The organism is Gibbsiella dentisursi, from assembly GCF_039539505.1.
GTDB lineage: Bacteria > Pseudomonadota > Gammaproteobacteria > Enterobacterales > Enterobacteriaceae > Gibbsiella > Gibbsiella quercinecans.
Map to the genome: position 1 here is coordinate 518,169 of NZ_BAABDG010000003.1, position 56,515 is coordinate 574,683.

The following is a 56,515-nucleotide window of genomic DNA, read 5'->3' on the forward strand; positions in this document are numbered from 1 at the left end:
CGCCAGCGTGCGCAGCGCCTCCGGCGGCAGCTGATCTTCCGCCGCCTTGTGACCTTCAACAATCAGCACCATCTCGCCGCGGCGGCGCATTTCATCTTCCTGCACCCAGGCCAGCAGTTCCCCCACCGGCGCGCCGTGGATCGACTCCCAGGTTTTGGTCAGCTCGCGCGCCAGCACCACGTAGCGTTCTGGCCCCCAGACGGTGACCATGTCCTGTAAACTTTCCAGCAGACGATGGGTGGATTCATAGAAAATCAGGGTGCGAGGTTCCTCTGCCAGCGCCAGCAGAGTATCCTTGCGCCCCTTGGTCTTCGCCGGCAGGAAACCTTCATAGCAGAAGCGATCGGAAGGCACCCCGGCGGCGCACAGTGCGGTAGTCGCCGCGCAGGCGCCCGGCAGCGGCACCACGCGCACGCCGGCCTCGCGGCAGCGCCGCACCAGATGATAACCAGGATCGTTAATCAGCGGCGTACCGGCATCGGAAACCAGCGCAATGCTCTGGCCCTGCTGCAGCTTGGCCAGTAACTGATCCGCCTTTTGTTGTTCATTATGATCGTGCAGGGCAAACAACCGCGCGTTAATCGCGAAATGTTGCAGCAACAAACCGGTGTGGCGCGTATCTTCCGCCGCAATCAGATCAACGCTTTTCAGCACCTCTAATGCACGATGGGTGATATCCCCCAGATTGCCGATGGGCGTGGGCACCACGTACAGCGTTGATGCAGAAATGACTGATTGTTGGTGTTGATTCATTGTTTCATCCGGATTGCCGATTTAATATTGAGCATCTTGAAAAAAACATCACTGGATACAGTATGCTTTCATCAACATTCGTTCGTACCAAAGCAGGGCGTTTTGTGCCTGTTATCGTGGCAGCCTTCTTACTGGCCGGCTGCCCGGGCCAGGCCCCGCAGTCGCCGCCCGCCAATATCCAGGACGCCGCGAGCGCCAGCTCTGATTATTATCTGCAACAGCTGCAGCAAAGCAGTGATGATAACAAGGCTGACTGGCAATTACTCGCGATTCGCGCATTGTCACGCGAAGGCAAACTGCCCCAGGCCAACGCGCAACTGGGCGCATTGCCACAAAATCTTAGCGCCTCACAGCAAACCGAACGCCAGTTGCTGACCGCCGAACTGCAGTTGGCCAATAAAGATCAGGCCGCCGCTATCGCCACGCTAGGTGGCATCGACAGCAGCAAGTTATCCCCCAACCAGCGCGTGCGTTTTTATCAAGCGCAGATTGCCGCCAACCAGGGTAAAGCCTCGCTGCCGCTGATCCGCGCCTATATCGCGCAGGAACCGCTGCTGGCCGACAAAGCCCACCAGGACAACCTGGATCAAACCTGGCAGGCGCTGCTGGGGCTAAGCACGCAAGAGATGAACAGCCTAGTGATCAATGCTGACGAAAACGTGCTGCAAGGCTGGCTGGATCTGCTGCACGTCTATCAGGACAACCGGCAGGATCCGGATCTGCTGAAGGCCGCCATCAAAGACTGGCAAAACCGCTATCCGCAAAATCCGGCGGCGAAAAGCCTGCCGAACGCGTTAACCCAGGCGATGAACTTCTCGCAGGCATCAACGGCGAAAATCGCCCTGCTGCTGCCGCTGAACGGCCAGGCCAAAGTGTTTGCCGACGCCATTCAGCAAGGGTTTGAAGACGGGAAAAACGGTGTAGCCCTTTCTGCGCCGGCTCAACCGCAGCCACAGCCGGCGGCAACCCCGCAGGTGGCGCCAGGCAGCACCGCCGATGCCAATGCCGACGGCGCGGTGAGCCCTTCGGCCCCGGCGGTGGATAACGCCTCCACGCCGGTGGCCCAACCGGCCGCCACCCCAGCGCCAATCACGCCGCCGCAGGCCGCCAATGCCCAGGTGAAAGTGTACGACACCACCAGCCAGCCGCTGCCTGCCTTGCTGGCACAGGCGCAGCAAGACGGCGCCACGCTGGTCGTCGGGCCGTTGCTGAAAAACGAAGTTGATCAGATTTCCACCGCCGCCACCAGCCTGAACGTCTTAGCGCTGAATCAGCCGGAAACGCCGAAAGACGCGCCGAACATCTGCTACTTTGCCCTGGCGCCGGAAGACGAAGCGCGCGACGCTGCCCACCACATCTGGGAACAGCAAAAACGCCAGCCTCTGCTGCTGGTGCCGAACGGCACATTCGGCGATCGGGTTGCCAACGCCTTTGCACAAGAGTGGCAGGCGCTGGGCGGCCAGAGCGTATTAAAACAAAGCATTGGCTCCACCAGCGATCTGCGCCAGATGGTCAACAGCGGCGGGATCCGCATGACCGGCACGCCTGTTGCCACCAGCGTGCCAGCGGCACAGTCGGTGACCATTGCCGGGCTGACTATCCCAGCGCCGCCGAGCGAAGCGCCAACCACGGACGGCAACGTTGACGCCGTGTATATCGTCGCCAGCCAGGCGCAGTTGACCCTGATTAAGCCGATGATCGACATGACCACGTCATCACGCAGCAAACCGGCGATGTATGCCAGCTCCCGCAGCTACCAGGCCGGCGCAGGCCCGGACTTCCGCCTGGAAATGGAAGGGCTGCAGTTCAGCGATATTCCGCTGTTGGCCGGCGCCAACCCGCAGGCATTGCAGCAGGCCAGTGCGAAATTCCACAGCGACTACTCGCTGGTTCGTTTGTACGCCATGGGCATAGATGCCTGGACATTGGCCAATCACTTTGCTGAAATGCGCCAGTTGCCGGGGTTCCAGGTTTCTGGCACTACCGGCGTGTTGACCTCTTCGCCGAACTGCGTCATCAACAGGAAACTCCCTTGGCTGCAATACCGTCAGGGAATGGTCGTTCCGGTCTCCTGAGCCAACGCGCCAAGGGGGCGGGCTATGAATTACAGGCCCGCCGCTATCTGGAACGCGCCGGGCTCACCTTCATCGCCGCCAACGTGGCGCTGCGTGGCGGTGAGCTCGATCTCATTATGCGTGATGGACAAACCTGGGTCTTCGTTGAAGTACGTTACCGCCGCAATGCCGCATTTGGCGGCGCGGCCGCCAGCGTGACCTACCGCAAGCAACAGCGCTTGCTGCACGCCGCCGCCGTTTGGCTGGCAGGGCGCGGAGCCAGTTTTGACACATCAGCTTGCCGTTTTGATGTATTGGCCTTCACCGGTAACCAGTTAGAATGGATACCCAATGCCTTCAATGCGGATTAATACCGGTGCCGGTTGGCCCTTTGAACTCGTGGATTAAAACAACGTGCTGGATAGAATCAAAGTCTGTTTTACCGAAAGCATCCAAACCCAGATAGCGGCAGCGGAAGCGCTGCCGGATGCCATCTCCCGCGCGGCGATGACGCTGGTTCAATCGTTGCTCAATGGCAATAAAATCCTGTGCTGCGGCAACGGCACCTCGGCGGCCAACGCCCAGCATTTTGCCGCCAGCATGATCAACCGTTTTGAAACCGAACGCCCCAGCCTGCCGGCCATTGCGCTCAACGCCGACAACGTGGTGCTGACCGCCATCGCCAACGATCGGCTGCACGATGAAATCTACGCCAAGCAGGTTCGGGCGCTGGGCCATGCCGGCGACGTGCTGCTGGCAATTTCCACCCGCGGCAACAGCCGTGATATTGTGAAGGCGGTCGAAGCCGCGGTAACGCGCGATATGACTATCGTCGCACTTACCGGTTACGACGGCGGAGAGTTGGCGGGGTTGCTCGGCCAACAGGATGTTGAAATCCGTATCCCGTCACACCGGAGCTCACGTATTCAGGAAATGCATATGCTAACCGTGAACTGCCTGTGTGATTTGATAGATAACACGTTGTTTCCTCACCAGGACGATTAAGGAACTGAGATGAAGCTTAAAGCCACATTTGCAGTGCTGTTCAGCGCCCTGCTGTTACAAGGTTGTGTCGGCGCAGTTGTCGTCGGCAGCGCCGCCGTTGCCACCAAAACCGCGACCGATCCCCGCAGCATCGGCACGCAGGTCGATGATGGTACGCTGGAAGCGCGGGTTGAAAACGCGCTGAGTAAGGACGAACAACTGAAGAAAGATGCCCGCGTGGTCGCCACCGCCTATAAAGGCAAGGTGTTGTTGACCGGGCAGGCGCCGACGACGGATCTTTCAAGCCGTGCGAAACAGATCGCCATGGGGGTTGATGGCGCAACCGAAGTGTATAACGAAATCCGCCAGGGCACGCCGGTTAGCCTGAGCACCGCGTCGTCAGATACCTGGATCACCACGAAGGTTCGTTCACAGTTGCTGACCAGCGACACGGTGAAATCTTCCAATGTGAAGGTGACGACCGAGAATGGCGAAGTGTTCTTGCTGGGCCTGGTTACACAGCAGGAAGGGCAGTCCGCGGCCCAGATCGCCAGCCAGGTGAGCGGCGTGAAGCATGTCACGACTGCGTTTACCTATGTGAAATAGCCCTCACCCCAACCCTCTCCCGCAGGGAGAGGGAGCAGCCCGAAGCCGTCTTTACAGTAAGTGACTCAATCTCGCCCTCTGGTAGTTCATAGACAAAAGTTCACTAATATCAATAGCCGATCTTCGCAGGGAGAGGGAGCAGCCCGAAGTCGTCTTTATAGTAAGAGACTCAATCTCGCCCTCTGGTAGTTCATAGACAAAAGTTCACTAATATCAATAGCCGATCTTCGCAGGGAGAGGGAGCAGTCCGAAGCCGTCTTTACAGTAAGTGACTCACTCTCGCCCTCTGTTAGTGCGTAGGAAAATACTCAACAACCCCAACGGCCAATTTCTGTAGATAACAGAGGAGAGTGCCTTATCAGGACGTGTTTAACGGGTTAATCCAGCTTGTTTTCCTTTAAGAATCCTTCGCCGCCCAGTTGCCGCATCTGACGCAGTATCCACTGTTGGCGTTGGATCACGTAGCCTGAAGGCGCCGCGGCGTTAAAGCGGTGCGGGTTGGGCAAGACCGCCGCCAGCAGCGCGGCTTCCGAAGCGGTAAGACGCTTGGCCGGTTTGTGGAAAAAACGCTGTGACGCCGCTTCCACGCCGAACACACCGTTGCCCAGCTCAATGATATTCAGGTATACCGTCAGGATCCGCCGCTTGGTCCAGACCAGCTCAATGCCGCTGGTGACGCCCGCTTCAAGCCCTTTGCGCAGCCAGCTGCGGCCGTCCCACAGGAAAAGGTTTTTTGCCGTCTGCTGCGACAGCGTTGAAGCGCCGCGAATACGCGCCGGCCGGCGTTCGTTATGGCTAAACGCCTTTTCAATCGCTTCGATATCAAACCCCCAGTGGTCGGGGAATTTTTGATCTTCAGCGGCAATCACCGCCAGCGCCATGTAAGGTGAAATGTCATCCATCGGCACCCAGTCGGAATGGGCGACATAGCTGAAATCACCGCGCAGCCAGGCGCTCACCTGCCGCTCAACCATCACGGCGGAAAACGGCACCGGCAGGAAGGCGAAAAACACGATCCCGACCAGCCACAGGCCAACAACGGCAATAACGCCGCGCTTCAACCAGCCCAAAGCACGCGTTACCAGGCCACGAGAAGAGTTACGCATTCGCCAGTTCCACTATCCGCGCGACCAGCTTATCCACCCCCTGCGCCACTTCGCCAATGGATTGGGCCAGCATATAGGCCGGCGTTGTCACCACATTATTCTCATTATCAATGACAATATCGCCCACCGGGCAAGTCACCGGCACACCGCCCATAGCGTCAATCACCTCACCCAGATCGGGATCGTTGCCGATGGTTAAGCGCACCGGCCGATCGAGCAATTTCGGCAACAGCACCGGGGCGATGCATATCAGCCCAATTGGTTTATTCAACTTATGCATTTTTTGCACGAGCTTTGCCAAATCGGGATCGATATGACATTCTTCCGCCGCACTGGCAAAAGTGCTGAGATTGTTCGCCGCGCCGAAACCACCGGGAATAATCAGCGCGTCCAAAAACGCGGCATCGGCCTGCGCCAGCGGTTGGATTTTGCCCCTGGCGATACGGGCCGATTCCACCAGCACATTACGCACTTCCGGCATAGCGTCACCAGATACATGATTAATAACAACATGTTGTGGCTTATCGGGCGCAAAACACACCGCCTGCACCCCGGCCCGGTCCAATGCCAGCAAGGTTAATACCGCTTCGTGGATCTCCGAACCGTCATAAACACCACATCCACTGAGTACCACTCCAACCTGTTTCATGCCCCATTCTCCCCATCAAGACCGGTGCCTGGCGCGCCAGTTAAATTTACAAATGCCAATCCACATCACACATTTTAATGAATCAACTTACAACAAGACTTACATTTACCCCGCCGTTAGCGGTATGATGGTAGACAACTTGTAACGGCTTGCGAGATGAAAATAGAAAAAACAACTACGCAGGTTAATGATTTCCCTGGTGTTGGCGCAATATTCGCGCACCCCGGCTCAGGCCGGGGTTATTTTTTTTCAGCGTTCTCAACCCACACACGCAGCACCGCCACGTCGTTACGCCACTCCTGTTTCAGTTCATCAACCCATTCCTGCACATTATCCCACCATGCCGGCAATGTTGGCGTTTGAATCTGTTGTGCCAGTTGTTGCAGGTGACGCAGCCCGACCGATCCCGCGGCCCCTTTAATCTTATGGCCCTCTTCAACAATGCCTTTCTGATCGCGCGCCGTCATATTGGAATCCAGCACCGCCAGATAGCCAGGCATCATCTGTTCGAAAACCGCCAGGCTCTGGTGAATCAACTGCGGCCCAACCAGCTCCATGTATTGTTCCAACATCGCGGTATCCAGTAGCGCTTCATTAATCTGCATCGCCTTGTGCTCCGTATTTTGAGGGGGGATCTGTGCCGGTTGATGATCCCAATAGTGTTGAATCACCCGGGTGAGCGCCGGCACAGACAGCGGTTTGCTCAGTACGTCATCCATTCCGGCTTCAAGATATTCTTTTTTGTCTTTCAGCACGTTGGCGGTCAGCGCAATCAACGGCGGCAACGACTGCCCGGCGTAGCGTTGGCGCAGTTCGCGCGCGATATCCAGGCCGGTCATATCCGGCAGTTGAATATCCAACAGCACCAAATCGAATTCGTCCGGATCGAACATCGCCAGCGCGTCGTGGCCGTTCATCGCCACCTCAACGCTGTTGCCAAGCTTTTCCAGCACCGAGCGTGCCACAATCACATTCAGCTCAATGTCTTCCACCAGTAGGATATGCAGCGCCGGCAGCGGCAAATCATCCTCTTCCTGCGCCTCATTCACCTCGTCCTCCACGGCCGGCGCCTTGATGGCCAGCGTAAAGCATGAGCCGTGGCCGGGTTCGCTTTTCACCGTGATATCGCCGCCCATGCTTTGCGCCAGGCGCTTAGAGACCGCCAGCCCAATGCCGGTACCGGTCGCCGGGTGCCCGCCGCGCTGATCCTTCACCTGATAATACATGGCGAAAATCTTTTCCTGCTCATCCGCAGGGATCCCCATGCCGGAATCCTCGACCTCAAACAACAGAATATCCGGCTGCTCGCAGCGCACACGCACCACAATCCGCCCCTGCGGGGTAAACTTCACGGCATTGCCGATCAGGTTCCACAGGATCTGGCGCAGGCGCGTGCCGTCGGTGATCACCTTGTGCGGCAACGGCAACTGCGGCTCCATCACAAACTGCAGGCCTTTCGGCTGGGCCAATAGCCCGGAGAGGTTTTCCAGATCCGCCAGGAAGCCGGTAAAATCAATCGGCTGGTTATCCAACTGTACCTTGCGCCGCTCCAGCCTATCCATCTCAATGATGTCATTGAAGATGTTGCCAAGCGTGATGGCGCTAACGTGAATCGTCTTCAGGTATTTCTGCTGTTCCTCGTTCAGATCGGTATCCAGCAGGATGCGGCTAAGCCCAACGATGCCGTTAAGCGGCGTGCGCAGCTCGTGGCTGATGGTTGAGATAAAGGTGGTCTTGTCCCGGCTGGCGTTCTCCAGCGCGTCCTGGTAGCGCTTACGCTCGGTAATATCGCGGCCAAAGCCCATTAGCCCGTGGCGTTTGCCGACGCGATCGTAAAACGGCACTTTGCGCAGTTCAAAACAGGCTTTACGGCCATCGGGATAGACCAACCACTGTTCATAAGTGAGCGAAACATTATGGCGGAACACTTTTTCATCAGTTTCGACCACTTTATCGGCGATATCCTTGCCGTAGACATCGTTCGGCGTCAGGCCGATCAGCTGTTTTTCGCTCTTGCCGGTTAGCAGCTCCATCGCGCGGTTGCAGCCGGAAAACTCTTTGTCTTCATTGCGGTAATACACCAGGTCCGGCGAGGCATCCAGGAACGAGCGCAGCAGCGCCGACTGTTGGCCCAGCTCAATCTGCGTCATCTCGCGCTGTTCCATCTCTTCCTTAAGCTTATCCATCACCTGCAGGCGCTCTTCTTCCGCCTTCACGCGGTCGGCGATTTCCTGATTGAGCTGGGTAATGTTGTCTTGCAGTTGTTGATTCAGTTGCAGATCGCGGTTGCGCATCTCTTCAAGCTTATCCACCAGCCTGGCCAGCCGCTGGCGCGACTCTTCCAGTTGCTCGACCACGACCGATAGAAAATAGACCGCCCAAGGGGTTATCAGCAGGCCGAAGAAAATAGAGCGCACCACGTCGATGCTTTCGACCTCGCCACGCAGCAGCATGGTCACCGCCATCTGTACCAACATGGCCAGCACCACCAGCGCCGAGGCCAACAGCAGCGAAAAACGCACCAGCCCCAGTTTCACCATCAGATCAACGTAATACTGGGCTAATACCCGGATTTGCTTCATGAGCGGCTCCCCAAAAACATAATGACTGAATCATACCGCAAAACACGGGGAGATAAGGCGCCAAACGCCGACGGATAGAGAAAGATTGTGCGCCAGGCCGCGCTCACGGGCGGTAGTGCAACGGCGCGTCCAGCGCCGATCCCTGGCCGCCGTATTGCTGCAGGTAGTGCCCCACCGCCTGCATGCCGTTCCAGCGGTTTTCGCACCATAATGGTGCCAGCAGGGTTGGCCGCCGCGCGCTGGCGGAAATGCGGTGATAAACCACCTCGCCGGGGGTATGGCGGATCATTTCGCCGGCGCTGGCTGCATATTCATCCAGCGGCAGTTCAGCAATGCGCCCGGCCTGCCAGGCGCGCGCCATGGTGCTGCCGGCCACAATATGCAAAGGGTGCAGCTTGATGCCATCCACGCCGCAGGCCACCACCGCCTGGAGCGTCGCCAGATGGTCAGCGTGCGTCTCACCGGGTAGCCCGACAATCAGGTGGCAGCACACTTTCAGGCCCCGTTCACGCGCCCGCTGCGTGGTTTGCTGGTAACAGCAGAAATCATGGCCGCGGTTGATACGTTTCAGTGTTTTATCGTGCGCCGTCTGCAACCCCAGCTCGAGCCACACTTCATAACCGCGATCGCGGTAGCCCGCCAGCAGATCGAGCGCTTCCACGGGCACGCAGTCCGGCCGGGTGCCGACGCACAGCCCCACCATATCCGCCTGCTGCAACGCCTGACGATACATCGCTTCCAGTACCGCCACTTCTGCATAAGTACTGGTATACGCCTGGAAATAAGCCAGGTAACGTTTTGCCCGGTTAACCTTGTGCGCCTGCGCCGCCAATTGTTCGCTGATGCTCTGCTGCTGCATTTGTTCATCGGCGAACGACGCCACATTGCAGAACGTGCAGCCGCCCCGCCCCAGCGTGCCATCGCGGTTGGGGCAGTTAAACCCGCCGTGCAGCGTGAGTTTATGGATCTTTTCGCCAAAACGGCGTTGAAGATCCGCACCAAACGTATTGACTAATTCCGGCAACTGCATAATTTTGAGCGCTCTTTCTATTCAAAGCCGCCGATGCTAATGACAAACGGCTTTTCCCGCGATGACAGAGATCAACCTGCCTTACCCCCGAAAAATGCGAATGAATAATCATTCAACATAAATGCAAATAAACGCACTGAACGCGCAATGATTTTTTTAATTTTGCACGGGGGATGACGGCCAATATGACAACGGCATTAAAAACAGTGACAAAAATCGCCCAAATTGAGTTTATCAGCATAAAACGCCACCATTCCCATTCGCACTAGCATGGTGCAGAGATTCAGGGCTTGCACTATAGTGATACAGTTCACATTTCCGTCTACTTGCACCAATAACTCATAAGCATAAAACAGGTGGTAAATAATATAATTTTCAATCTATTAACTGCCATTTTTCGTCTGCAAGCGCCATTTACCCCTATATTTGACCTGCGTAATCTTTCTCGCTAAGTTGGAAGTCCACTGGAAGCTTTCTAGACGGACAAAGATCACGTCGTCTCGTCATATTTATGCAGTAATTTAAGACTCCCTCTGAAAACAAGTCATTAACCACTTGTGATAGCCGTCACGAGAGGCTGCTAACGAAGGGCAAACGTGCTGATGGACGTTAGAAATAGCGCCGCCTGACAGCCGCCCGGATATAAGAAGGCAGCTCGTAAACCGGCTATGGGAGTCGCACAGAGCCTGGGGAGGTTCACTGATTATGTTGTACGATAAATCCCAAGATAGGGACAACTGTGGTTTTGGCCTGATCGCCCACATAGAAGGCGAACCGAGCCACAAGGTAGTGCGCACCGCCATTCACGCACTGGCCCGTATGCAGCACCGTGGCGCAATCCTTGCCGACGGCAAAACCGGCGACGGCTGCGGCCTGTTATTGCAAAAACCCGATCGTTTCTTCCGTATGGTTGCGGAAGAGCGCGGCTGGCGCTTGGCCAAAAACTACGCCGTGGGCATGCTGTTCCTTAGCCAAGATGAGGAAGAAGCCCGTGCCAGCCGCCGCATTGTGGAAGAAGAGTTGCAGAACGAAACGCTGTCGATCGTTGGCTGGCGCGAAGTGCCGACCAACCCGGACGTTTTGGGCGAAATCGCCCTCTCTTCCCTGCCGCGTATTGAGCAAATTTTCGTCAACGCCCCTGCCGGCTGGCTGCAAAGTGATATGGAACGCCGCCTGTTTATGGCGCGCCGCCGCATAGAGAAACGCGTCACCGATAAGGATTTCTACGTCTGCAGCTTCTCCAACCTGGTGACGATCTATAAAGGCCTGTGCATGCCGGCGGATTTGCCGCGCTTTTATCTCGATCTGGCCGATCTGCGTTTGGAATCGGCAATCTGCCTGTTCCACCAGCGCTTTTCAACCAACACCGTGCCGCGCTGGCCGCTGGCACAACCGTTCCGCTACCTGGCGCACAACGGCGAGATCAACACCATTGCCGGTAACCGCCAATGGGCCCGCGCCCGCGCCTACAAATTCAAAACTCCGCTGATCCCGGATCTGCGCGACGCCGCGCCCTTTGTGAATGAAACCGGCTCTGACTCCAGCTCGCTGGACAACATGCTGGAACTGTTCCTAAGCGGCGGGATGGACATCATCCGCGCCATGCGCCTGCTGGTGCCGCCGGCATGGCAAAACAACCCGGATATGGATCCGGAGCTGCGCGCCTTCTTCGATTTCAACTCAATGCACATGGAGCCGTGGGACGGCCCGGCCGGCATCGTGATGTCCGACGGGCGCTATGCGGCCTGTAATCTGGATCGCAACGGCCTGCGCCCGGCGCGCTATGTCATCACCAAAGACAAGCTGATTACCTGCGCTTCCGAAGTCGGCATTTGGGATTACCAGCCGGATGAAGTGGTGGAAAAAGGCCGCGTCGGCCCTGGCGAACTGATGGTGATCGACACCCGCGCCGGCCGCATCCTGCACTCGGGCGAAACCGATAACGATCTGAAAAGCCGCCACCCGTATAAAGAGTGGATGGAAAAGAACGTCAAACGCCTGGTGCCGTTCGAAGAGCTGTCCGATGAGCAGGTGGGCACCCGCGAGCTGGATGACGCGCAGCTGGAAACCTACCAGAAGCAATTCGGCTACACCAGCGAAGAGCTGGATCAGGTGATCCGCGTGCTGGGCGAAAACGGCCAGGAAGCCACCGGCTCAATGGGCGACGATACCCCGTTTGCCGTGCTCTCCAGCCGCCCGCGCATCATTTATGACTATTTCCGCCAGCAGTTCGCCCAGGTGACCAACCCGCCGATCGATCCGCTGCGCGAAGCGCATGTGATGTCGCTGGCCACCTGCATCGGCCGCGAAATGAACGTCTTCTGCGAAGCCGAAGGCCAGGCGCACCGCCTGAGCTTCAAATCGCCGATCCTGCTGTATTCCGATTTCAAACAGCTGACCTCGCTGGAAGGGGAACACTACCAGGTCGAAACTCTCGATCTGACCTTCGATCCGGCACAACAAGATCTGGAACAGAAAGTCCACGCACTGTGCGAAGAAGCGGAGCAGAAAGTCCGCGCCGGCGCAGTGCTGTTGGTGCTGTCCGATCGCGCCATCAGCCCGAGCCGCCTGCCAGTGCCGGCGCCGATGGCCGTTGGCGCCCTGCAAACCCGCCTGGTGGAAAAGAGCCTGCGCTGCGACGCCAACATCATTGTCGAAACGGCCAGCGCGCGCGATCCGCACCACTTTGCGGTGCTGCTGGGCTTCGGCGCCACCGCTATCTACCCATATCTGGCCTACGAAACGTTGGCCAGTCTGGTGGATGCCCAGGCGATGGGCGATAAAAAATACCGCGACGTGATGCTCAACTACCGCAACGGCATCAACAAGGGGCTGTACAAGATTATGTCCAAGATGGGCATTTCTACCGTCGCCTCTTACCGCTGCGCCAAGCTGTTTGAAGCCGTCGGCCTGCACCGCGATCTGACTAACCTCTGCTTCCAGGGCGTGGTCAGCCGTATCGGCGGCGCCAGCTTCAGCGATTTCCAGCAGGATCTGCAAAACCTGGCCAAGCGCGCCTGGCTGAAACGCAAACCGCTCGAACAGGGCGGCCTGCTGAAATTCGTCTACGGCGGCGAATACCACGCCTACAACCCGGACGTGGTCAGTACGCTGCAAAAAGCAGTGCACAGCGGCGAATACAATGATTACCAGGCCTATGCCAAGCTGGTGAACGAACGCCCGGTGGCGATGCTGCGCGATCTGCTGGCGATCAAACCGCAGGGCACGCCGATCCCGGTGGATCAGGTGGAGCCGGCAGAATCGCTGTTCAAACGCTTTGATACCGCGGCGATGTCCATCGGCGCCCTCTCCCCGGAAGCCCATGAGTCACTGGCACTGGCGATGAACAGCCTCGGCGGCTTCTCCAACTCCGGCGAAGGCGGTGAAGACCCGGCGCGCTACGGCACCAACAAAGTATCGCGCATTAAACAGGTAGCTTCTGGCCGCTTTGGCGTCACCCCGGCCTACCTGGTTAACGCCGACGTTATCCAGATCAAAGTGGCGCAGGGCGCCAAGCCGGGCGAAGGCGGCCAGCTGCCGGGTGATAAAGTCACCCCGTATATCGCCAAGCTACGCTATTCGGTACCGGGCGTAACCCTGATCTCGCCACCGCCGCACCATGATATCTATTCAATCGAAGATTTGGCTCAGCTGATCTTTGACCTGAAGCAGGTGAACCCGAAGGCGGTGATTTCGGTGAAACTGGTTTCTGAACCGGGTGTCGGCACCATCGCCACCGGCGTGGCCAAGGCCTATGCCGATCTGATCACCATCGCCGGCTACGACGGCGGCACCGGCGCCAGCCCGCTCACCTCCGTCAAATATGCTGGCTGCCCGTGGGAACTGGGCCTGGTGGAAACCCAGCAGGCGCTGGTGGCCAACGGCCTGCGCCACAAAATCCGCCTGCAGGTGGACGGTGGCCTGAAAACCGGCGCCGACATCATTAAAGCGGCGATCCTCGGCGCGGAAAGCTTCGGCTTCGGCACCGGCCCAATGGTGGCGCTGGGGTGCAAATACCTGCGTATCTGCCACCTGAACAACTGTGCGACCGGCGTCGCCACGCAGGATGAGAAGCTGCGCCGCGACCATTTCCACGGCCTGCCGGAACGCGTGACAAACTATTTCCGCTTCATCGCGCGTGAAACCCGCGAGCTCATGGCGGAGCTGGGCGTGAGCCAACTGGTGGATCTGATTGGCCGCACCGAGTTCCTGACGGAGCTGGAAGGCATTTCAGCCAAGCAACACAAGTTAGATCTGGCGCCGTTGCTGCAAACCGCCACGCCGCATCCGGGTAAAGCCCTGTACTGCACCGAAGGCAGCAACCCGCCGTTTGACCAGGGGCTGCTGAACAAGGAGCTGATGGCGCAGGCGGAACCCCATATCGAGGCGAAGCAAAGCAAAACCTTCTACTTCGATATCCGCAATACCGATCGTTCTGTCGGGGCAACGCTGTCTGGCGCGATTGCTGCGGCGCATGGCGATCAGGGCATGGCGGCAGATCCGATCCGGGTGCACTTCTCCGGCACCGCGGGCCAGAGCTTCGGCGTCTGGAACGCCGGCGGTGTGGAAATGACCCTGACCGGCGACGCCAACGACTACGTAGGCAAAGGCATGGCCGGCGGCCGCATCGCGGTGCGCCCACCGGTGGGCTCGGCCTTCCGCAGCCATGAAGCCAGCATCATCGGCAACACCTGCCTGTATGGCGCCACCGGCGGTAAACTGTTCGCCGCCGGCCGTGCGGGCGAGCGCTTTGCGGTGCGTAACTCCGGCGCCATCACCGTGGTGGAAGGCATCGGCGACAACGGCTGCGAATACATGACCGGCGGCATCGTCTGCGTGCTGGGCAAAACCGGCATCAACTTCGGCGCCGGTATGACGGGCGGCTTCGCCTATGTGCTGGATGAAGACGGTGAATTCCGTAAACGCGTCAACGCAGAGTTGGTGGAAGTGCTGGACGTCGATCAACTGGCCATTCACGAAGAGCACCTGCGCGGCCTGATTACGGAACACGTGCAGGCGACAGGCTCTACGCGCGCGGAAGAGATTTTGGCCAACTGGCCGGAATGGGCGCCGAAGTTCGCGCTGGTCAAGCCGAAGTCCAGTGATGTCAAAGCATTGTTGGGTCACCGTAGTCGTTCCGCAGCCGAGCTGCGGGTTCAGGCGCAGTAAGAGGTTATTAATGAGTCAAAATGTTTATCAATTTATCGACTTGCAGCGCGTTGATCCGCCAAAAAAACCGCTGAAGATCCGTAAAATTGAATTTATCGAGATTTACGAACCGTTTTCAGAAACCCAGGCGAAAGCACAGGCAGACCGTTGTCTGGCCTGTGGCAACCCTTACTGCGAATGGAAATGCCCGGTTCACAACTACATTCCAAACTGGCTGAAGCTGGCGAACGAAGGCCGCATCATGGAAGCGGCCGATCTGGCGCACCAGACCAACAGCCTGCCGGAAGTCTGCGGCCGCGTGTGCCCGCAGGATCGCCTGTGTGAAGGCTCCTGCACCCTGAGCAGTGAGTTCGGCGCCGTGACCATCGGTAATATTGAGCGCTATATCAACGATAAAGCGATCGAGATGGGCTGGAAGCCGGATATGTCCAACGTGCAGCCCACCGGCAAACGCGTGGCGATTGTCGGCGCCGGCCCGGCCGGCCTGGCCTGTGCCGACGTGCTGACCCGCAACGGCGTAAAAGCGGTGGTCTACGATCGCCACCCGGAAATCGGCGGCCTGCTGACCTTCGGCATTCCGGCGTTCAAGCTGGAAAAAGAAGTGATGGTAAAACGCCGCGAGATCTTCAGCGAGATGGGCATTGAGTTCCAACTCAATACCGAAGTCGGCAAAGATATCGCCATGGAGACGCTGCTGGCCGACTACGACGCTGTGTTCCTGGGCGTGGGCACTTATCAGTCGATGCGCGGCGGGCTGGAAAACGAAGACGCGCCAGGCGTGTACGATGCCCTGCCGTTCCTGATCGCCAACACCAAAAACCTGATGGGCTACGCCTCGCCAGAGCATGAACCGTACGTCAACCTGCAAGGCAAGCGCGTGCTGGTGCTGGGCGGCGGCGATACCGCGATGGACTGCGTCCGCACCTTGGTACGCCAGGGCGCCACCCAGGTGAGCTGTGCCTACCGCCGTGATGAAGCCAACATGCCAGGTTCCAAGCGTGAGGTGAAGAACGCGCGCGAAGAAGGCGTTGAATTCAAATTCAACCTGCAGCCGTTGAGTATCGAACTCAACAGCGCCGGGCGCGTATGCGGCGTGAAGATGGTGCGCACCCAGTTGGGCGAGCCGGATGCCAATGGGCGCCGGGCGGCGGAACAGGTGCCCGGCTCGGAACACGTGCTGGATGCCGATGCGGTTATCATGGCGTTCGGCTTCCGCCCACATAAAATGGAGTGGCTGGCCCAGCACGACGTACAGCTCGATAAACAAGGCCGTATCGTGGCGCCGGAAGGCTGCGAAAACGCCTTCCAAACCAGCAACCCGAAAATCTTTGCCGGCGGCGATGCGGTGCGCGGTTCGGATCTGGTGGTGACGGCGATCGCCGAAGGGCGCAAAGCCGCCGACGGCATCATGAACTATCTGGAAGTCTGACCAGCCCGCGCTAACGAAAATGCCAGTCAGTTACGCTGACTGGCATTTTTTATCGCCTGGTAAACATGGCCGACGTTGGCTTACGCCGCGTTGAGCGCCGCCAGCGATTTATCCAGCGCCCCGACCAGCCAGTCGATATCCTCGCGCTGGAAAGCCAACGGCGGGCGCAGTTTCAGCACATTGCCGTACGGCCCGGCAACCGACGTCAGCACCCGGTTTTCACGCAGCTTTTCGATCAGATCCAGCGCCAGCTGTTTGTCCGGCGTTTTTGTTTCACGATCGCTGACCAACTCAAAGCCAATGAACAACCCGGCGCCGCGCACATCGCCTACGCATGCGTATTTGTCCATCAACGTACGCAGCGCCGCCAACAGCTCTTCGCCGACAATCCGGCTATGCTCCTGCAAGCCTTCGTCTTTAATCACCTGTAGCACGGCCTGCGCAGCGGCCATCGCCACCGGGTTGCCGCCAAAGGTATTGAAGTAAGGGATTTGATCGCTGAATGCCGAAAGCACGGTATTTTTAGCCAGCAGCGCCGACACCGGAATGCCGTTGCCCATCGGTTTACCGGTGGTCACAATATCCGGCACCACGCCGTGGCGGGCAAAGCCCCAGAAGGCATCACCGGTACGGGCAAAGCCCGGCTGCACTTCATCGGCAATGAAAATACCGCCGTTTTTATGCACCACGTCCACCGCCTGCTGCAAGAAGCCTTTCGGGCCCGGCAGCACGCCGTCGGAAGAGAAAATGGAGTCCGCCAGGAAACCGGCGAACTTGATACCGTGCGCGGCCATATCGTCAATTTGCTTTTGGATCTCGTTGGCAAACCACGCGCCCAAATCCGCCGCGCCAACGCGGTAACGATCCGGCGGCGGCACCAGACGGGTGGTCGGCGCCAATGCCTGGCCGCTGCCCAGCGCCGGCGAAGCCCCGGAGGTTAAATCACTGGTGCCGTGGTAAGCCTCCTGGCTGACGATGATGCCAGTGCCGCCGCTGTAAGCGCGCGCAACGCGGATCGCCAGATCGTTGGCTTCCGAACCGGTGCACATATACATCGCGCGATCGATCTCTGCTGGCATGGTGGCCAGCAGCGCTTCTGAATAATCCAGGATGCGCTCATGCAGATAACGGGTATGGGTATTGAGCTGCATCATTTGCTGCTGCACCGCCTCAATCACCGCCGGATGGCAGTGGCCGATACTGGCGACATTGTTATACACGTCAAGATACTGATTGCCGGCGGCATCCCACAGATACTGGCCTTTACCGCGCACCAGGTGCACCGGCTTACGGTAAAACAGCCGATACGACTCCCCCAGAACCTGCTGGCGCTTGTCGGTCAGTTTGCGAATGTCAGCATCCAGTTCGTCCGCATGCTCGGCGCGAAAACTGTTGGTATCCATGATTGTTGAACGCGTTGCCATGGTCACTCCCATTCAAAGTGGTGTAAGGCGGATTTGAGAACAAAGGATCGTCAGTACCCTCATCTGCCCACTATCATGGCGTATTTTTATTAAAATGCAATAAAATACACAACTACATATTAACGCACAAAATCAGGGCATGGCATTGCACTTTTTTGGATCAGTGCCACCGCCGGCAGCGCGGCAAAGCGGCCAAAAAAATCTTTTGCAAAACAGCGACAAAAAAGCACAAAATCACCCAATACCCCGCAAAGGGCAACGCGCGCTCACCAACTGAAGAAGAACTATGCTGCAGGAAACCCGATTGCATCGCATCCGTGCCCTACTCACCACGCTCAACCAGGTGAGTACGGAACAAATTATCAAAGAGCTGGGCATTTCACGCGAAACCGCCCGGCGCGACATTATTGAGCTTGAATCGCAAGGGGCAGCGCGGCGCGTTCACGGCGGGATCGTGGCGGTGGATACGGCGCCGGAGCTGCCGCTTAACGTGCGCAGCACCGTGCAGGCCAAAGAAAAGCGCGCCATCGCCAGGGCGGCGGCACAGTTGCTGCACCCAGGCCAGACGCTGTTTATTGATGCCGGCAGTACCACCACCATGCTGGCCGAAGAGCTGCGTTCACTGGCCGGCATCACCATCATTACCAATAGCCTCAATGCGGCGCTGGTGTTGAGCGCCACCGAAGAATATGAAGCGATGAAAAACACGGTGATCCTGCTCGGCGGCAGCATGCAGGCCGGAGCCAAAGAAACGCGCGGCGATCTTACGGTCAACGAGATTTACCGCTACCGCGCCGACGTGGCGATGCTTTCCCCGGTAGGGATCGAGGCCCGCAGCGGCGCCACCAGCTTCCACCCGTATGAAGCCGCCATTGCGCGGGCGATGGCGCAACAGGCAAACCAACTGGTGCTGCTGGCCGATCACAGCAAGCTCGGCGCAACCAGCCGAATGGTTTACGCCACGCCAAGTGAGATCGCGTTGTTGATTACCGATAGCAACGCCGACAAGCAGCCGGCGTTTGCAGCGCTCAAGCGCGATTTGCCACGGGTATTGATCGGCTAAACAGCCGGCCTGAAGGCAAAAAAAACGGCCCCGTGTTGGGCCGTTCTGTCGTCTGGAAAAACGAGCGGTAGCAAAGCGTTACTTCACCACGCGCAGCGCCGGGCGGCCATCACGCGGCGGCTGCGGCGGCTCATCATCCGGGCCGTTATCGCCAGTATCCGGGCGATCGCCATCGATAACCGAGAGATTATCAGCCGGTGCGCTATCGTCAGCGCTGCCTTCGGCTTCGTTACCCGTCTCATAGGCCGGTTCCGATTCGAACAACGTGCCCGCGCCGTTTTCACGGGCGTAGATCGCCAGCACGGCGGCCATCGGTACCGAAACCTGGCGCGGCACGCCGCCAAAGCGGGCGTTAAACAGCACGCCGTCGTCGCCCAGTTGCAGATTGCCCACCGCACGCGGCGCAATGTTCAGCACAATCTGGCCATCGCGGGCAAACTCCATCGGCACCATTACGTCAGGACGGGTCACATCAACCACCAAATGCGGCGTCAGATTGTTATCCAACAGCCAGTCATAGAAGGCCCGCAGCAGATACGGACGGCGCGGGGTCATCTGAGACATATCCATAACGCTTAGCCCCGGGTCTGCAAGCGCATTTCACGCTCGGCTTCGGTCAGGGATGCCAGGAACGCATCGCGTTCAAAGACGCGGGTCATGTAGCCTTTCAGCTCTTTTGAACCCGTACCGCTCAGCTCAATACCCAACTGCGGCAAACGCCACAGCAGCGGCGCCAGATAGCAATCCACCAGGCTGAACTCTTCGCTCATGAAATACGGCGTCTGGCCGAAGATCGGGGCGATCGCCAGCAGTTCTTCGCGCAGTTGGCGGCGGGCGGATTCTGCCTCCTGGCCGTTGCTCTGCTCGATTTTGTACATCAGCGAATACCAGTTTTTCTCAATGCGCAGCATCATCAAACGGCTTTCACCACGCGCAACGGGGTAAACCGGCATCAGCGGCGGGTGTGGGAAGCGCTCATCAAGGTATTCCATAATGATGCGGGACTCATACAGAGTGAGCTCGCGATCAACCAGGGTAGGCACCGTTTGGTAGGGATTGAGGTCAATCAGATCCTGCGGCAGGTTATCCAGATCAACCTGCTCGATCTCGACGCTAACACCTTTTTCCGCCAGTACAATACGTACTTGATGGCTAAAAATGTCGGTCGGGCCAGAAAACAGCGTCATTACCGAACGTTTGTTGGCAGCGACAGCCATGAAAACCTCCAAGTTATTTAGAAAATACTGCGAATAGCCAACGCTCCCCGCCAGCTTTCAGACTGCAGTGGCGCTTTCGCTTGCCCTTTGCTGCACGTGAAATCTATCGGGTATACCCGTCATACTTCCAGTGCGGGTATTTCAGGCTGCTATCCTGAATGTTCTTGACCGCAGGCCAGCAGCTGGCAGATAAACCTTGGGTCTGGGGAAACCGGCCTCGGAGGTAAACTGACGGCAACTGCTCGGCGAACAGGCGCAAAAGTGGATAATAGTTTACCAGATTTTGTCTGTTTTGTGGTGGCCGTGCGGCCATTTCGTGCTGAATTGTTTCGCCCGCCATCGATTCTGGCGGCGCGCGCCGAATGCCAGGCATAAAAAAACCCGGTGAAACACCGGGTTTTCGCGTAAACCATACTGCCAGAGCAGTAAAAATTAACGCTTGGAGAACTGCGGACGACGGCGTGCTTTACGCAGACCGACTTTCTTACGTTCAACTTGACGAGCATCACGAGTGACGAAGCCAGCTTTACGCAGTTCAGAACGCAGAGTCTCATCGTACTCCATCAGTGCACGGGTGATACCGTGACGGATAGCGCCCGCCTGACCGGAAATACCACCACCTTTAACGGTGATGTACAGATCCAGTTTACCAACCATGTCAACCAGTTCCAGCGGCTGGCGAACTACCATGCGGGCAGTTTCGCGGCCGAAGTACTGTTCCAGGCTGCGTTGGTTGATAACGATGTTACCGTTGCCCGGCTTGATGAAGACGCGAGCGGCGGAGCTTTTGCGGCGACCAGTGCCGTAGTATTGATTTTCAGCCATTGCCATTAATCCCGATTAAATGTCCAGAACTTGCGGTTGCTGTGCCGCGTGATTGTGCTCAGTGCCCGCGTAAACTTTCAGTTTACGGAACATTGCACGACCCAGCGGACCCTTTGGCAGCATGCCTTTAACCGCGATTTCAATCACACGCTCAGGACGGCGGGCAATCATCTCTTCAAAGGTCGCTTCTTTGATACCACCGATGTGGCCGGTGTGGTGGTAGTACATTTTGTCATTACGCTTGTTGCCGGTTACAGCAACTTTTTCAGCGTTCAGAACGATGATGTAATCACCGGTATCAACGTGCGGAGTGTATTCCGCTTTATGCTTGCCGCGCAGACGACGAGCCAGTTCAGTAGCGAGACGGCCCAAAGTTTTACCGTCCGCATCAACAACGTACCAGTCGCGTTTTACGGTTTCTGGTTTAGCTGTAAAAGTTTTCATTAAAAGCTTACCCAATAATTAGTTACACGTTGGTGAACACCCAAACGCTCGAAAACAGTTGAGGCTCACACGACCATCAAGTCCAGCAAACCTACCCCTTCGAATAGCCATTGCCGGCACTATAAAGTTTTTGGGAAAAAAACTTTGTTGTAACGTGGGGTCGCAAGATTATAGAGAAGTCGTTTGCAAAGATCGAACGGTTTTTGAATTGAAAAAGCATTTATCTGCCGAAACGGGCCCGGAGAAGCGGGCCCAGAATGCGATCACGGCAAATGGGGGCGCTGCAGGTACGCTTCGCTTTGCATCTCTTGCAGGCGCGACAGGCAGCGTTGATATTCAAACTGAAGCTGCGTGCCCTGATAGATTTCCGCCATCGGCGCGGCCGCGGCGATCACCAGCTTAACGTTGCGCTCATAGAATTCGTCCACCAATGCCAGGAAGCGCCGCGCGGTATTTTCCGCCTCCGTACCCATGATCTGCACATTGTACAGCATAACGCTATGGTACAACCGCGACAGCGCAATATAGTCGAGCTGGCTGCGCGCCTCTTCGCACAGGGTATGGAAATCAACCGCCAGCACGCCCTCAACCGCGCGGATCGCCGGTAACGGGCGGTGGTTGATCGTCAGCACCGGGGCATCATCGCCGGGCCGACCCGCCAGCCGCAGGAACATTTGATCCATTTCCTGCCGCGTTTGCGCGTTCAACGGCGCCAGATACAGGTGTGCCTGCGTTAGCGTACGCAGCCGGTAGTCAATGCCCGCGTCGACGTTCATCACCTCACAGAATTCATTGATCAACGCGATCGCCGGCAGAAAACGGGCGCGCTGCAAACCGTTGCGGTACAGATCGTCCGGCGGGATGTTCGAGGTCGCCACCAGCGTAATGCCACGGGCAAACAGCGCCTGCAACAGCGTTGCCAGCAGCATGGCATCGGTAATGTCCGAGACAAAAAACTCATCGAAACACAGCACGTCGGCCTGCGCCTTAAAGCCGTCGGCGACGATCTCCAGCGGGTTTTCATGCCCTTGTAACTCGGCCAGTTCCTCATGCACCCGCAGCATAAAACGGTGGAAATGCAGGCGCAGCTTGCGATCACCCGGCAAGCTATGGAAAAACAGATCCATCAGCCAGGTTTTGCCACGCCCGACGCCGCCCCACATGTACAGCCCCTGCGCCGGGCGGGTTGCCGCCGCCGGGGCGCCCTTGCCCAGCCAGCGGCTGAGCGCGCCGCGCAGCCCGGCGGCCTGTGCCGGCGCGGCCGGCGTACGCTGTAGCAACTCATGGTAAATCCCCTCCAGGCGGGTAACGGCCTGGTGCTGAACCTCGTCGGGCTGATACTCGCCCGCCGCCAGCGCCTGCTGGTAACGTGCTAACGGTGACTGTGCCTGCATCTGTTCCCTATTTCCCTTTTTATCGTTCAAGCTGCGGCCTGCATGCCGCCCTCCGCCACATATTGAAATCTAATTACGGCTAATATTTATTTTGCCAATTTTCGGCGCTTATCGGCGCTGCTTCGCACCGTTATCGCCACCGTTATCGCCACTGCGACAACCACCATGCCGCGCCGAGCCGCGGGCAAAAGCGCATCAGGATTCCACTTGGACAAGGTTAACGGTTATAGTGGACATTATTAAATGAAAAATCCCTGCGGAACAACGAAGTCAAAATAGGAGTCATCATGACCTGGGAGTATGCGCTGATTGGTTTGGTGGTCGGTATCGTCATCGGTGCGGTAGCGATGCGTTTTGGTAACCGTAAATTACGTCAACAACAGGTTCTGCAAAACGAACTGGACAAAAGCAAAGCCGAGCTTGAAGAATACCGCCAGGAGCTGGTTGGCCACTTCGCCCGCAGCGCCGAGCTGTTGGATAACATGGCGCGCGACTATCGCCAGCTGTATCAGCACATGGCGAAAAGTTCGAATAATCTGCTGCCGGATCTGCCGATGCAGGATAACCCATTCCGCTATCGCCTGACTGAGTCCGAAGCGGATAACGATCAGGCGCCGGTCGAGATGCCGCGTGACTACTCTGAAGGCGCCTCTGGCCTGCTGCGCGGCGAGCCGCGCCGCGACTAACTTTCCGGTTTTAGCCCGTGGGCGTACTCCCCCACGGGTTTACCTTTCGCCCGCCTGATTATCCCCCGCCCGCAGTCACGTTATCCTTTACGGACCTTTACGGAACCCGGTGAACTTTTCACGCAAATTCACGGTCTTAGAGTTCACCAGCATGTCGTCTGTATTCTATTATCATTATTACACCAGCAAGTATTGAGAGAGTTATCATCAATGAATAAAAAATCTTTAATCCTTAGTACATTAGCGATGGCTATCGGTTTATCCGCCGCCGCTGTGCCGGCCGCTAACGCCACGCTGCCGGTCGCCGTACAGGGGCAACAGATGCCGAGCCTGGCGCCTATGCTGGAAAAAGTCTTGCCTGCGGTGGTCAGCGTCCATGTTGAAGGCACCCAGGTACAGAGCCAGCAGTTGCCGGAAGAGTTCAAACGCTTCTTCGGCCCGAATTTCCCCACCCAGCGGCAGAACGCCCGCCCATTTGAAGGGCTGGGTTCCGGCGTGATTATCGACGCCGCCAAAGGCTATATCCTCACCAACAACCACGTGATCAACAACGCCGACAAAATCAAGGTGCAGTTGAACGACGGGCGCGAGTTTGACGCCAAGCTGATTGGCCGTGATGAACAAACGGATATCGCCCTGCTGCAGGTGAGCGCCACCAACCTGACCGCCGTGAAGATGGCCGATTCCGACCAGCTGCGCGTCGGCGATTTCGCCGTCGCCGTGGGTAACCCCTTCGGCCTCGGCCAAACCGCCACTTCCGGCATTATTTCCGCGCTGGGGCGTAGCGGTTTGAACCTGGAAGGGCTGGAAAACTTCATCCAGACCGATGCGTCAATCAACCGCGGCAACTCCGGCGGCGCGCTGGTCAACCTCAACGGCGAGCTGATCGGCATCAATACCGCCATCCTGGCGCCCAGCGGCGGCAACGTCGGCATCGGCTTTGCCATCCCAAGCAACATGGCGCAGAAGTTGAGCCAGCAGTTGATTGAGTTCGGCGAAGTGAAACGCGGCCTGTTGGGCATCAAGGGCAGCGAGATGACCGCAGAAATGGCGAAAGCGTTTAATACCACCGCCCAGCGCGGCGCCTTTGTCAGCGAAGTCATGCCGAAATCCGCTGCCGCGAAAGCCGGCATCAAGGCCGGCGATATCCTGACCTCCATCGACGGCAAGCCGGTGAGCAGCTTCGCCGAGCTGCGCGCCAAAGTGGGCACCACCGCGCCGGGCACCACCATCAAAGTCGGCCTGCTGCGCGATGGCAAGCCGCTGGAAGTGGCCGTTACGCTGGAAAACAGCGAAAGCGCCAGTACCAATGCCGAAACCCTGTCGCCGGCCCTGCAGGGCGCATCGCTTAGCAACGGCGCGTTGGCGAGCGGCGATCCGGGTGTGAAAATCGACAACGTGACCAAAGACAGCCCGGCTGCACAGGCCGGCCTGCAGAAAGGTGATGTGATCATCGGCGTTAACCGCCAGCGTGTGAAAAACGTTACCGATCTGCGTAAGGTGCTGGAAGCCAAGCCGCCGGTGATGGCGCTCAACATCGCCCGCGGCGGTGAAACGCTGTATTTGCTGTTGCGCTGATTTGGGTTAAACAACCGGGCACGGTAACATTACTGTGCCCGGTTAACTCATGTTATCCTCCGTGGATAACTTCTCTCACATACTAAAACCCCATGTTCGCTAATCTGTTACGTTCTATCGTTATTGGTCTGATCGTCGCCGGGCTGCTGCTGGTCGCCCTGCCCATGCTGCGCCACACCAATAGCCTGTTTGCAGAAAAGCGTGAGAACACCAGCAGCGAAGAGCCACTGAGCTTTAATAAGGCGGTGCGCCGCGCCGCGCCTGCGGTGGTCAATATTTACAACCGTAATGTCGACGGTTCCGTCAATGCCCTCTCGCTCGGCTCCGGGGTGATCATGAACGAGCGCGGTTACATCATCACTAACCGCCATGTGATCAAAGACGCCCAGCAAATCACCGTGGTGCTGCAAGACGGGCGCAAGTATGAAGCGTTGTTGGTCGGCTCGGATGGCCTGACCGATCTGGCGGTGTTGAAAATCGCCCCGGGCAATTTGCCGGTCATCCCGATCAATGCCCAGCGCGTCGCACACGTTGGCGACATCGTGCTTGCCATCGGCAACCCCTATAACCTGGGGCAAACCATCACGCAGGGGATCCTCAGCGCCACCGGGCGTATCAGTATGAGCACCACCGGCCGCCAAACCTTCCTGCAAACCGATGCCTCGATTAACCACGGTAACTCCGGCGGTGCGCTGGTGAACTCCGTGGGCGAACTGATTGGCATCAATACCCTCACCTATGACAAAGTCACCGACGGCGAAACCCCTGAAGGGCTGGGCTTTGCCATCCCGGTCGCGTTGGCCACCAAGATCATGGATAAACTGATCCGCGATGGCCGGGTGATCCGTGGCTATTTCGGTATCAACGGTGCCGAAACCCTGCAGGGCGGCATCATGGTCACCAAAATCGAACAAGACGGCCCGGCGGCCAACGCGGGGTTGCGCGTCAAAGACATTATCATCAAGGTCGACAATAAACCGGCGGTGTCGGTGCTGGAAACCATGGACCAGGTGGCGGAAATCCGCCCAGGCACCGAGATCCCAGTGGTGGTGGTGCGCAACGGTAAACCGATGACGTTGAAAATGGTGGTGGGCGAGTTCCCTGAATACAGCGATTCCAACAGCTAACGGCCGGCACCGGCCCGTTGTCGCCGCCGCCATAAAAAAACCCCTCCTCACACCCGGCGAGAAGGGGTTCAGCAATCCGCCATTGGGCAGCGATTACTCGTCGGTTTCTTTCACACGCTCGATATTGGCGCCCAGCGCGCGCAGCTTGTCTTCAATACGCTCATAGCCGCGATCGATGTGATAAATACGATCGACCGTCGTCACGCCGTCGGCGATACAGCCGGCCAACACCAGGCTGGCGGAAGCGCGCAAATCGGTCGCCATCACCTGCGCGCCGGAAAGCTGCTCGACACCGTGGCAAATCACGGTGTTGCTTTCGATTTCCGCACGCGCGCCCATACGAATCAGCTCTGGCACGTGCATGAAGCGGTTTTCAAAGATGGTTTCGGTGATCACCCCCGTGCCTTCCGCCACCAGGTTCAACAGGCTGAACTGCGCCTGCATGTCGGTCGGGAAGCCGGGATGCGGCGCCGTGCGCACGCTGACCGCCTTCGGGCGTTTTCCATGCATGTCCAGGCTGATCCAGTCTTCGCCAACCTCGATATCCGCCCCCGCTTCGCGCAGCTTCGCCAGCACCGCATCCAGCGTGTCCGGGCGCGTGTTGCGGCAAATCACTTTGCCGCCGGAAATCGCGGCGGCCACCAGGAAGGTCCCGGTTTCGATACGGTCCGGCAACACGCGGTACACGCCGCCGCCCAGGCGCTCTACGCCTTCGATGGTGATTTTATCGGTACCCGCGCCGCTGATTTTGGCGCCCAGGGTGTTGAGGAAGTTCGCCGTATCGACGATTTCCGGCTCACGCGCGGCGTTTTCGATGATGGTGGTGCCCGTCGCCAGCGTTGCTGCGCTCATGATGGTGACCGTCGCGCCCACGCTCACTTTGTCCATGACGATATGCGCGCCCTTCAGGCGGCCATCGACAGACGCCTTGACGTAGCCTTCTTCAAGCTTGATCTCGGCACCCAGTTGTTCCAGGCCGGTAATGTGCAGATCGACCGGGCGGGCGCCAATCGCGCAGCCGCCGGGAAGGGAAACCTGGCCACGGCCAAAGCGCGCAACCAGCGGGCCAAGCGCCCAGATGGAAGCACGCATGGTTTTCACTAAATCGTACGGCGCACAGTACTCATCAACGCCGCTGGCATCCACATACACGGAACCATTGCGCTCAATTTTGGCACCCAATTGATTGAGTAGCTTAATGGTGGTGTCGATATCCCTTAGTTTGGGAACATTCTGCAGCTCGACCGGCTCTTCCGCCAGCAAGGCGGCAAACAGAATTGGCAGGGCGGCATTTTTCGCCCCGGAAATAGCCACTTCCCCACTCAGGCGGGTCCGGCCCTGCACACGAAATTTATCCATTTGACTACTCTCAGTTATTCATTCAACAAGCCGCTAGCCGAAGGGGCGAGCCGCCTTAAAATCCATTGAGTTTGCGATCCCGCTGCCACTCTTCCGGCGTAAAGGCCTTGATCGACAAGGCATGGATGCGGTTATCTGCAATATACTCCATCAGCGGCGCATAGACCGTCTGCTGTTTTTTTACGCGGCTCATCGCGGCAAACATTTCCCCCACGACGATCACTTGAAAGTGACTGCCGTCACCCGAAACGTGTACTTCATCCAGTGCCAACGCGTTCATCAGCACGTCTTTAATTTCATTATTTTCCATAGTATCCAGTTCTGCTGCAAAAGGATCATAAACAGCCTGACATCTTAGTGGAATACGGCGCGTTCTTAAACCAAAGAAAAACGCACAAAGGCAGGCGCCTGGGTTTTTATTTGCCACAGGGCGGGAGCGGAACAAGCGATAAAAAAATGCCGGTCATGCATAGCTGACCGGCATGAGATTGCCAGGCGACGGGGCGTTACGCTTCTTGCGCAGTGCCCACCGGCATGATATCGCGCAGATTATAGAGCGTAATCAGGGTGTTGAGCTTATCGGTGACCCCATCGATACGCAGATCCACGCCGCGCTGCCGCTGCTGTTCGCGCAGGTGCAGCAACAGCGCCAGGCCGGAGGAATCAACGCGCTGCAGCTGCGCCACGTCGATGGCCGTTTTGCCGGCCAGCAGCTTATCGCGCTGCTGCCACAGCGGCAGCAGGGTATCGCGATCCAGGTGGCCGCTTAGCACCAGCCGATCCTGCTGTTCCTCAAAACGCAGTGCGTCCGCCATTACTTCTTTTGATCCAGCGTAATCGGCTGCTGTGCCGCGGCCTGCAGTTGCTTCGTTAGCCCGTCCACACCGGCGGTGCGCAGGGTGGAAGCCCATTCGTTCTGTTTGGTGGTGATCATGCTGACGCCTTCGGCAATCATGTCATAAGCCTGCCAGTAACCCGTGCGGGTATTTTTGCGCCACTGGAAGTCCAGACGCACCGGCGGACGGCCGCCGTTATCAATGATGGTAACGCGGATAGCGATAATGTTGGCATCGCCCAACGGCTGTTCCGGCGCAATCTGGTACGTTTGCCCATGATACAGCGCCAGCGCCTGGCCGTACGCCTGCTCCAGATAAGACTGGAACGCGGTGAAGTAGGCTTCACGCTGCGCCGGGGTCGCGTCTTTGTAATAACGGCCCAGCACCAATGCGCCTGCATATTTCACCTGCACATAGGGCATCAGTTCGTCATGCACAATGGTGCGCAGATAGTTGGGATCTTGTTTGATTTTCGGCTGTTCGTTTTTCAGGCGATCGAAGGTTTTCTGCGCCGCCTCGTGCATCATGCTGTAGGGGTTGGTCTGATCTGCCGCCATTGCCAGCGGGGCGACTACGGCCAGCAGAGCGACCATCATTAAACGTTTAAACATGCAGGCTTCCTCTCTCAGTGTTCAGGGGTCGGTTGCGGTGCGCGACCGTTAGTGGGTGCCGCGGCCGCGTCTTCCGGTTTGGCTGCGCTGTCCTGGCCGCCACTTTTATACAGGAATTGGCCGATCAAATCTTCCAGCACCATGGCGGATTTGGTGTCTTGAATAGAGCCGCCGTTCTTCAGAATGGCCGTGCCCATTTCCGGATCCTCAAACCCCATGTTCAGCGCCAGATACTGCTCGCCCAGCAGGCCGGAGGTGCGGATCGCCAACGAACTGGTATCGGGAATGTGGTTGTATTGTTCCTGAATATCTATCGCCACCCGCGGGGTATAGGTGTTGGGATCGAGCGAAATATCCGCCACGCGCCCAATCACCACGCCACCGATCTTCACCGGGGAACGCGCTTTCAGGCCGCCGATATTGTCGAAGGTGGCGTAGATGCGATAGGTGTGTTCGCTACCAATTGATTTCAGGTTGGCCACCTGCAGGCAGATAAAAATGACGGCGCCCAGCGCAATCAGCATGAATAGCCCAACCCAGATTTCACTCTTCTTCGTTTGCATCGAATCAATTCCCAAACATCAGTGCTGTCAGCACGAAATCCAATCCCAGCACCGCCAGCGACGAGTGCACCACGGTACGGGTCGTTGCCCGGCTAATTCCTTCGGAGGTCGGAATGGCGTCGTAACCGTTAAAGATAGCAATCCAGCTAACGGTAATGGCAAACACCACGCTTTTGATCAGGCAGTTGAGCAAATCCTGCCGCCATTCGACCGCCCCTTGCATCGCCGACCAGAAAAAGCCGCTGTCGATGCCCTTCCAATCCACACCCACCACCGAACCGCCCCAGATGCCGACGGCCACGAAGATGATCGTCAATAGCGGCATGCTGATAAGCCCGGCCCAAAAGCGAGGGGAAACAATACGGCGCAACGGATCGACCGCCATCATTTCCAGGCTGGAGAGTTGTTCCGTCGCCTTCATCAGGCCGATTTCCGCCGTCAACGCCGAGCCGGCGCGGCCGGCGAACAGCAACGCGGTGACCACCGGCCCAAGCTCGCGCAGCAGCGACAGCGCCACCATCATGCCCAGGCTGGCTTCCGCACTGTACGTGGTGAGCACCAGGTAACCCTGCAGCCCCAGCACCATGCCGATAAACAGCCCGGAAACCATGATAATCAATAACGATTGCACGCCGACGTTGTATAGCTGCTTGATCAAGAGCGGCCATTGCTTACGCGGCTCCGGCCGCCCAACCAGCGCGCCGAACAACATCAAACCGGCACGCCCGAAGGTGGCGCTGGTATGGATGCCGCGGCGCCCCAGGGCCGCTAACGCCTGTAATAACATAAGGATACTTACTCCCTCTTACCTAGCAGATCGGCCTGATAATCGCCGGCCGGATAACGAAACGGAACCGGCCCATCGGCAATACCATCCAGGAACTGGCGCACGCGCGCATCGGGGTTGCTTTGTAATTGCTGCGTGCTCCCTTGTGCAATCACACGGTGATCGGCAATCAGATAGGCATAGTCGGCGATGCTCAGCACCTCCGGCACGTCGTGCGAAACCACAATGCAGGTGATGCCCAGCGCATGGTTTAATTCATCGATAAGCTTCACCAGCACCCCCATGGTGATAGGATCCTGGCCAACGAACGGCTCATCGAACATGATCAAAGCCGGGTCCAACGCAATCGCGCGCGCCAGCGCCGCACGCCGGGCCATGCCGCCGGACAGCTCATTGGGCATCAGGTTAGCTGCCCCGCGCAGGCCCACGGCCTCAAGCTTCATCATCACCGTGCTGTGCAACAGCGGCTCCGGCAAACGGCTGTGTTCCCGCAGCGGATAAGCGACGTTTTCAAACACGCTCAGATCGGTAAACAGCGCGCCCGACTGGAACAGCATGCTCATTTTTTTACGTGCGTGATACAACTGGTGGCGCGAAAGCGCCGGGATATTATCACCATCAAACCAGATTTCACCGCGATCGGGCGCCAACTGGCCGCCGATCAGGCGCAGCAGCGTGGTTTTGCCTATGCCGGACGGCCCCATGATCGCCGTAACCTTGCCACGGGGAACCACCAGGTTGATGTCTTCAAATACCAGCCGATCGCCGCGAGAAAAATGCATCCCGCGCACTTCGACCAGATTTTCTGCCTTTTGCTGCATATTGAGGAGCCCTTTGCGGCTTTTACTTATCCGTATGTTAAAACAATGCGCCCGATACGTCTCATTTTTACAAAAACTTACCTTCTGCCGCACGCCGAATAACGCCCGGTCAGGGCGGCGCAAAAGCGCTTAGTGCAAGCCCGGCGACGGTGCGGTTCTGCTGCACCAGCACGGCGCGATGACTGATTTTACTTTTGCCCCGCACACGGTCAAAATTAGCCGCATAAATGAAAAAAATGAAGCTGTTCAAATGTTAGCCGGCAATGCTTTTATGCACCACCGCGGCCCACAACGCCGCGCATAAAGATCGCCGCGCAGTGATTTTTAACCAACGAACCGGGATGATTATCCACTAAAGGGCTCTGCATGTTTCTCGCAATCGCGTTATTGATCGTTGGTTTATTTTTACTGGTGTATGGCGCCGACCGTTTAGTTTACGGTGCGGCCGTGATTTCCCGTTCGCTCGGCGTGCCGCCGTTGATCATCGGGATGACCATTGTCGGTATCGGCACGTCGCTGCCGGAGCTGATTGTTTCCGTCACCGCTGCGCTGAACGGGCAGATAGATATGGCAGTGGGAAACGTTTTAGGTTCCAACATTACCAATATATTACTGATTCTTGGCGTAGCCGCGCTGATTCACCCGCTTTCAGTTCAATCCGAAATCCTGCGGCGCGAACTCCCGCTAATGTTGGCAGTCACAGTGCTGTGTGGCTTCGTGCTGATGAATAACACCCTCAGCCGGCTGGACGGCCTGCTGCTGCTGGCCGCGGCGGCCGGGTTTATTCTGCTGATGCTGAAGATCGCCCGCCGGGCCCAGCAACAGGGCAATGACAGCCTGACCGTCGAGCAACTGGCCGAATTGCCGCAGGACAGCAGCAGCACCGTCGCCATCCTGTGGCTGGTGTTGGCGTTTATCATTCTGCCGCTCTCGTCGAAGATGATTGTCGACAACGCCACGGTGATCGCCCACTACTTCGGCCTGAGCGAACTGGTGGTGGGCCTGACGATTATTGCGGTCGGCACCAGCCTGCCAGAGCTGGCCACGTCTATCGCCGGCGCCCTGAAGGGCGAAGATGACATGGCGATCGGCAACATCATCGGTTCGAATATTTTCAACACGGTGATCGTGCTGGGCGTGCCCGCCCTGCTGTCGCCAGGCAGCGTTGATCCGGCCGCCTTCCACCGCGATTACTGGGTCATGCTGGCGGTCAGCATCATATTTAGCGCACTGTGCATCGGCCGCAAACATCGCATCGGTCATCTGGCGGGCGCTCTGTTATTATGTGGCTTTATTGCGTACCTGGCGGTGCTGTTCTTTACGCCACTCAGTACGTTCGGCTTCGGCCAATAGCCTGCGGCAACAGGCCAACGGCAACCGTGCGTGCGCCGGCCCGCTGAACTGCCAGAAAAAACAACGCTGTTGTAGCGTCAAGCAAGGCGAATACAAACCGATGGGAATGACGTATGTCGAACATTCAGTTGCAACCCGGCTTTGATTATCAGCAGGCCGGCAAAGAGGTACTGCGGCTCGAGCTTGAAGGCCTGGCCCAGCTCGATCAGTATATCAATGCTGACTTCACTCGCGCTTGCCAGACCATCGCCGCCTGCAGCGGCAAAGTGGTGGTGATGGGCATGGGCAAATCCGGCCATATCGGCTGTAAAATTGCGGCGACCCTCGCCAGCACCGGCACGCCTGCGTTTTTCGTGCACCCGGCAGAGGCCAGCCACGGCGATCTCGGCATGGTTTCCCGCCAGGACATCGTGTTGGCCATCTCCAATTCCGGTGAGTCCGCTGAAATTCAGGCGCTGATCCCGGTGCTTAAACGCCAGCAAATCACGCTGATTTGCATGACCAACAACCCGGAAAGCACCATGGGGAAAGCGGCGGATCTGCACCTGTGCATTAAAGTGCCGCAGGAAGCCTGCCCGCTGGGCCTGGCGCCGACCACCAGCACCACCGCCACTCTGGTGATGGGCGATGCGCTGGCGGTGGCGCTGCTGCAGGCGCGTGGTTTTACGCCGGAAGATTTCGCCCTGTCGCACCCCGGCGGCGCGCTGGGCCGCCGCCTGCTGCTGCGCGTCAGCGATATCATGCACAGCGGCGATGAAATCCCCTACGTCAGCGCCGGGGCCTCACTGCGCGACGCCTTGCTGGAAATCACCCACAAAAACCTGGGCATGACGGTTATCTGCCGCGAACCGATGAAAATCGCCGGTATTTTTACCGATGGCGACCTGCGCCGCGTGTTTGACATGGGGATCGACCTCAACAATGCTAAAATCGCCGATCTGATGACCCCCGGCGGCATCCGGGTGCCCCCAAATACCTTGGCGGTCGATGCGCTGAACCTGATGCAACAGCGGCACATCACCGCCCTGCTGGTTGCCGATGGCGACCAATTGCAGGGTGTGGTACATATGCATGACATGCTGCGCGCCGGCGTCGTTTAAACCGAGCGGCATTTGCCCGGCCTGCCGGCCCACGGCGACAAGCGCGCGAGCATTTATCTTTTTTGAGGAAATTCAATGAGTCTGATTGAGACCTGTTACGGGCCGATAGCAAACGACGTCATGGCCCGGGCCGGGAAAATCCGCCTGCTGATTTGCGATGTCGACGGTGTGCTGTCAGACGGCCTGATCTACATGGGCAACAGCGGCGAAGAGCTGAAAGCCTTCAACGTGCGCGACGGATACGGCATCCGCTGCCTGAAAACGTCAGGCATCGAGGTGGCGATCATTACCGGCCGCTCGGCGCGGCTGCTGGAGGATCGGGCGCAAACGCTGGGCATCAGCCACCTGTATCAGGGGCAGTCAGATAAGCTTTTGGCCTTCCGTGAACTGTTGGATACACTGTCGCTGGCGGCGGATCAGGTGGCCTATATCGGCGACGATCTGATCGACTGGCCGGTCATGGAACAGGTCGGGCTGGCGGTGGCCGTGGCCGACGCCCACCCATTGCTGCTGCCACGCGCCCACTACGTTACCCGGATTGCCGGCGGCAAAGGCGCCGTGCGTGAGCTGTGTGACATCATACTGCTGGCGCAGAACAAGCTGGAGGGCGCCAAGGGGCTGTCGATATGAGCAAAACCAAACTTTGGATCACCATTGTGCTGGCGGTGATCGCGCTGTCGTTGATTGGCTGGAACATGGCGGATTTCAGCGATGACGCCACGGCGCCGGTGGTAAATGATAAAGACCCCACCTATCAGAGCCAACATACGGTCACGGTAGTGTACAATCCCACCGGCAAACTGAATTATAAACTGGTGTCGGAAGACGTAAAGTATTACGCCACGGATGAACTGAGCTGGTTCACCGCCCCCGTGATGACGCTGTTTGACGACAACGCGGTGGCCATTTGGTCGGTGCGCTCCGATCGCGCCAAATTGACCAAAGACCGGATGCTGTACCTGTATGGCCACGTCGAGGTGGACAGCCTGACCACCACGTCGCAATTGGAAAAAATTAAAACGGACAATGCTCAAGTGAATCTGGTGACCCAGGACGTAATGTCCGACGATGAAGTGACGTTATACGGCACCAATTTCACCTCTAACGGCATGAAAATGCGTGGGAACCTGCGGGCCAAAACCGCTGAGTTGATTGATAAGGTCAAGACCAACTATGAAATCCAGAACCCAAAAACAAATCCGTAATCTGTTGATCGGAAGCCTCATCCTGGCGGCAAGCGGCCCGGTGTTCGCGCTCAAGTCTGACTCCAGCCAGCCTATCAATATTGATTCGCTGCAGCAGTCCCTGGACATGCAAAACAACGTCAGCACCTTCACCGATAACGTGGTGATCAAGCAAGGGACGATCGAAATCAAAGCCGATAAAGTGGTGGTCACCCGCCCTGGCGGCGATCAAAACAAAATGTATATCGAAGCGTTCGGTAAGCCGGTCACCTTCTATCAAATGCAGGACAACGGCAAACCGGTGAAAGGCCATGCGCAGAAAGTCCGCTATGACGTGGCGCCGCAGTTGGTCACCCTGACGGGCAACGCTTACCTGGAGCAGCTCGACAGCAACGTGAAGGGCGATCGCATTACCTATCTGGTGCAACAGCAGCAAATGCAGGCGTTTAGCGATAAAGGCAGCCGCGTAACGACGATCCTGGTACCGTCGCAGTTGCAGGATAAAAACGGGCAAACGAAGAGTAACTAATCACTTATGGCAACACTCATCGCAGAAAACCTGGCGAAAGCCTACAAGGGCCGCAAAGTCGTTGAAGACGTCAGCCTGAAAGTGAACTCTGGCGAGATCGTCGGCCTGCTCGGCCCAAACGGCGCAGGCAAAACCACCACCTTCTACATGGTGGTGGGCATCGTGCAGCGCGATGCCGGGCGCATCGTGATCGACGAAGAAGACATCAGCATTCTGCCGTTGCACGCCCGTGCGCGCCGCGGCATCGGCTACCTGCCGCAGGAGGCCTCGATCTTCCGCCGCCTGAGCGTGTATGACAACCTGATGGCCGTGCTGCAAATCCGCCAGGATCTGACCAGCGAACAGCGTGAAGACCGTGCGGTGGAACTGATGGAAGAGTTTCACATCAGCCATCTGCGCGACAGCCTGGGCCAATCGCTGTCAGGCGGTGAACGCCGCCGTGTGGAGATCGCCCGGGCGTTGGCCGCCAACCCGAAGTTTATCTTGTTGGATGAGCCGTTTGCCGGGGTTGACCCCATTTCCGTTATCGATATAAAAAAAATCATCGAGCACCTGCGGGACAGCGGTCTGGGCGTGCTGATCACCGACCACAACGTGCGCGAAACGCTGGACGTATGTGAACGCGCCTATATCGTCAGCCAGGGCAAATTGATTGCTCATGGCACGCCTGATGCTATTCTGGCCGATGAACAGGTGAAACGCGTTTATCTGGGTGAGGAATTCCGCCTGTAAGCACCAGCGCGTCCTTAGAGACGACTGTTAACGGAAGTAGTGAAGATATGAAGCAAGGTTTGCAACTCAGGCTCAGCCAACAGCTAGCCATGACCCCGCAGCTACAGCAGGCCATCCGTCTGCTGCAGTTGTCCACGCTCGAACTCCAGCAGGAGATCCAACTGGCGTTAGAGAGCAATCCGCTGCTTGAACAGACCGATCTGCACGACGAAGTCGACGCCAAAGAAAACAACGAAACCGAAGGGCTGGATACCCGCGAGGCGCTGGAGCAAAAGGACATGCCGGAAGAGCTGCCGCTGGACGCCACCTGGGATGAAATTTACACCGCCGGCACGCCTTCAGGCACCGGCACCGACTACAGCGATGACGAACTGCCGGTGTACCAGGGTGAAACCACCCAAACGCTGCAGGATTACCTGATGTGGCAGGTCGATTTAACGCCGTTTTCCGACACCGACGCCGCCATCGCCACCTCGATCGTCGATGCCGTCGATGACACCGGCTACCTCACCGTCCCTCTGGAAGACATTCTGGAGAGCATGGGTGACGAGAATGTGACAATGGACGAGGTGGAAGCGGTGTTAAAACGCGTGCAGCGTTTTGATCCGGTCGGCGTTGCCGCGCGCGATCTGCGCGACTGCCTGCTGGTTCAGCTTTCACAGTATGCCAAAGACACGCCGTATCTGGCCGAAGCGCGGCTGATTATCAGCGATCACCTCGATCTGCTGGCAAACCACGATTTCCGCAGCCTGATGCGGGCAACGCGGTTAAAAGAAGATACACTGAAAGAAGCCATGGTGCTGATTCAGTCGCTCGATCCGCGCCCCGGCCAGTCGATCAATACCGGCGAATCGGAATATGTGATCCCGGACGTGCTGGTGCGCAAGGCGCACGGCAAATGGACGGTGGAGCTCAATACCGACAGCGTGCCGCGGCTGAAGATCAATCAGCAGTACGCCGCGCTGGGCAACAGCGCGCGCAACGAAGCAGACGGCCAGTTTATCCGCAGCAACCTGCAGGAAGCCAAATGGCTAATTAAAAGCCTAGAAAGCCGTAACGAAACGCTGCTCAAGGTCACGCGCTGCATCGTGGATCAACAGCAGGCGTTTTTCGAGCAGGGGGAAGAGTTCATGAAGCCGATGGTGCTGGCCGATATCGCCCAGGCCGTCGACATGCATGAATCGACCATTTCGCGTGTCACCACGCAGAAGTTCCTGCACAGCCCACGCGGCATTTTCGAATTAAAATATTTCTTCTCCAGCCACGTGAATACCGACAGCGGCGGCGAAGCCTCCTCGACGGCGATTCGTGCCCTGGTGAAGAAATTAATCGCGGCGGAAAACCCCGCCAAACCACTGAGCGACAGCAAGCTGGCAACCTTGCTTTCCGATCAGGGGATCATGGTTGCCCGCCGTACCGTCGCCAAGTACCGAGAGTCGTTGTCCATCCCGCCGTCAAACCAGCGCAAGCAGTTGATTTGACCTCAACAGAGAAGGAAGACACTATGCAACTCAATATCACCGGCCACAATATTGACATCACCGATCCCCTGCGCGAGTTTGTGAACACCAAGTTCGCCAAGCTTGAGCAGTATTTTGATCGCATCAACCAGGTGTATGTTGTTCTCCGCGTGGAGAAAGTGCAGCAGATTGCCGAAGCAACGCTGCACGTCAATGGCGGCGAGTTGCACGCCACTTCGGAAGACGAAAATATGTACGCTTCTATCGATAGCCTGATCGACAAGCTGGCGCGTCAATTGAACAAACACAAAGAAAAGTTAAAACAATATTGATATGAAGGGGCATTCTGTTAATGGGTGCTCCCCCAACGTAGCCGCTGAGCTACCGGGTAACCATCGGCGCGTTATTCTTGCGGATAACGCGCCGATAAGCCATCAGGGCAAAAATGCGAAAAAAACCGGTTCATCAAGCCAAGGCAGCGCAGGCCATTGCAGCGCGGCCAGCAGGCAACAATCCACGCGGCCTTCGGGTTCGCCACCTGCCGGCAAAACGGCTTCATGATGGTTTTTAAGTGAAAATAAAATGAACAACGAACCTATGCAACTTAGCACGGTGCTCAATATGGAGTGCACCAAAGGCGCGGTACACTGCACCAGTAAAAAACGGGCTTTGGAAATTATCAGCGAACTGGCGGCCAAACAGCTCAACCTGCCGTCGCAGGTGGTGTTCGACGCAGTGCTCACCCGTGAAAGAATGGGCAGTACCGGCATTGGCAACGGTATCGCAATCCCGCACGGCAAGCTGGAAGAAGATACCCTGCGCGCCATCGGCGTATTTTTGCGCCTTGAGCAGCCGATTGCGTTCGACGCCGTTGATAACCAGCCGGTCGATCTGTTGTTCGCCTTATTGGTGCCGGCCAATCAGTGCCAGGCGCATTTGCACACCCTGGCGCTGGTCGCCAAACGCCTGGGTGATAAAACCGTCTGCCGCCGCCTGCGCGCGGCGCAAAGCGATGAAGAGCTTTACCAAATTATTACCGAGTAAGCCGCCCGGTGGCGTGACTTCACGCCGCGGTAGCGATACTGTTTCAGGGAATGGATCCCGGCTAATGCCAGGATAATCATGTTTCTAACGGTGGCGATGAATGCCACTCCGATGCCAGGGGAGTTGCCACATGGTGCTGATGATAGTCAGCGGCCGTTCCGGCTCAGGAAAATCCGTCGCTCTACGGGCGCTGGAAGACATGGGTTTTTACTGCGTTGACAACCTGCCGGTGGTGCTGCTGCCGCAGTTAGCCCAAACGCTGGCGGAACGCAATAGCTCCGCGGCAGTCAGTATTGACGTTCGCAACATGCCGGAATCGCCGGAAGTCTTTGAATACGCGATGACGCAGTTGCCGGATTCCTTCTCACCACAGTTGCTTTTCCTCGATGCCGATCGCAATACCCTGATCCGCCGTTACAGCGATACCCGCCGCTTGCATCCCCTCTCCAGCAAAAACCTGTCGCTGGAAAGCGCGATCGACGAAGAGAACGATCTGCTCGAACCGTTGCGTTCACGCGCCGATCTGATTATCGACACTTCGGAAATGTCGGTGCATGAGCTGGCGGAAATGCTGCGCACGCGCCTGCTGGGCAAACGCGAACGCGAGCTGACCATGGTGTTTGAATCCTTTGGCTTTAAGCACGGCATCCCGATCGACGCCGACTACGTGTTCGACGTGCGCTTTCTGCCGAACCCGCACTGGGATCCTAAGCTGCGCCCGATGACCGGGCTGGATAAACCGGTCGCCTCGTTCCTCGATCGCCACACCGAGGTGCACAATTTTATCTACCAGACGCGCAGCTATTTGGAGCAGTGGCTGCCGATGCTGGAAACCAACAACCGCAGCTACCTGACGGTGGCCATTGGCTGTACCGGCGGTAAACACCGCTCGGTGTATGTGGCCGAACAACTGGCCGACTATTTCCGTTCACGCGGTAAAAATGTGCAATCGCGCCACCGCACGCTGGAAAAACGCAAACCATGACGGTCAGGCAAACGGTAGAAATCAAAAACAAGCTTGGCATGCACGCCCGCCCGGCGATGAAGCTGTTCGAGCTGGTGCAGAGCTTTGACGCCGAGGTGATACTGCGCAATGACAGCGGCACCGAGGCCGAAGCCAGCAGCGTGATTGCGTTGCTGATGCTGGATTCCGCCCAGGGCCGGCAGATCGAGGTGGAAGCCAACGGGCCGGAGGAAGAAAAAGCCCTGGCGGCCGTAATCGAGCTGTTCAATGCCGGGTTTGATGAGGATTAGCGCCACTCCCGCCTTTTTCCCCTCACCCCGGCCCTCTCCCAAGGGGAGAGGGGGTAGAACAGAGCCGGCGGAAGGTTCGTGCCACTCGACGTTTACCCCAAAGCACTAGCCGTACAGCGTACGCCCCCTCTCCCTCTGGGAGAGGGTTGGGGTGAGGGTGAAGGGCATTAAATCCGGCTCAGGCAATCCAGCGCCACCGATTTAAAACTGTCGAAATCCTCACTGCCCAGCAGACGGCTCATCGAACGTTCGCGCACAAAGGTCACGAACAGCTCGTAAATCGCCATCGCCTCTTCGTAATCGCTTTTACTGATCGCCAGCAGGAAAATCACATACGCCCGCTCGCCGTCGCCCCAGGCGATGCCCTGCGGCGCCAGGATGGTCACCACCACGGTTTTCTTCGCCAACAGCCCGAGTGAGTGCGGCAGCGCAATCCCCTCGCCCAACAAGGTGGACACAATCGCCTCACGCTCCACCACCGAAGGGTAAAAATCATCGCCGACGTAGCCTTCCTGCTCCAGCAGATCGCACACTTTCTTGAACAGGCTTTTTTGATCGAGCGGCTCATTGATCACCATAAAATGGCCGGCGTCGAAAAACTTCTCCAACATATACGGTTTGGTGCGATCGACCAGCACCAGCTTGCCGAGCTGCTCCAACTGGTACTCCGTCGGAAACGGCGACATCACCACCACCGGCTTGTTCTTCTCGCTGACGCGGGCGTTGGAAATCACAAAATCTTCTTCGATCTGCGGCAACACTTCGTAGTCGCGCAGCGAAACAATGCGCGTCATCACCAACTGCGGGAACTTGCGCGCGATCTGCGCCTGGATCATCCGCACCGTCGAATTGCCGGTATCGCATACCAGCATCACCTGCGGATAGCGCTCGTAGCCAATGTTGTAGTGCCGTTCCAGCCCCACGCCGATATGCAAAACCAGATAGCCGATCTCGTTCTCGCTCAGGGTATAGGGCGTGTACTTGCCCCAACTGGTGACCGCCGCCAGCGTCACGTCGTAGGCCATCGGGTAATGTTGTTTGATATTGGCCAACAGCGGATTGGGGATGTTGATCTGGTATTTCACCCGGGTAATCATGGTCTTGATATGGGTGAGCAAATCGGCGCGCAGTTGCTTGTCCCCTTGCAGGTTGTAGTTATAGTGTGCGTTGATGTACGCCAGAATGTAATCCCCCAGCGCTTCTTCATCGTCGGCGTTGATTTCCGTCGGCCGCACCTCCTGCACCCGGCGCGCGGCGATATTCACCCGCAGATAGGCTTCCTCCGCCGGTGAGATCTCTTTGCCGGCCAGCTTGCGCAGCTCCCCGGCCAGCCAAACAGACACCTTGCGCACGGCTTCGTCGCCGTCCTCCACGTCGAAATCCGGCAATGGGTAACCGTCGCGAATGCGGCGCAGCGCCACCGCGCAGTAAAAAATCAGGTACTGCTCGCCTTCGTCGGTCAGGCGGATGGCGTACTGCGACATCAGCGGGTGCAGCAAGCCGGCAAAGGTCGCCACCTGCGGCTGGTGCAAAATATCGTTCTCCAGCAGCGGGTTTTCCGGATCGTCCAGGTGCAGTTGAAATAACAGGTCCGTCAGGCAGTCGCGAATCGCTTTTTCAGGCCCGAACAGTTTCATGCCGTAGCGCGGCCTGGCCTCAATGGTTAAAGCGTACTGCGCCAGCCGCTCACGCACCTCCGCCATATCGCTTTGCAGCGTGCCACGGCTGACGAACCATTCATCAGCCAAATCCTCCAGCTTCAGCGAGAAGGCCGAGGTCAAAAAACGAATCAGCAACGCGTGCACCCGCTCCTGGGCGCTGCGCGGCGTGGCGCGCCGTTTCTTTTCCTGCTGCAGGGTACCGAACAGTGCGGCATCATTCACCTGCAGCCGGTAGCCCTCCCCGCGGCTGTGCGCAAAACGTGCGCCGTATTGCTCCAGAATATCGTTGAGCGCGGCAATATCAGCGCGCACCGTACGGGTCGATACGGAAAAACGCTTCGCCAGCTCATCCTGCGGCAGGGTTTCAGCCTGCAGCGCATCAAACAGATAAGCCAAACGCGGGTACGGAAATCTCACCATGCTCTTTCCATTGTCTAAGTGCCCGCCAGGTTGCCCAGCGGGCGGCTGATTATTTTACGGCAGGCACAAACACCATTTGCGAAGGGCTGCCCACCGGGGTGTAACCCTCAATAAAATGCAGTTTGCCATTGTGTTTATCCACGCTGAATCGGGTCACGTTATCACTGCGCTGGTTTAGCACATACAGATAGCGCCCGCTGGGATCCAGCGTGATGGTGCGCGGATAGTCACCGCGCGTCCACGCCTCGCCCAGCAGTTGCAGCTCGCCGCCGTGGCCGATGCTAAACTGCGCCACACTGTTATGCAGGCGGTTCGCCACGTACAGGTTTTTTCCATCGGCGCTCAGCGCCAGCCCGGCGGTAAAGTTGGTGCCTTTATACTGCGCCGGCAGCGTAGACAGCGTCTGCAATGGCGCCAGCGTGCCCTTTTGCGCATCGAAACGGTAGCGGGTCAGGGTCGAGGCTTCCTCATTCACCAACAGCACGGTTTTACCGTCCGGATGGAAGACGAAATGGCGCGGGCCGGCGCCGGCGGAAGACGCGGCGATCCACGGCGGATCGTTTGGCGTCAGCTTCCCGCCGGCCGGATCAAACCGCCATTGGTAAATACGATCCAACCCCAGATCGGTTGAAAAGACAAATTTCCCGCTGGGATCGCTGGCGATCATATGCGCATGCGGGCCATCGTGATCGCTAATGGCAAAGCTGCCTTCCACCGCCGCCGCCGGCTTGCCGGCCCCGGCTGGGCCCTGTTGCTGTTGCACCGCAACCGCGGCGCCCAGCGTGCCGTCCGCAGCGATCGGGAACACGGCAATGCTGCCGCTGACGTAGTTGGCGGCCAGCAAATGGCGGCCGTCCGGCGTTAAAGAAATAAACACCGGGCCGGCGCCCTGGGAATCCACCTGGTTCAGCGGCGCCAGGCTACCGTCCTGGGCATTGATGCGCAACGCGCTAATGCTGCCGTGCTTGCCGCCGTTGAAATCGGCCACTTCGCTGGCCACATACAGCACCTGCCCCTTGGCATCCGCCACCAGCTGCGCCGGGTTAGGCAAAGTGCTCACCAACGTTTTGCCGCTGAGCGCGCCGCTGGCCGGATCAACCTGCACGCGATACACGCCCTCGCCGTTGGGGTTGTATGTGCCAATATAGGCGAAATGCGGCGTTGCCTCTTGCGCATGCAACGCCGGGCTGGCCATCGCCAGCAGCAGGGAAGCCGCGCCCCACAACGGGACGTTTGTTTGCCAGTTACGCATAATTGCCCTTTTCATTCACAGGGGCACGGCAAGCCGTGCCGTTGATATCAGGTGGTTAACCCACCAACCGTTTGACGATCGCCAGCAGGCTTTTTACATCCTGCGGGCGCGTATTGCCGCTGGCCGCGTCGATGATGGAGCTGTAAACGTGCGGGATCACCTGTTTGACGCCGGCCTCGAGGGCGATCTGCAAGATCGGTTCAACGTTCTCCAGGTCGATCCCGCCGGTCGGCTCCAGTAAAAAGTCATGCTCAGCGCAGGCTTGCGCCACGTAGCGGAACTCATCGCGGCATTTCAGCCCCCCCATCGGGAAATATTTGATCGAGCTGCCGCCCATGTCTTTGAGCAACGCGATCGCCGTTTCCACCGGCACAATGCCGTCCGGCGCCTGCGCGCTCAGCGGCCCAGTGGAAATTTTGACGAAGCCGACGCGGCCGGTCGGCGAAACCAGGCCGTTGACCACTGTCTCGTTCTGGCCGAGCAGCGCGCGGCTGGCGCCCACGCCGGTAAAGACCTGGTTCACGTGCTGCGGCTGCACCTGCCGGGCAATCAGGCTGACCATCGCCGATTGCTTCGGATCGCCGGCTCCCAGCCCCACCGACAGGGCGTTATCAATCAGTTGCGCATAGCTCGCCATGTCCGCCACCGCGCTGTCTACGTCCGGGTAGTTTTTGGAAAGCACGCCGACCAGCACATGCCCTTCCGCCGCCTGATAGATTTCCTGCGCGTTGTCTTTCGACCCCGCCAGCACGTTCAGGCACACGCGGTCACGGTAGTAATTCGGCTTCAGCTTCATGCTCATGCTTGTTTCTCCAGCAAATTCTTCAGGCAGGTAAATACGGTCATCAGTTGTTGTTCATCAACGCTGCGCACGTCGACTTCGATCTTGCCTTCGTTGGCTTTGTAGCCGCGGAAGTAAATGGCGATCGCGCCCTCTTTCAGCGCCTGGACGATCTCGCCGGTCGAGATGCCGATCGCCGCCTCATCAAAGGCGATCTCGGCCCGGGCGATATCGCGCCCGGCGCTGTCCCACACCACGCTGGCGCTCACGCCGTTCAGGGTATTGAGGCTGTCGATAAACGCCGCCATGCGCTCCACCATCTGCGCCCCGCTGGTTTTTTCGCGCTGCAGATAGCTTTCAATCGCCTGCGTCAGCCCGAGGATCCCTTCTTTACCCACTTTCATCGCGCGCCCGATGCCGGCGGACTGCTGCTTCACCCATTCCACGTAGCGCTTTCGGCCAATCACCAGGCCGCTGGTCGGCCCTTCGATCGCTTTGGCGCCGCTGTAAATCACCAGATCCGCGCCCATTTGGTAGTAACACATCAGATCTTCTTCCGCGGCGGCATCGACGATCAGCGGCAGATCATGCTGGCGCGCCACCGCCACCGCCTGCTCGACCGACAGGATGCTTTTCTGCACGCAGTGGTGGGATTTGATATACAGAATCGCCGCCGTCTGCGGCGTAATGCAGGCCGCCAACTGCTGCGGCGAGCATTCGTTGGCGTAACCGGCCTCCACCACCCGGCCGCCGCCGAGCGCCACCATGGTGTCCACCGGGGCGCCGAAGTTAACGTTGTGCCCACGCGGCAACACGATCTCGCGCGGCTCGTTCACCGGCGCCCGGTGCAGGTTGACCAACAGGTTGGCGTTATCCTTGACGATGACGCCCGCCACCGTCTGGGCGATGCCGGCGGAAGCGCAGGAAACCACCACCGCGCTTTCCACGTTCAGCAAATCAGCGATATAGGCGCCGGTCTTGTTGACCAGATCCTTGATTTCAAAGTAGTGATTCAGGCCGTAATCCACAGCATCGATCACATCCTGAGCCGGCGTGGATACGCCAAGGATCGTCATGCGGCCAGAGGTATTAATGACCGGTTTTAAATGGTATTTTTCATAAATCGAAGACATGAGCGGCTTTCCCTTCATCGGTTAACAGGACGTCCCCGGCCACCACCGCGGCCAGCGGCACCAGCAGTTGTTCGCTCTCGGCGGTCTGCCCTTCGGAATCGGTAAACACCTGCGGCCCGCGGCGGACATCAAACAGCGTCAAATCGGCGTCAAAACCGGCGCGCAGCTGGCCCTTGCGCGCCAGGCGCAACGCTGTCGCCGCGTGGCGGGTCACGCAGTCGATCACCTGCGGCAGCGACAGGCCGCAGACAAAAAATTTCGACATCACCGCCGCCAGGCTGTACACCGGCCCGTTGATCCGGTTGCGGCAGTAGATATCGGAACTGATGGTATAAGGCAGGATGCCCAGTTGGATCGCCTGGCGCGCCACCTCGAAGCTGAAGCTGGCGCTGCCGTGGCCGACGTCCAGCAACACGCCGCGTTTCAGCGCGCGCTGAATGGAAGCCCGTAGCTCGCCGGCCGGCGTCAGGATCCGGTTGGGTTTGCCGTTGTAGCAGTGGGTGATGATGTCGCCCTGGGTCAACAGATCGGCGATTTCGTCCAAATCAGGCGGGTTATTGCCGATATGCACCATCAGCGGCAATTGGTGGTTTTGCTGCTGGATCGCTTTGGCGCGCACCAGCGGCTTGATGCCGTTCTGGCCGACCACGCTGCTGCTCATGCGCGCCTTGATGCCGACGATAAAATCCGGGTAATCGGCCACCGCCTGCTGCACGCCCTGCGCGTCGATCTGCGCCATATCAGCCAGCTCATTCTGGGCTGAGATGCCAGTACGGGAAATGTTCAGAAAAGCGAACACGTTGGTTTTGGCGCTGCGCGTCAGGGTATAAAAATCATCAATATCGTTGGCGCCGGTGCTGCCGGCGTCGATCACCGTAGTCACGCCGCTGGCGATCCCCACCCGATCCGGCTCGTCATGGTAGATCGGCGAGGCGGGATAACAGTGCACGTGGCTATCGATCCAGCCGGCGCTCGCATAATAACGCCCGGCCAGATCCAGCTGGCGTTTGGCGCCGGCCGCCGTTGGCAGCGCGCCCACCGCCACGATCTCGCCGGCGCGGATCGCAATATCGGCCAGGCTATCGTCCACCAGCCTGGCGCGCCGGATAATCAAGTCATACATCATTCGTTACTCCGTATTCATCAGCGGCGCCGGCAACGGCGCCGCCTGGCCTGGCGATCGCGGCTTAGCCGATCGCCACCGGGAAAAACGCCCCCAGGATCATCGCGCCGAGGATCGCGCCGCCGGTAATCGGCTTGCCCCAGACATAGAACAGCAGCGCGCCGAGCAGGGAGCCCAGACCGATAGGGATCGACGCCGTCATGGCCGACAGGATGATCAACGGCCCGAGGAAACGGCCGGATGAGTTGCCGGCCCCCATCATCACATCGGCGCCGTAGGTGGAATTGCTTTGGTTAATGGTGAATTTACGCGCCAAAATGATCACATAGCCGATGGCCAGGCCGATGATCAGGCCGGTCGCCAGCGAGGCGGCAAAGTTGGCCACCGGGAAGACGATCCCGGCCCCCAGCAACAGCGCCGGTACGCCCAGCCCCACGCCGGTCTGGATCGCCCCGCCGATGTCCAAAATACCCACCAGCGAGCCTTCAATGATGCGGGCGAACAGGAAGCTGGCGCCGAACGCCGCCACCGCGCCGTAAACGCCGGTATCCATACCGGCCCGCAGCATAGAAACGAAGGCCACTTCGTTGAAAGCACCGATGCCGTACAGGTAGTACATGTGCGTCCCGGCGAAGACCCCGGAAGACAGCAGGCCGACAAAAATCGGGAACGACCAGTCGGCATACCAGAAGCCTTTTTGGGTTTGTTCTTCCATTATTGCGCTCCTTATTTGCCGCTCAGGCTGTTATGGATGATGTTCAGCCAGTCCGGCACGCCCAGGCTGAAGGATTCGAGAAGTTTCATATCAAAGCCGCGGAAGAAGCCGCTCAGCACGAACAGCAGGACGATCGCCGCCATCATGATTTTGGTGACGCGGTTCCAGCCGCTCTCTTCAACGCCTTTGCCGATCAGAATGCCCAGCACCAGGCCCGGCACCGCATTGCCCATGATCAGCTGCGCCAGGCCGCCGAAAATGGTGCCCCAGAAGCCGGAGCGCTTGCCCGCCTCAATCGCCGCTAGCCAGAAGATCACCGGCATAACGGTATTCACCAGCAGGTTGGCGGCCGGTACCAGCACCTTGATCGCCGTCACCTGCAGCGCAGCCGGCACGGCAGACGCGGTGGTATTGAGGAACGCCACCACCAGTGCGCCGATAATGCCGCAGGCAATGGCCATTTTTTTCGGATCGTGCAGGGTTTGCGCCAGGTTACGGTTTTTGATCATCAGCGCCGCCGCGCCCCAGTTAGGGATAATGCGGTGATCGACATCCTGCGTGAAGGCGCCGGCCGCCACCGAGGACGCCCAGGCGTTAAAGAAAAAGCCCAGGCCGAATGAGAAGTGTGACGCGGGATCGCCTTCGCAGGAGTTCAGTTCGCCCAGCGTGCGGAAGGCCCCCATGCCCTGTGTGGTTGGCGCATGAAACATACGTGCCGCACCGGCGCCAACGCCCACGCCGACCAGCCCGCCGATAATAATCGACTTAAATAAGATAATTAGAAACATCAGTCGCCCCTTGCTCCCCATCGCTTTGCAGGTTGCAGGCGTGTTCGCGTTGCTGCCCGGCCCAGCCGCTCGGTGATGCAAGCGCTTGCGGGTTCGCTTCGCCACTTTCCTGTAACGTACAACCGCCGGAGATATGCCAATATATTATTTCGTGGTGAAGACAACCTTTTCGGTATTGATGATTGTTACACTCACGGTTATTTCCAGAGAAACGGCATAGCTTTTTCTTACACGCGGCAGAAAGAAAAAAAGGAATTTCTCTTTAATTATTTTTTCTTCCGCGATTAATACGCTGACATCCTGCGGCTCAATGCGCAGCAGAATATTATTGGTAGACTTTAATACCGCACCCTGTACATTCGCCAACGCGCTGGCAAAAGCCTTTGCCTTGCTGTCGCCCCGGCCAGAAACCATGACTGATGTGGTATATTGTTCTTTCATCATGCGTTACCGTATTTTTTTAGGTAGGCTTCCACCAGTTTTTTACCCAGCTCTTCCTTATCCATAAAACCGAAGCCCAGCACGTTGCAACCTTCATTAATTGCCGTGACGCCCTCTTCGATCGAGCGCATGCCATATTTCGCCTTATAGCCATATTTCGTCTGGGCGGTAATGGCGCCGGCGCCGCCGCTGCCGCAAAAAGAGATACCCAACTGCGCGTTTTCAGCTTTCATTACGTCGCCCAGCTTCATGTCCGCCGCCATGCCGGGGATCACCACGGCCTTGCCGCCGGCGCTTTCCACACCCAGGCCCACTTTCTGCCCTTTCCCCAGACGATCGCCAATCACTACGGTAATATTTCCCACGGTATTCTCCTGATTAATTTGTTGATGATGCGTTATTATCTTTTGCCACTTCAAAATGTACGGAAAGCAAATAGGCCTCTTCTATCGGCAGCGTTTTAAGCTGTTCCACCACACGCTGGGCCATTTGCATGGAATGCGCCGAAATTTCATCAAATAACGATTTATCCACCTCGGGTAAGGGCTCGCCGGTAATAGAACGTTGCACCATGGCGCGAACATGCGATTCCAGCATTTGTTGCTGCACACTGTTGGTATAAATATTCTCTGCGTTTAACATCGCGGTAATATCGGCCAACAGCTGCGTGGTGATTACCGCCACCCGCGCGTCATCCGCCGGCGGTATATTTACCTGTTCAGATCCTTCATTCACTTTTCAGTACCCCTGAGTGCCGCGAACCATCGCCCTATGACAAAACCTGTACATCACTGATGGCTAAACCCTACCGCCGGGGGCATGTGCTGTGTAGCCTGTTTTTTTCCAGTTCAAAGTGGAAATCGCGTGACCAATAGGGATCTGTTTCGCAAAAATGGCCGATGACAGCGTAATGAGGTGAATATCAGCAGCGCTCCCCTGTAATCACTCGGCAAAACCGCATAATTGCAGTGTGAGATTCGTGATCGGCTTCTCGTTTTCCCGACGATGAAAATACCCCGTGCAGCTCGGGGTAGCGCTTTCCGGCGGCGTACTTTAAAGAGTGAATCGCTATGCACTAAACGGATGATGGTCAGTTTCCGCACCACCTTGTGGCCACTTTTTAATATTTACATGGCATATTCACTTTGCTTAGATGACAACTCACAAAGCGGTGACATCCTTAAGCGGAGCCTGGCAATGATGAAGGGGCTGACTGAGCGGCAACTGAATATAATGCGGCAGCTTATCTCTCACAACAGCTATGTGAGCCTGCGTTGCATGTCTGAGAAAATCCAAATTTCAACACGCACACTCAGACGCGATATCGCCGATATTAACGATAAGCTATCAGCACAGGGGATAACTCTGTGTGGAAAAAGCGGGCGCGGAATCACCATTAAATTTGCCGATGCGCAATCGGAAATATCCGCCCGCCGTATTTTCTCTTCGGAAAGCGACGAGTTTAAGCGTAATTTCCGCATGTTAAAAATCGCCTCTGACTTATTAATGTTATCGCCGCGTGGCTCTTCCATCAGTGAGATGGCCGATAAATATTTTATCAGCCGGGCATCCATAGTGAACGATCTGAAAACGCTGGAAGGCTGGTTATATAAATTTGACTTAACATTAATGAAAAGCCGGAGCGGCACCAGTATTAGAGGCAGTGACCATAATATCCGTGTAGCCATGAAAGCACTGGTATTAAAATCCATTTATAATCATCAGGACATGCTGGAAAGCCGGCTTGATGAAGGCACGCTGCATGAACTGGCAGAGAAATTTGGCAAACAGGCCGTCCATTTTACCCTGCAATTAATTAACTTTATTGAACAACAGCTTCAGTACACGATCAGCGATCCTTACTACATCAATTTATTCACACATATTCTGGTCCTGATCCACCGCAGCCATTCCCCGTTGCAGAGAACCGATGCGCGTGCCGTGCGGGTGAATACGGTGCATGACCAGCACGCATGGCAGGTTTCGCTGGCAGTGATTGAACGTATTGAAGCGGCTTACAGTACCGTATTGGTAGCGGAAGAAGCATACTCGATTTATCAATATCTGGTTTCTTCAGGCAAGACGGGCGGCGATGCTGCGCCTTACGATCGGCTACGGGTTTCCCAGCGTGAAACCCGCTTTGCCGAAGCGCTGATCGGCCGCGTCGCCAAGCGAATTCATGTCGATATCACCGGCGATGAAAACTTACTGGCTTCGCTGTCTTCGCATATAAAACCCATGCTGAACCGGCTGACCTACCGCATTCGCATTAAAAACCCGCTGTTGCATGATATTCAAACCGAGCTGGGCGGCGTGTTTGCTACGGTGAAAAGCGTGATCAACCAGTTGGCGCAAGAAGACGGTTTGGAGGAAATCAGTGATGATGAAGTGGCCTATCTCACAGTGCATATACAAGCGGCGATTGAAAACAGTATCAAGGTAAAACGGGTTTTACTGGTCTGCTCCAGTGGGCTTGGCACATCGCAGTTGCTGTATGGCCGGATTATCCGCGCATTTCCTGACTGGAAAATCATCGATGTGGTGCCGGGGAAAAACATTGCCGCGTCGCTGCAACAGCATGAGTGTGATGTGGTGATTTCCACCATCAGGCTGGAGCCGCTGGAAAAGCCGGTGGTGTATGTGTCAGCGCTGTTCTCGGCGAAAGATATTGCAAGAGTGACCGAGTGCCTGGTCGCCAATTCGATTAATTAATCACAATGGGATGGGATGTATTATGAACACAACCGTTGCTATTAACGATATATTGCAACAAGAGTGCATTATTCTCGATGCGGATTGCCAAAGTAAGGAACAAATTATTGCCAAGCTGACGGATCTGCTCTGCCAAACCGGCGCTGTGACGAATAAAGAAATATTTCTAAACGACGTTTATCTGCGCGAGGAATTGGGCTCCACCGGTTTTGAAAATCATATTGCAATCCCGCATGGCAAATCGGTGGCGGTCGCTAAAACACGTATCGCCGTGGGCCGCTTACGCCGTGATATCCCCTGGGAAACCATTGACGGAACCAAAGTACGGCTGGTTATTCTGTTTGCCGTGAAAGAATCGGATAAGGATGTCGGCCATATAAAAATGTTGGCAAAAATATCTATCGCATTAGGCGATGAAGACGTCGTCGATCAACTTCTTCATGTTAAAAACAGGGAAGAGATATTTCATTTACTGTTGTCACACTCTGGTGCCTAACTTATATCTTCTGGCGCCACAAATAATACGGTGACGTAAAAAGTCACAATAATAGTTTTTTACGCTACTTTGCCGTAGCTATACACAAAATCATTCAAGATACTTGAAGGATGACGTGTATATCTTAGTAAAAATAAAAACACATCAAATCGTTTCCTGATTAATGGAGAACGTTTATGAACATTATTGCCATTACCGCCTGTCCTACGGGGGTTGCCCATACATATCTGGCCGAAAGTAATTTAAAGAAAGCGGCTAAAAAAATGGGTATCCATGTTTTGGTTGAAACACAAGGTGCCGTTGAAAGTGAATATGTCTTTAGTGATGAGGATATTCATCAGGCTGATGTGGTATTAATTGCCGCCGACAAGAAAATCGAACTGTCGCGCTTTCAGCATAAAAATGTCATTGAAGTTCCCGTCACCCGCGCGGCAAAAGATGCCGAAGGCCTGCTTAGGGCAATTATCAGCGGTGAATTGGCGCCGCGGCTGCTCCAGGATACCGCTGCGGCTGCGCCGGCGAACACGGCAGCAGATGACGTAAATTCACGTTCCTTTATCTCACAAATCTATGTGCACCTGATTACCGGCGTTAACCTGATGATTCCGTTCGTTATCGCCGGCGGTATCCTGATCGCCGTGAGTTTTTCCTTCGGGATCACCGCAGCCACGCCGGGCGATGCGCACTTCAGCCCCATCGCCAAAATGCTGTCCGACATCGGCGGCGGCTCTGCCTTCGCACTGATGCTGCCGATCCTCGCCTTAGGGATCAGCCAGTCAATCAGCGGGAAAATGGGCATTGCCGCCGGGGCCGTGGGCGGCATGATGGCGATTCATACCGGCTCGGGCTTCCTTGGCGCCTTAATCGCCGGTTTTCTGGCGGGCTATATCACCCTGCTGATCGTCAATCACATTCGTTTGCCGAAAGCGATCGCCGGGTTAAAGCCGATTTTGATTGTGCCCCTGCTTAGCGTGCTGCTGACCGGCGCGTTAATGGCCTTGCTGATCGGTGAGCCGATCAAGATGCTGCTGGGATGGCTGACCGATTTCCTCAATTCGCTGGGCAATGCCAACTCCGCCATTCTGGGCCTGCTGTTCGGCATGATGGTGGCCTTCGATATGGGCGGGCCGCTGAATAAAACCGTCTGCATGTTCGCTATCGGGCTGATGTCGAGCGGTATCTACGGGCCGATCGCCGCCTGCATGGCGGCGGGTATGGTTCCGCCGCTGGGTATTGCTCTGGCGACCACGCTCTTTCGCCGCAAGTTCACCGAACAGGAGCGTGAAACCGGTAAGGTCACCTACATCCTCGGTTTGTCCTTCATCACCGAAGGCGCGATCCCGTATGCCGTAGCCGATCCGTTGCGGGTGATCCCCGCCATCGTCGCCGGTTCCGGGCTGGCGGGGGCGCTTTCCATGATCCTCGGCTGCGCCTCCCGCGCACCACACGGCGGCATATTTGTCATCTTCATTCCTAACGTCATCAGCAATGTGCTGGGTTACCTGTTGGCGATCGCCGCGGGCAGCTTACTGACAGCGCTGATCCTGCGGGTGATTAAAAAAGACGTTCCCGTTCCTGCTAACCAAGGATAAATACCATGCTGTACACCATGAAAGATCTGCTTAGCATCGCTCAACACCACCAGTTTGGCGTGGGCGCATTCAACATCGCCAGCGCCGAATTTGGCCGGCTGGCCGTCGAAACGGCGGAGCGGCTTGATTCCCCGCTGATTCTGGAAATTCACCCTGATGAGATGGCCTTTACCGGGCCAGAATTCATCGGCTACCTGCGCACGCTGGCCATTCAGGCGCGCGTACCGGTTGTTATTCATCTTGACCATGGCCGCACGCTGGAAGAGGTGATGAAGGCGATTTACGCCGGTTTTACCTCGGTAATGATTGACGCGTCTTCCCAGCCTTTTGAGCAAAACATCCTGCTGACGAAAAAAATCGTCGACATCGCCCACGCGATCAATGTCTCCGTCGAGGCTGAACTGGGCACCATTGGCGTGGCGGAAGGCAGCGCGGAAGGCGGCAGCAACGAGATTCTCTATACCGACCCGCAACAGGCCGAAACCTTTGTGCGGGAAACCGGTACGGACACGCTGGCCGTCGCTATCGGCACCTCCCACGGGCTGTACCCAAAAGGGAAACAACCCAGGCTCGATATTGAACGCTTGCAGCTAATCCGTAAACGGGTCGGGATCCCACTGGTGTTGCATGGCGGTTCCGGCAATAAAGACAGTGAGGTGGCGGAGTCTATCCGTTATGGCGTGGGGAAAATCAATATTTCGAGCGATATGAAAAAAGCGTTTTTTGTCGCACTGGAAGAAGAACTGAAACAGGGTGGGCATGAGCCTAACGCATTGTTCCTCAAACCCATGCAGGCGGCAAGCGAGGTGGTGGCGGCGAAAATGGCTTTGTTTGGCTCGGTAGGTAAAGCCGCGTTGTACCGTTAAAGCACAGGCCAGGCCGTGATGGATGCAGGCGTCCCCGCCGCGGCGGGGGCACCGGTATCATTAGCGGTATTTCTTATGGTAGGTGCTGCGGGTTTGTTTAAACTCTTCGGCCAAGCGTTTGGCGTCGGCCAGCTTGCCCTGCTTCGCCAGCGCCAATGACTGATCGATCTGGCCCACCAGAATATCGAAGCCGTGGCGGTAATCCTTCATTTCCGGGCTGTCGTCGGCTTTGCCATCCAGCGACGGCGGCGTTTGTTTCTGGGAATCCAGCGCCGCCGCGCGCATTTTTTCCAGGCTCTGCTGGAACACATCGGCGCTATCGGTCTTAAGCGCCGTGTCGTAATTGTCGGCGATAATATCCATATCATCCGCGATATCGGCCATCGCCAGCGAACTGGCGCCCAGCAGCGTGACCAACGCCAACGCTTTCAGTGTTTTATTCATGCTCACCCTTCCAATTATTGAATGTTAACCACGAGAAATATCACTCACGCCAGGGCTTATAAAAATTATTCAGGCACATACGCCGCTACGCCATGGTGTGATACAGCCTAACCATAGAGGATGAAAGGGTAAAGCAGCTTCAGGTGTTTGTAAGGAAGGTTAAAGAGTGGTGCGGCCGGCAGAACACCGGCCGCATCCGGGCTTATTGCCCGGCGATTTTCATTTCCGGCAGCAGCACCGAGCCGCACTGGATGTTACTGCGGGTTTCGATATCGTTACCCACGCTGACGATATTGCGCAGCATGTCTTTCAGGTTGCCGGCGATGGTGATCTCGCTGACCGGATACTGGATTTGGCCATTTTCCACCCAGAACCCAGCGGCGCCGCGGGAATAGTCGCCGGTCACGCCGCTAACGCCCTGCCCCATCAGCTCGGTCACCAGCAGGCCGGTGCCCAGTTGCCGGAGCATGCCGTCAAAATCATTGTGCTGGCCGGCAATGCGCCAGTTGTGGATGCCGCCCGCATGGCCGGTGCTGTGCAGGCCCAACTTGCGCGCCGCGTAGCTGGTCAGCAGCCAGGTTTGCAGCACGCCGTCTTTCACGATGTCACGGCGCTGGGTGCGCACGCCTTCGCTGTCGAACGGGGTGGAGGCCAGCCCTTTCAGCAGGTGCGGATGCTCTTCGATGGTCAGCCACGACGGCAAAATCTGCGTGCCGAGTGCGTCGAGCAGGAACGTGGATTTGCGGTACACGCTGCTGCCGCTGATGGCGCCAACCAGGTGGCCAAACAGCCCGGTCGCCACCTCACGGCCAAACAGCACCGGCGCTTTCATGGTCGACAGCTTACGCGGCGCCAAGCGCGACAGCGTGCGGCGCGCGCACTCTTGCCCCACCCATTCCGGGCTTTGCAAATCATCCATTGCACGGCCGATGGTGTAGGCATAATCACGCTCCATATCGCCTTCATGCTCGGCAATCACACAGCTCGACAGCGAATGGCGGCTGGAGCAGTAGCTCTGCAGCATGCCATGGCTGTTGCCGAAGACCTTTATACCGTAGTGGCTGTTGAAGCTGCCGCCTTCGGTATTGGTGATGCGCTTATCCGCCGCCAGTGAAGCCTGTTCGGCGCGCGCGGCCAGTTCAATACCGCGCTCGGCGTCTAGCTCGGCGGGGTGAAACAGATCCAGATCCGGCGCTTCAAACGCCAGCAGATCTTTTTCTGCCGGCCCGGCGCAAGGATCCGGCGAGGTATAACGGGCGATATCCAGCGCGGCCTGCACGGTGCGGGCGATAGCGTCGGGGGAGAGATCGGTGGACGATGCGCTGCCTTTACGCTGCTGGTAATACACGGTGATGCCCAGGGCGCCGTCGCTGTTGAATTCGACGTTTTCTACTTCGCCAAAACGGGTGCTGACGCCGATGCCGGTGGTTTTGGTCACGGCGACTTCCGCCGCATCAGAACCGGCGCGCGCCAGTTCCAGGGCCTGCGAAACGGCCTGTTCCAGCGCTTTACGCTGTTCTGCAACTTGAGTGACTACTTTCATCAATCTGCCATAATTTAGAATCGTTGAGAAAAGTGCCGTGGCGGCGTTGATTGTGCGCGTGCTGGCGCGCGAAAATCTTATACCCAAGATAATTCGAGTTGCAGGCAGGCGGCAATCAAAGGACAAATTCGTCGGGAACGAATTTGACCAACCAACGGTTGGCCTCCGGTGAGAGACAGGATGTCTCTCATTAATCCCGATGAGCTTAGGCCGGTAAGTGATTCGGGTGACTGAGCGCAGCCAACACACCTGCAACTTGAAGTATGACGGGTATTTGATTAATGCCATTGAGTCTAACAGGAACTGCATGGAATTTCGCATAAAGACGGCAACCTGTTAGGATTAGCCTCTTTTTAACGGAGCCTACCATGAACAAACAGCCTGAAGATTGGCTCGACGATGTCCCGGGGAGTGAAGACGAGGACGATGACGAGATTATCTGGGTCAGTAAGAGTGAAATTAAACGTGATGCGCAAGCGCTGAAAGATCTGGGCGTTGAGCTGGTCGAACTGGGGAAAAACGCCCTGGAGCGCATCCCGTTGGATGACGATCTGCGGGCCGCCATTGAGCTGGCGCAGAAGATTAAGAAAGAGGGCCGCCGCCGCCAACTGCAGTTAATCGGCAAGATGCTGCGCGCCCGCGACGTCGAGCCGATCCAGACCGCGCTGGACAAGCTGAAGAACCGCCACAACCAGCAGGTTGCGCTGTTCCACAAGCTGGAAACGCTGCGTGACAACCTGGTGGAACAAGGCGACGATGCGATCCCGACCATCCTGGAACTTTATCCACAGGCCG

The 56,515-nt window shown here is 57.4% G+C and carries 56 protein-coding genes (2 of these 56 only partly in view); 26 read left to right on the forward strand and 30 right to left on the reverse strand.

Going from position 1 to position 56,515, the window contains the following annotated elements:
* Positions 1–753, reverse strand: partial view of a 16S rRNA (cytidine(1402)-2'-O)-methyltransferase gene (gene rsmI, locus ABFX35_RS12990; RefSeq protein WP_121555138.1) — the 5' portion only. Its footprint begins 114 nt before the window's first position; 753 of the gene's 867 nt are visible here — the first part of the coding sequence; the start codon lies at positions 751–753; its stop codon lies off the left edge, out of view.
* A gap of 62 nt (positions 754–815) precedes the next feature.
* On the opposite strand from rsmI, the gene ABFX35_RS12995 reads away from it, so the two are divergent.
* Genes ABFX35_RS12995 through dolP form a run of 4 tightly spaced genes read left to right on the forward strand, consistent with a single transcriptional unit; the run spans position 816 to position 4,397 of the window.
* The gene (locus ABFX35_RS12995; RefSeq protein ID WP_346081496.1) at positions 816–2,828 is read left to right on the forward strand and encodes a penicillin-binding protein activator; all 2,013 of its coding nucleotides are present in this window, start codon (positions 816–818) and stop codon (positions 2,826–2,828) included.
* The gene (locus ABFX35_RS13000) at positions 2,825–3,178 is read left to right on the forward strand and encodes a YraN family protein (RefSeq protein WP_183096598.1); all 354 of its coding nucleotides are present in this window, start codon (positions 2,825–2,827) and stop codon (positions 3,176–3,178) included. Before ABFX35_RS12995 ends, ABFX35_RS13000 begins: the two co-directional genes overlap by 4 nt.
* 43 nt (positions 3,179–3,221) lie before the next feature.
* On the forward strand, positions 3,222–3,812 hold the full coding sequence (gene diaA, locus ABFX35_RS13005; RefSeq protein ID WP_095847114.1) for a DnaA initiator-associating protein DiaA: 591 nt from the start codon (positions 3,222–3,224) through the stop codon (positions 3,810–3,812).
* Between the two features lie 9 nt (positions 3,813–3,821).
* The gene (gene dolP, locus ABFX35_RS13010) at positions 3,822–4,397 is read left to right on the forward strand and encodes a division/outer membrane stress-associated lipid-binding lipoprotein (protein ID WP_095847113.1); all 576 of its coding nucleotides are present in this window, start codon (positions 3,822–3,824) and stop codon (positions 4,395–4,397) included.
* Positions 4,398–4,774: 377 nt separating this feature from the next.
* On the opposite strand, the gene mtgA is transcribed toward dolP, so the two are convergent.
* The 4 genes from mtgA to mnmL form a co-directional block, all read right to left on the reverse strand.
* On the reverse strand, positions 4,775–5,503 hold the full coding sequence (gene mtgA / locus ABFX35_RS13015; RefSeq protein WP_346081499.1) for a monofunctional biosynthetic peptidoglycan transglycosylase: 729 nt from the start codon (positions 5,501–5,503) through the stop codon (positions 4,775–4,777).
* Positions 5,496–6,152 (reverse strand): isoprenoid biosynthesis glyoxalase ElbB, encoded by a 657-nt coding sequence (elbB, locus tag ABFX35_RS13020; protein ID WP_346081501.1) that lies wholly within the window; start codon positions 6,150–6,152, stop codon positions 5,496–5,498. The genes mtgA and elbB overlap by 8 nt, the downstream gene beginning before the upstream one ends.
* 239 nt (positions 6,153–6,391) lie before the next feature.
* Positions 6,392–8,734 carry an aerobic respiration two-component sensor histidine kinase ArcB gene (gene arcB, locus ABFX35_RS13025; protein WP_279027069.1) on the reverse strand — a complete coding sequence of 781 codons (2,343 nt, stop codon included), beginning with the start codon at positions 8,732–8,734 and terminating at the stop codon, positions 6,392–6,394.
* A 103-nt stretch (positions 8,735–8,837) separates the two neighbouring features.
* Complete coding sequence (gene mnmL / locus ABFX35_RS13030; protein WP_346081504.1) at positions 8,838–9,764, reverse strand: tRNA modification radical SAM protein MnmL/YtqA; 927 nt, start codon at positions 9,762–9,764, stop codon at positions 8,838–8,840.
* A 705-nt stretch (positions 9,765–10,469) separates the two neighbouring features.
* Here mnmL and gltB point away from each other — a divergent pair.
* On the forward strand, positions 10,470–14,933 hold the full coding sequence (gene gltB / locus ABFX35_RS13035) for a glutamate synthase large subunit (RefSeq protein WP_346081506.1): 4,464 nt from the start codon (positions 10,470–10,472) through the stop codon (positions 14,931–14,933).
* Between the two features lie 10 nt (positions 14,934–14,943).
* Complete coding sequence (locus tag ABFX35_RS13040) at positions 14,944–16,362, forward strand: glutamate synthase small subunit (RefSeq protein WP_346081508.1); 1,419 nt, start codon at positions 14,944–14,946, stop codon at positions 16,360–16,362.
* 80 nt (positions 16,363–16,442) lie between these two features.
* On the opposite strand, the gene ABFX35_RS13045 is transcribed toward ABFX35_RS13040, so the two are convergent.
* A complete protein-coding gene (locus ABFX35_RS13045; RefSeq protein WP_279027075.1) occupies positions 16,443–17,786 on the reverse strand; it encodes an aspartate aminotransferase family protein in 1,344 nt (447 codons plus the stop codon).
* A 286-nt stretch (positions 17,787–18,072) separates the two neighbouring features.
* Here ABFX35_RS13045 and ABFX35_RS13050 point away from each other — a divergent pair, with 286 nt between their 5' ends.
* A complete protein-coding gene (locus tag ABFX35_RS13050) occupies positions 18,073–18,849 on the forward strand; it encodes a DeoR/GlpR family DNA-binding transcription regulator (protein ID WP_346081511.1) in 777 nt (258 codons plus the stop codon).
* Positions 18,850–18,927: 78 nt separating this feature from the next.
* On the opposite strand, the gene sspB is transcribed toward ABFX35_RS13050, so the two are convergent.
* The 5 genes from sspB to zapE all read right to left on the reverse strand — a co-directional run bounded on the left by sspB (position 18,928) and on the right by zapE (position 22,729).
* A complete protein-coding gene (gene sspB / locus ABFX35_RS13055) occupies positions 18,928–19,419 on the reverse strand; it encodes a ClpXP protease specificity-enhancing factor (protein WP_346081513.1) in 492 nt (163 codons plus the stop codon).
* Positions 19,420–19,424: 5 nt separating this feature from the next.
* Positions 19,425–20,066, reverse strand: coding sequence for a stringent starvation protein SspA (gene sspA / locus ABFX35_RS13060; protein WP_095847103.1), 642 nt, complete (start codon positions 20,064–20,066; stop codon positions 19,425–19,427).
* Between the two features lie 432 nt (positions 20,067–20,498).
* A complete protein-coding gene (rpsI, locus tag ABFX35_RS13065; protein ID WP_004937080.1) occupies positions 20,499–20,891 on the reverse strand; it encodes a 30S ribosomal protein S9 in 393 nt (130 codons plus the stop codon).
* A gap of 15 nt (positions 20,892–20,906) precedes the next feature.
* Positions 20,907–21,335: a 50S ribosomal protein L13 gene (rplM, locus tag ABFX35_RS13070; RefSeq protein WP_004958166.1), complete on the reverse strand. Its 429-nt coding sequence runs from the start codon at positions 21,333–21,335 to the stop codon at positions 20,907–20,909.
* Positions 21,336–21,598: 263 nt separating this feature from the next.
* The gene (gene zapE, locus ABFX35_RS13075; RefSeq protein ID WP_346081540.1) at positions 21,599–22,729 is read right to left on the reverse strand and encodes a cell division protein ZapE; all 1,131 of its coding nucleotides are present in this window, start codon (positions 22,727–22,729) and stop codon (positions 21,599–21,601) included.
* A 287-nt stretch (positions 22,730–23,016) separates the two neighbouring features.
* On the opposite strand from zapE, the gene zapG reads away from it, so the two are divergent.
* The 3 genes from zapG to degS all read left to right on the forward strand — a co-directional run bounded on the left by zapG (position 23,017) and on the right by degS (position 26,120).
* Entirely contained in the window at positions 23,017–23,415 is a 399-nt protein-coding gene (gene zapG / locus ABFX35_RS13080) for a Z-ring associated protein ZapG (RefSeq protein ID WP_095847101.1), read from the forward strand.
* 210 nt (positions 23,416–23,625) lie between these two features.
* Entirely contained in the window at positions 23,626–24,993 is a 1,368-nt protein-coding gene (gene degQ, locus ABFX35_RS13085; protein WP_346081543.1) for a serine endoprotease DegQ, read from the forward strand.
* Positions 24,994–25,085: 92 nt separating this feature from the next.
* A complete protein-coding gene (degS, locus tag ABFX35_RS13090; protein WP_346081544.1) occupies positions 25,086–26,120 on the forward strand; it encodes an outer membrane-stress sensor serine endopeptidase DegS in 1,035 nt (344 codons plus the stop codon).
* A 93-nt stretch (positions 26,121–26,213) separates the two neighbouring features.
* Here degS and murA read toward each other — a convergent pair whose 3' ends face one another.
* The 7 genes from murA to mlaF all read right to left on the reverse strand — a co-directional run bounded on the left by murA (position 26,214) and on the right by mlaF (position 31,097).
* On the reverse strand, positions 26,214–27,479 hold the full coding sequence (murA, locus tag ABFX35_RS13095) for a UDP-N-acetylglucosamine 1-carboxyvinyltransferase (protein ID WP_095847098.1): 1,266 nt from the start codon (positions 27,477–27,479) through the stop codon (positions 26,214–26,216).
* Positions 27,480–27,534: 55 nt separating this feature from the next.
* A complete protein-coding gene (ibaG, locus tag ABFX35_RS13100; protein ID WP_095847097.1) occupies positions 27,535–27,789 on the reverse strand; it encodes a BolA family iron metabolism protein IbaG in 255 nt (84 codons plus the stop codon).
* Positions 27,790–27,985: 196 nt separating this feature from the next.
* Positions 27,986–28,294, reverse strand: coding sequence for a lipid asymmetry maintenance protein MlaB (gene mlaB / locus ABFX35_RS13105; protein WP_346081547.1), 309 nt, complete (start codon positions 28,292–28,294; stop codon positions 27,986–27,988).
* A complete protein-coding gene (gene mlaC, locus ABFX35_RS13110) occupies positions 28,294–28,926 on the reverse strand; it encodes a phospholipid-binding protein MlaC (protein WP_346081549.1) in 633 nt (210 codons plus the stop codon). Before mlaC ends, mlaB begins: the two co-directional genes overlap by 1 nt.
* A gap of 14 nt (positions 28,927–28,940) precedes the next feature.
* Positions 28,941–29,489, reverse strand: coding sequence for an outer membrane lipid asymmetry maintenance protein MlaD (gene mlaD, locus ABFX35_RS13115; protein WP_346081551.1), 549 nt, complete (start codon positions 29,487–29,489; stop codon positions 28,941–28,943).
* Positions 29,490–29,493: 4 nt separating this feature from the next.
* Complete coding sequence (gene mlaE, locus ABFX35_RS13120) at positions 29,494–30,276, reverse strand: lipid asymmetry maintenance ABC transporter permease subunit MlaE (protein ID WP_279026265.1); 783 nt, start codon at positions 30,274–30,276, stop codon at positions 29,494–29,496.
* 8 nt (positions 30,277–30,284) lie between these two features.
* The gene (mlaF, locus tag ABFX35_RS13125; protein WP_279026268.1) at positions 30,285–31,097 is read right to left on the reverse strand and encodes a phospholipid ABC transporter ATP-binding protein MlaF; all 813 of its coding nucleotides are present in this window, start codon (positions 31,095–31,097) and stop codon (positions 30,285–30,287) included.
* Between the two features lie 366 nt (positions 31,098–31,463).
* Between mlaF and ABFX35_RS13130 the strand changes: the two genes are divergently transcribed.
* From ABFX35_RS13130 to npr, 11 genes are all read left to right on the forward strand, one after another.
* The gene (locus tag ABFX35_RS13130; RefSeq protein ID WP_095847091.1) at positions 31,464–32,450 is read left to right on the forward strand and encodes a calcium/sodium antiporter; all 987 of its coding nucleotides are present in this window, start codon (positions 31,464–31,466) and stop codon (positions 32,448–32,450) included.
* A 113-nt stretch (positions 32,451–32,563) separates the two neighbouring features.
* Positions 32,564–33,550 (forward strand): arabinose-5-phosphate isomerase KdsD, encoded by a 987-nt coding sequence (gene kdsD, locus ABFX35_RS13135; protein WP_279026271.1) that lies wholly within the window; start codon positions 32,564–32,566, stop codon positions 33,548–33,550.
* Positions 33,551–33,625: 75 nt separating this feature from the next.
* On the forward strand, positions 33,626–34,180 hold the full coding sequence (gene kdsC, locus ABFX35_RS13140) for a 3-deoxy-manno-octulosonate-8-phosphatase KdsC (RefSeq protein ID WP_279026274.1): 555 nt from the start codon (positions 33,626–33,628) through the stop codon (positions 34,178–34,180).
* Positions 34,177–34,755 (forward strand): LPS export ABC transporter periplasmic protein LptC, encoded by a 579-nt coding sequence (lptC, locus tag ABFX35_RS13145; RefSeq protein ID WP_279026278.1) that lies wholly within the window; start codon positions 34,177–34,179, stop codon positions 34,753–34,755. The genes kdsC and lptC overlap by 4 nt, the downstream gene beginning before the upstream one ends.
* Entirely contained in the window at positions 34,724–35,263 is a 540-nt protein-coding gene (gene lptA / locus ABFX35_RS13150) for a lipopolysaccharide ABC transporter substrate-binding protein LptA (protein WP_095847087.1), read from the forward strand. The genes lptC and lptA overlap by 32 nt, the downstream gene beginning before the upstream one ends.
* A 6-nt stretch (positions 35,264–35,269) precedes the next feature.
* Entirely contained in the window at positions 35,270–35,995 is a 726-nt protein-coding gene (gene lptB / locus ABFX35_RS13155; protein ID WP_095847086.1) for an LPS export ABC transporter ATP-binding protein, read from the forward strand.
* Positions 35,996–36,042: 47 nt separating this feature from the next.
* Positions 36,043–37,476 carry an RNA polymerase factor sigma-54 gene (gene rpoN, locus ABFX35_RS13160; RefSeq protein WP_279026285.1) on the forward strand — a complete coding sequence of 478 codons (1,434 nt, stop codon included), beginning with the start codon at positions 36,043–36,045 and terminating at the stop codon, positions 37,474–37,476.
* A gap of 23 nt (positions 37,477–37,499) precedes the next feature.
* Positions 37,500–37,787 carry a ribosome hibernation promoting factor gene (gene hpf, locus ABFX35_RS13165; RefSeq protein WP_095847084.1) on the forward strand — a complete coding sequence of 96 codons (288 nt, stop codon included), beginning with the start codon at positions 37,500–37,502 and terminating at the stop codon, positions 37,785–37,787.
* A 250-nt stretch (positions 37,788–38,037) separates the two neighbouring features.
* Positions 38,038–38,499: a PTS IIA-like nitrogen regulatory protein PtsN gene (gene ptsN, locus ABFX35_RS13170; RefSeq protein WP_095847083.1), complete on the forward strand. Its 462-nt coding sequence runs from the start codon at positions 38,038–38,040 to the stop codon at positions 38,497–38,499.
* Between the two features lie 130 nt (positions 38,500–38,629).
* A complete protein-coding gene (rapZ, locus tag ABFX35_RS13175; RefSeq protein WP_095847082.1) occupies positions 38,630–39,484 on the forward strand; it encodes an RNase adapter RapZ in 855 nt (284 codons plus the stop codon).
* The gene (npr, locus tag ABFX35_RS13180; RefSeq protein WP_346081558.1) at positions 39,481–39,753 is read left to right on the forward strand and encodes a PTS phosphocarrier protein NPr; all 273 of its coding nucleotides are present in this window, start codon (positions 39,481–39,483) and stop codon (positions 39,751–39,753) included. The genes rapZ and npr overlap by 4 nt, the downstream gene beginning before the upstream one ends.
* Positions 39,754–39,920: 167 nt before the next feature.
* On the opposite strand, the gene ABFX35_RS13185 is transcribed toward npr, so the two are convergent.
* The 10 genes from ABFX35_RS13185 to ABFX35_RS13230 form a co-directional block, all read right to left on the reverse strand.
* Positions 39,921–41,834: a BglG family transcription antiterminator gene (locus ABFX35_RS13185; RefSeq protein WP_346081560.1), complete on the reverse strand. Its 1,914-nt coding sequence runs from the start codon at positions 41,832–41,834 to the stop codon at positions 39,921–39,923.
* Between the two features lie 49 nt (positions 41,835–41,883).
* A complete protein-coding gene (locus ABFX35_RS13190) occupies positions 41,884–43,086 on the reverse strand; it encodes a lactonase family protein (RefSeq protein WP_346081562.1) in 1,203 nt (400 codons plus the stop codon).
* A gap of 55 nt (positions 43,087–43,141) precedes the next feature.
* Positions 43,142–43,882, reverse strand: coding sequence for a 2-dehydro-3-deoxy-phosphogluconate aldolase (gene dagF, locus ABFX35_RS13195; RefSeq protein WP_279026299.1), 741 nt, complete (start codon positions 43,880–43,882; stop codon positions 43,142–43,144).
* A gap of 2 nt (positions 43,883–43,884) precedes the next feature.
* The gene (locus tag ABFX35_RS13200) at positions 43,885–45,000 is read right to left on the reverse strand and encodes a DgaE family pyridoxal phosphate-dependent ammonia lyase (RefSeq protein ID WP_346081564.1); all 1,116 of its coding nucleotides are present in this window, start codon (positions 44,998–45,000) and stop codon (positions 43,885–43,887) included.
* Positions 44,984–46,123 (reverse strand): amidohydrolase/deacetylase family metallohydrolase, encoded by a 1,140-nt coding sequence (locus ABFX35_RS13205; protein WP_346081716.1) that lies wholly within the window; start codon positions 46,121–46,123, stop codon positions 44,984–44,986. Before ABFX35_RS13205 ends, ABFX35_RS13200 begins: the two co-directional genes overlap by 17 nt.
* Before the next feature lie 64 nt (positions 46,124–46,187).
* Positions 46,188–46,838 carry a DUF4310 family protein gene (locus ABFX35_RS13210; protein WP_165907049.1) on the reverse strand — a complete coding sequence of 217 codons (651 nt, stop codon included), beginning with the start codon at positions 46,836–46,838 and terminating at the stop codon, positions 46,188–46,190.
* An 11-nt stretch (positions 46,839–46,849) separates the two neighbouring features.
* Positions 46,850–47,626: a DUF4311 domain-containing protein gene (locus ABFX35_RS13215; RefSeq protein ID WP_095847075.1), complete on the reverse strand. Its 777-nt coding sequence runs from the start codon at positions 47,624–47,626 to the stop codon at positions 46,850–46,852.
* Between the two features lie 144 nt (positions 47,627–47,770).
* Positions 47,771–48,067 carry a DUF4312 family protein gene (locus tag ABFX35_RS13220; protein WP_346081718.1) on the reverse strand — a complete coding sequence of 99 codons (297 nt, stop codon included), beginning with the start codon at positions 48,065–48,067 and terminating at the stop codon, positions 47,771–47,773.
* The gene (locus ABFX35_RS13225) at positions 48,067–48,432 is read right to left on the reverse strand and encodes a glycine-rich SFCGS family protein (RefSeq protein WP_346081567.1); all 366 of its coding nucleotides are present in this window, start codon (positions 48,430–48,432) and stop codon (positions 48,067–48,069) included. Before ABFX35_RS13225 ends, ABFX35_RS13220 begins: the two co-directional genes overlap by 1 nt.
* 13 nt (positions 48,433–48,445) lie before the next feature.
* A complete protein-coding gene (locus ABFX35_RS13230) occupies positions 48,446–48,775 on the reverse strand; it encodes a glycine dehydrogenase (protein ID WP_413541334.1) in 330 nt (109 codons plus the stop codon).
* A gap of 492 nt (positions 48,776–49,267) precedes the next feature.
* On the opposite strand from ABFX35_RS13230, the gene ABFX35_RS13235 reads away from it, so the two are divergent.
* The 4 genes from ABFX35_RS13235 to ABFX35_RS13250 all read left to right on the forward strand — a co-directional run bounded on the left by ABFX35_RS13235 (position 49,268) and on the right by ABFX35_RS13250 (position 53,733).
* Positions 49,268–50,779, forward strand: a complete 1,512-nt coding sequence (locus tag ABFX35_RS13235; RefSeq protein WP_346081720.1) for a BglG family transcription antiterminator — start codon at positions 49,268–49,270, stop codon at positions 50,777–50,779.
* Positions 50,780–50,801: 22 nt separating this feature from the next.
* Complete coding sequence (locus tag ABFX35_RS13240; RefSeq protein ID WP_346081570.1) at positions 50,802–51,275, forward strand: PTS sugar transporter subunit IIA; 474 nt, start codon at positions 50,802–50,804, stop codon at positions 51,273–51,275.
* A gap of 176 nt (positions 51,276–51,451) precedes the next feature.
* Entirely contained in the window at positions 51,452–52,867 is a 1,416-nt protein-coding gene (locus tag ABFX35_RS13245) for a PTS fructose transporter subunit IIC (protein ID WP_346081572.1), read from the forward strand.
* A 5-nt stretch (positions 52,868–52,872) separates the two neighbouring features.
* Positions 52,873–53,733 (forward strand): ketose-bisphosphate aldolase, encoded by an 861-nt coding sequence (locus ABFX35_RS13250; protein ID WP_346081574.1) that lies wholly within the window; start codon positions 52,873–52,875, stop codon positions 53,731–53,733.
* Positions 53,734–53,793: 60 nt separating this feature from the next.
* Here ABFX35_RS13250 and cybC read toward each other — a convergent pair whose 3' ends face one another.
* Together cybC and pmbA are read right to left on the reverse strand one after the other, a co-directional pair.
* On the reverse strand, positions 53,794–54,177 hold the full coding sequence (cybC, locus tag ABFX35_RS13255; protein WP_095847067.1) for a cytochrome b562: 384 nt from the start codon (positions 54,175–54,177) through the stop codon (positions 53,794–53,796).
* Positions 54,178–54,379: 202 nt separating this feature from the next.
* The gene (gene pmbA, locus ABFX35_RS13260) at positions 54,380–55,720 is read right to left on the reverse strand and encodes a metalloprotease PmbA (RefSeq protein WP_279025674.1); all 1,341 of its coding nucleotides are present in this window, start codon (positions 55,718–55,720) and stop codon (positions 54,380–54,382) included.
* 368 nt (positions 55,721–56,088) lie between these two features.
* On the opposite strand from pmbA, the gene yjgA reads away from it, so the two are divergent.
* Positions 56,089–56,515: the 5' portion of a ribosome biogenesis factor YjgA gene (yjgA, locus tag ABFX35_RS13265; protein ID WP_095847065.1), read on the forward strand. It continues 122 nt past the right edge of the window; 427 of the gene's 549 nt are visible here — the first part of the coding sequence; its start codon is at positions 56,089–56,091; the stop codon falls past the right edge of the window.

Coding starts and splice junctions, on each gene's coding strand:
- ABFX35_RS12995 (WP_346081496.1), top strand. CDS start 816: ATGCTTTCATCAACATTCGTTCGTACCAAAGCAGGGCGTTTTGTGCCT.
- dolP (WP_095847113.1), top strand. CDS start 3,822: ATGAAGCTTAAAGCCACATTTGCAGTGCTGTTCAGCGCCCTGCTGTTA.
- mtgA (WP_346081499.1), bottom strand. CDS start 5,503: ATGCGTAACTCTTCTCGTGGCCTGGTAACGCGTGCTTTGGGCTGGTTG.
- elbB (WP_346081501.1), bottom strand. CDS start 6,152: ATGAAACAGGTTGGAGTGGTACTCAGTGGATGTGGTGTTTATGACGGT.
- arcB (WP_279027069.1), bottom strand. CDS start 8,734: ATGAAGCAAATCCGGGTATTAGCCCAGTATTACGTTGATCTGATGGTG.
- mnmL (WP_346081504.1), bottom strand. CDS start 9,764: ATGCAGTTGCCGGAATTAGTCAATACGTTTGGTGCGGATCTTCAACGC.
- gltB (WP_346081506.1), top strand. CDS start 10,470: ATGTTGTACGATAAATCCCAAGATAGGGACAACTGTGGTTTTGGCCTG.
- ABFX35_RS13040 (WP_346081508.1), top strand. CDS start 14,944: ATGAGTCAAAATGTTTATCAATTTATCGACTTGCAGCGCGTTGATCCG.
- ABFX35_RS13045 (WP_279027075.1), bottom strand. CDS start 17,786: ATGGCAACGCGTTCAACAATCATGGATACCAACAGTTTTCGCGCCGAG.
- ABFX35_RS13050 (WP_346081511.1), top strand. CDS start 18,073: ATGCTGCAGGAAACCCGATTGCATCGCATCCGTGCCCTACTCACCACG.
- sspB (WP_346081513.1), bottom strand. CDS start 19,419: ATGGATATGTCTCAGATGACCCCGCGCCGTCCGTATCTGCTGCGGGCC.
- sspA (WP_095847103.1), bottom strand. CDS start 20,066: ATGGCTGTCGCTGCCAACAAACGTTCGGTAATGACGCTGTTTTCTGGC.
- rpsI (WP_004937080.1), bottom strand. CDS start 20,891: ATGGCTGAAAATCAATACTACGGCACTGGTCGCCGCAAAAGCTCCGCC.
- rplM (WP_004958166.1), bottom strand. CDS start 21,335: ATGAAAACTTTTACAGCTAAACCAGAAACCGTAAAACGCGACTGGTAC.
- zapE (WP_346081540.1), bottom strand. CDS start 22,729: ATGCAGGCACAGTCACCGTTAGCACGTTACCAGCAGGCGCTGGCGGCG.
- zapG (WP_095847101.1), top strand. CDS start 23,017: ATGACCTGGGAGTATGCGCTGATTGGTTTGGTGGTCGGTATCGTCATC.
- degQ (WP_346081543.1), top strand. CDS start 23,626: ATGAATAAAAAATCTTTAATCCTTAGTACATTAGCGATGGCTATCGGT.
- degS (WP_346081544.1), top strand. CDS start 25,086: ATGTTCGCTAATCTGTTACGTTCTATCGTTATTGGTCTGATCGTCGCC.
- murA (WP_095847098.1), bottom strand. CDS start 27,479: ATGGATAAATTTCGTGTGCAGGGCCGGACCCGCCTGAGTGGGGAAGTG.
- ibaG (WP_095847097.1), bottom strand. CDS start 27,789: ATGGAAAATAATGAAATTAAAGACGTGCTGATGAACGCGTTGGCACTG.
- mlaB (WP_346081547.1), bottom strand. CDS start 28,294: ATGGCGGACGCACTGCGTTTTGAGGAACAGCAGGATCGGCTGGTGCTA.
- mlaC (WP_346081549.1), bottom strand. CDS start 28,926: ATGTTTAAACGTTTAATGATGGTCGCTCTGCTGGCCGTAGTCGCCCCG.
- mlaD (WP_346081551.1), bottom strand. CDS start 29,489: ATGCAAACGAAGAAGAGTGAAATCTGGGTTGGGCTATTCATGCTGATT.
- mlaE (WP_279026265.1), bottom strand. CDS start 30,276: ATGTTATTACAGGCGTTAGCGGCCCTGGGGCGCCGCGGCATCCATACC.
- mlaF (WP_279026268.1), bottom strand. CDS start 31,097: ATGCAGCAAAAGGCAGAAAATCTGGTCGAAGTGCGCGGGATGCATTTT.
- ABFX35_RS13130 (WP_095847091.1), top strand. CDS start 31,464: ATGTTTCTCGCAATCGCGTTATTGATCGTTGGTTTATTTTTACTGGTG.
- kdsD (WP_279026271.1), top strand. CDS start 32,564: ATGTCGAACATTCAGTTGCAACCCGGCTTTGATTATCAGCAGGCCGGC.
- kdsC (WP_279026274.1), top strand. CDS start 33,626: ATGAGTCTGATTGAGACCTGTTACGGGCCGATAGCAAACGACGTCATG.
- lptC (WP_279026278.1), top strand. CDS start 34,177: ATGAGCAAAACCAAACTTTGGATCACCATTGTGCTGGCGGTGATCGCG.
- lptA (WP_095847087.1), top strand. CDS start 34,724: ATGAAATCCAGAACCCAAAAACAAATCCGTAATCTGTTGATCGGAAGC.
- lptB (WP_095847086.1), top strand. CDS start 35,270: ATGGCAACACTCATCGCAGAAAACCTGGCGAAAGCCTACAAGGGCCGC.
- rpoN (WP_279026285.1), top strand. CDS start 36,043: ATGAAGCAAGGTTTGCAACTCAGGCTCAGCCAACAGCTAGCCATGACC.
- hpf (WP_095847084.1), top strand. CDS start 37,500: ATGCAACTCAATATCACCGGCCACAATATTGACATCACCGATCCCCTG.
- ptsN (WP_095847083.1), top strand. CDS start 38,038: ATGAACAACGAACCTATGCAACTTAGCACGGTGCTCAATATGGAGTGC.
- rapZ (WP_095847082.1), top strand. CDS start 38,630: ATGGTGCTGATGATAGTCAGCGGCCGTTCCGGCTCAGGAAAATCCGTC.
- npr (WP_346081558.1), top strand. CDS start 39,481: ATGACGGTCAGGCAAACGGTAGAAATCAAAAACAAGCTTGGCATGCAC.
- ABFX35_RS13185 (WP_346081560.1), bottom strand. CDS start 41,834: ATGGTGAGATTTCCGTACCCGCGTTTGGCTTATCTGTTTGATGCGCTG.
- ABFX35_RS13190 (WP_346081562.1), bottom strand. CDS start 43,086: ATGCGTAACTGGCAAACAAACGTCCCGTTGTGGGGCGCGGCTTCCCTG.
- dagF (WP_279026299.1), bottom strand. CDS start 43,882: ATGAAGCTGAAGCCGAATTACTACCGTGACCGCGTGTGCCTGAACGTG.
- ABFX35_RS13200 (WP_346081564.1), bottom strand. CDS start 45,000: ATGTCTTCGATTTATGAAAAATACCATTTAAAACCGGTCATTAATACC.
- ABFX35_RS13205 (WP_346081716.1), bottom strand. CDS start 46,123: ATGTATGACTTGATTATCCGGCGCGCCAGGCTGGTGGACGATAGCCTG.
- ABFX35_RS13210 (WP_165907049.1), bottom strand. CDS start 46,838: ATGGAAGAACAAACCCAAAAAGGCTTCTGGTATGCCGACTGGTCGTTC.
- ABFX35_RS13215 (WP_095847075.1), bottom strand. CDS start 47,626: ATGTTTCTAATTATCTTATTTAAGTCGATTATTATCGGCGGGCTGGTC.
- ABFX35_RS13220 (WP_346081718.1), bottom strand. CDS start 48,067: ATGAAAGAACAATATACCACATCAGTCATGGTTTCTGGCCGGGGCGAC.
- ABFX35_RS13235 (WP_346081720.1), top strand. CDS start 49,268: ATGAAGGGGCTGACTGAGCGGCAACTGAATATAATGCGGCAGCTTATC.
- ABFX35_RS13240 (WP_346081570.1), top strand. CDS start 50,802: ATGAACACAACCGTTGCTATTAACGATATATTGCAACAAGAGTGCATT.
- ABFX35_RS13245 (WP_346081572.1), top strand. CDS start 51,452: ATGAACATTATTGCCATTACCGCCTGTCCTACGGGGGTTGCCCATACA.
- ABFX35_RS13250 (WP_346081574.1), top strand. CDS start 52,873: ATGCTGTACACCATGAAAGATCTGCTTAGCATCGCTCAACACCACCAG.
- cybC (WP_095847067.1), bottom strand. CDS start 54,177: ATGAATAAAACACTGAAAGCGTTGGCGTTGGTCACGCTGCTGGGCGCC.
- pmbA (WP_279025674.1), bottom strand. CDS start 55,720: ATGAAAGTAGTCACTCAAGTTGCAGAACAGCGTAAAGCGCTGGAACAG.